At 66.4% G+C, this 56,505-nt stretch carries 54 protein-coding genes and 1 other RNA gene (2 of these 55 only partly in view); 35 read left to right on the top strand and 20 right to left on the bottom strand.

Features of this window, described 5'->3' with window-relative positions; all coding sequences use genetic code 11:
* The 4 genes from YWC_RS0107930 to YWC_RS0107915 all read left to right on the top strand — a co-directional run.
* Positions 1-260, top strand: the 3' portion of a protein-coding gene (locus YWC_RS0107930) for an electron transfer flavoprotein subunit alpha/FixB family protein (protein WP_027864886.1). The gene continues 670 nt to the left of window position 1, outside the view; 260 of the gene's 930 nt are visible here — the last part of the coding sequence; its start codon lies off the left edge, out of view; the stop codon is at positions 258-260.
* A 223-nt stretch (positions 261-483) separates the two neighbouring features.
* Complete coding sequence (locus YWC_RS0107925; RefSeq protein ID WP_027864885.1) at positions 484-2,274, top strand: acyl-CoA dehydrogenase; 1,791 nt, start codon at positions 484-486, stop codon at positions 2,272-2,274.
* 190 nt (positions 2,275-2,464) lie between these two features.
* Complete coding sequence (locus YWC_RS31515; protein ID WP_051306316.1) at positions 2,465-3,091, top strand: hypothetical protein; 627 nt, start codon at positions 2,465-2,467, stop codon at positions 3,089-3,091.
* Between the two features lie 279 nt (positions 3,092-3,370).
* Entirely contained in the window at positions 3,371-3,775 is a 405-nt protein-coding gene (locus YWC_RS0107915) for a hypothetical protein (RefSeq protein ID WP_027864884.1), read from the top strand.
* A gap of 98 nt (positions 3,776-3,873) precedes the next feature.
* Here the strand turns inward: YWC_RS0107915 and YWC_RS0107910 are convergent, their stop codons facing one another.
* Complete coding sequence (locus tag YWC_RS0107910) at positions 3,874-4,287, bottom strand: NINE protein (protein WP_027864883.1); 414 nt, start codon at positions 4,285-4,287, stop codon at positions 3,874-3,876.
* 89 nt (positions 4,288-4,376) lie between these two features.
* Between YWC_RS0107910 and YWC_RS0107905 the strand changes: the two genes are divergently transcribed.
* The 6 genes from YWC_RS0107905 (at position 4,377) to YWC_RS0107880 (ending at position 8,138) form a co-directional block, all read left to right on the top strand.
* On the top strand, positions 4,377-5,129 hold the full coding sequence (locus YWC_RS0107905; RefSeq protein ID WP_027864882.1) for an AAA family ATPase: 753 nt from the start codon (positions 4,377-4,379) through the stop codon (positions 5,127-5,129).
* Positions 5,130-5,296: 167 nt separating this feature from the next.
* Positions 5,297-5,545 carry a 30S ribosomal protein S16 gene (gene rpsP, locus YWC_RS31985; protein ID WP_036216003.1) on the top strand — a complete coding sequence of 83 codons (249 nt, stop codon included), beginning with the start codon at positions 5,297-5,299 and terminating at the stop codon, positions 5,543-5,545.
* A gap of 41 nt (positions 5,546-5,586) precedes the next feature.
* Positions 5,587-6,117 (top strand): ribosome maturation factor RimM, encoded by a 531-nt coding sequence (gene rimM / locus YWC_RS0107895; protein WP_027864880.1) that lies wholly within the window; start codon positions 5,587-5,589, stop codon positions 6,115-6,117.
* A 26-nt stretch (positions 6,118-6,143) separates the two neighbouring features.
* A complete protein-coding gene (gene trmD / locus YWC_RS0107890) occupies positions 6,144-6,905 on the top strand; it encodes a tRNA (guanosine(37)-N1)-methyltransferase TrmD (protein ID WP_027864879.1) in 762 nt (253 codons plus the stop codon).
* A gap of 109 nt (positions 6,906-7,014) precedes the next feature.
* Positions 7,015-7,401 carry a 50S ribosomal protein L19 gene (gene rplS, locus YWC_RS0107885; protein ID WP_027864878.1) on the top strand — a complete coding sequence of 129 codons (387 nt, stop codon included), beginning with the start codon at positions 7,015-7,017 and terminating at the stop codon, positions 7,399-7,401.
* 68 nt (positions 7,402-7,469) lie between these two features.
* Complete coding sequence (locus YWC_RS0107880) at positions 7,470-8,138, top strand: CoA pyrophosphatase (protein WP_027864877.1); 669 nt, start codon at positions 7,470-7,472, stop codon at positions 8,136-8,138.
* Here the strand turns inward: YWC_RS0107880 and YWC_RS34165 are convergent.
* Positions 8,080-8,577 carry a GNAT family N-acetyltransferase gene (locus YWC_RS34165; RefSeq protein WP_211238955.1) on the bottom strand — a complete coding sequence of 166 codons (498 nt, stop codon included), beginning with the start codon at positions 8,575-8,577 and terminating at the stop codon, positions 8,080-8,082. The genes YWC_RS0107880 and YWC_RS34165 overlap by 59 nt on opposite strands.
* A gap of 177 nt (positions 8,578-8,754) precedes the next feature.
* Between YWC_RS34165 and YWC_RS0107870 the strand changes: the two genes are divergently transcribed.
* The 5 genes from YWC_RS0107870 to YWC_RS0107850 all read left to right on the top strand — a co-directional run bounded on the left by YWC_RS0107870 (position 8,755) and on the right by YWC_RS0107850 (position 14,471).
* A complete protein-coding gene (locus YWC_RS0107870; protein WP_027864875.1) occupies positions 8,755-9,714 on the top strand; it encodes a CobD/CbiB family protein in 960 nt (319 codons plus the stop codon).
* Between the two features lie 114 nt (positions 9,715-9,828).
* Entirely contained in the window at positions 9,829-10,179 is a 351-nt protein-coding gene (locus tag YWC_RS0107865; RefSeq protein ID WP_027864874.1) for a DUF3579 domain-containing protein, read from the top strand.
* 82 nt (positions 10,180-10,261) lie between these two features.
* Positions 10,262-10,711, top strand: coding sequence for a CBS domain-containing protein (locus tag YWC_RS0107860; protein WP_027864873.1), 450 nt, complete (start codon positions 10,262-10,264; stop codon positions 10,709-10,711).
* Positions 10,712-10,787: 76 nt separating this feature from the next.
* Positions 10,788-13,583: a M16 family metallopeptidase gene (locus YWC_RS0107855; protein WP_036213585.1), complete on the top strand. Its 2,796-nt coding sequence runs from the start codon at positions 10,788-10,790 to the stop codon at positions 13,581-13,583.
* 96 nt (positions 13,584-13,679) lie between these two features.
* Complete coding sequence (locus tag YWC_RS0107850) at positions 13,680-14,471, top strand: SDR family oxidoreductase (RefSeq protein WP_051306315.1); 792 nt, start codon at positions 13,680-13,682, stop codon at positions 14,469-14,471.
* A 196-nt stretch (positions 14,472-14,667) separates the two neighbouring features.
* Here the strand turns inward: YWC_RS0107850 and YWC_RS0107845 are convergent, their stop codons facing one another.
* From YWC_RS0107845 to YWC_RS0107810, 8 genes are all read right to left on the bottom strand, one after another.
* Positions 14,668-15,408: a GntR family transcriptional regulator gene (locus YWC_RS0107845; protein ID WP_027864870.1), complete on the bottom strand. Its 741-nt coding sequence runs from the start codon at positions 15,406-15,408 to the stop codon at positions 14,668-14,670.
* 9 nt (positions 15,409-15,417) lie between these two features.
* Positions 15,418-16,488 carry a flavodoxin family protein gene (locus YWC_RS0107840; RefSeq protein WP_027864869.1) on the bottom strand — a complete coding sequence of 357 codons (1,071 nt, stop codon included), beginning with the start codon at positions 16,486-16,488 and terminating at the stop codon, positions 15,418-15,420.
* Between the two features lie 157 nt (positions 16,489-16,645).
* Positions 16,646-17,938, bottom strand: coding sequence for a tetratricopeptide repeat protein (locus YWC_RS0107835; protein ID WP_027864868.1), 1,293 nt, complete (start codon positions 17,936-17,938; stop codon positions 16,646-16,648).
* A 190-nt stretch (positions 17,939-18,128) separates the two neighbouring features.
* Positions 18,129-19,628 carry a beta-N-acetylhexosaminidase gene (nagZ, locus tag YWC_RS0107830; protein WP_036213580.1) on the bottom strand — a complete coding sequence of 500 codons (1,500 nt, stop codon included), beginning with the start codon at positions 19,626-19,628 and terminating at the stop codon, positions 18,129-18,131.
* Between the two features lie 10 nt (positions 19,629-19,638).
* A complete protein-coding gene (locus YWC_RS0107825) occupies positions 19,639-20,649 on the bottom strand; it encodes an SIS domain-containing protein (protein WP_027864866.1) in 1,011 nt (336 codons plus the stop codon).
* Between the two features lie 23 nt (positions 20,650-20,672).
* Positions 20,673-21,758, bottom strand: a complete 1,086-nt coding sequence (nagA, locus tag YWC_RS0107820) for an N-acetylglucosamine-6-phosphate deacetylase (protein WP_027864865.1) — start codon at positions 21,756-21,758, stop codon at positions 20,673-20,675.
* Positions 21,755-22,648, bottom strand: coding sequence for a glucosamine kinase nucleotide-binding domain-containing protein (locus YWC_RS0107815; RefSeq protein ID WP_027864864.1), 894 nt, complete (start codon positions 22,646-22,648; stop codon positions 21,755-21,757). The genes nagA and YWC_RS0107815 overlap by 4 nt, the downstream gene beginning before the upstream one ends.
* Before the next feature lie 261 nt (positions 22,649-22,909).
* Positions 22,910-24,265 (bottom strand): head GIN domain-containing protein, encoded by a 1,356-nt coding sequence (locus YWC_RS0107810; protein ID WP_027864863.1) that lies wholly within the window; start codon positions 24,263-24,265, stop codon positions 22,910-22,912.
* Positions 24,266-24,487: 222 nt separating this feature from the next.
* Between YWC_RS0107810 and YWC_RS31510 the strand changes: the two genes are divergently transcribed.
* From YWC_RS31510 to bufB, 9 genes are all read left to right on the top strand, one after another.
* Positions 24,488-27,343 carry a PAS domain-containing hybrid sensor histidine kinase/response regulator gene (locus YWC_RS31510; RefSeq protein ID WP_051306314.1) on the top strand — a complete coding sequence of 952 codons (2,856 nt, stop codon included), beginning with the start codon at positions 24,488-24,490 and terminating at the stop codon, positions 27,341-27,343.
* A gap of 149 nt (positions 27,344-27,492) precedes the next feature.
* Entirely contained in the window at positions 27,493-27,678 is a 186-nt protein-coding gene (locus YWC_RS0107800) for a hypothetical protein (RefSeq protein ID WP_027864862.1), read from the top strand.
* Between the two features lie 6 nt (positions 27,679-27,684).
* Positions 27,685-28,161, top strand: coding sequence for a hypothetical protein (locus tag YWC_RS0107795; protein ID WP_027864861.1), 477 nt, complete (start codon positions 27,685-27,687; stop codon positions 28,159-28,161).
* A 28-nt stretch (positions 28,162-28,189) separates the two neighbouring features.
* On the top strand, positions 28,190-29,794 hold the full coding sequence (locus tag YWC_RS0107790) for an ExeA family protein (protein ID WP_027864860.1): 1,605 nt from the start codon (positions 28,190-28,192) through the stop codon (positions 29,792-29,794).
* Positions 29,795-29,797: 3 nt separating this feature from the next.
* On the top strand, positions 29,798-30,517 hold the full coding sequence (locus YWC_RS0107785; protein WP_027864859.1) for a general secretion pathway protein GspB: 720 nt from the start codon (positions 29,798-29,800) through the stop codon (positions 30,515-30,517).
* Positions 30,504-31,019, top strand: coding sequence for a molybdopterin-guanine dinucleotide biosynthesis protein B (gene mobB / locus YWC_RS0107780; RefSeq protein ID WP_229413042.1), 516 nt, complete (start codon positions 30,504-30,506; stop codon positions 31,017-31,019). Before YWC_RS0107785 ends, mobB begins: the two co-directional genes overlap by 14 nt.
* A 61-nt stretch (positions 31,020-31,080) precedes the next feature.
* The gene (locus YWC_RS0107775) at positions 31,081-31,278 is read left to right on the top strand and encodes a YjfB family protein (RefSeq protein ID WP_027864857.1); all 198 of its coding nucleotides are present in this window, start codon (positions 31,081-31,083) and stop codon (positions 31,276-31,278) included.
* 231 nt (positions 31,279-31,509) lie between these two features.
* Positions 31,510-31,833 carry a BufA1 family periplasmic bufferin-type metallophore gene (locus YWC_RS28715; RefSeq protein WP_084416350.1) on the top strand — a complete coding sequence of 108 codons (324 nt, stop codon included), beginning with the start codon at positions 31,510-31,512 and terminating at the stop codon, positions 31,831-31,833.
* Positions 31,834-31,836: 3 nt separating this feature from the next.
* Positions 31,837-33,525, top strand: a complete 1,689-nt coding sequence (gene bufB / locus YWC_RS0107765; protein WP_051306312.1) for an MNIO family bufferin maturase — start codon at positions 31,837-31,839, stop codon at positions 33,523-33,525.
* A 1-nt stretch (position 33,526) separates the two neighbouring features.
* On the opposite strand, the gene YWC_RS0107760 is transcribed toward bufB, so the two are convergent.
* From YWC_RS0107760 to fumC, 3 genes are all read right to left on the bottom strand, one after another.
* A complete protein-coding gene (locus YWC_RS0107760; RefSeq protein ID WP_027864855.1) occupies positions 33,527-33,808 on the bottom strand; it encodes a DUF883 family protein in 282 nt (93 codons plus the stop codon).
* Between the two features lie 146 nt (positions 33,809-33,954).
* Positions 33,955-34,167, bottom strand: a complete 213-nt coding sequence (locus YWC_RS0107755; RefSeq protein WP_027864854.1) for an RNA-binding S4 domain-containing protein — start codon at positions 34,165-34,167, stop codon at positions 33,955-33,957.
* Between the two features lie 50 nt (positions 34,168-34,217).
* The gene (gene fumC, locus YWC_RS0107750) at positions 34,218-35,615 is read right to left on the bottom strand and encodes a class II fumarate hydratase (protein WP_027864853.1); all 1,398 of its coding nucleotides are present in this window, start codon (positions 35,613-35,615) and stop codon (positions 34,218-34,220) included.
* Between the two features lie 108 nt (positions 35,616-35,723).
* Here fumC and YWC_RS28705 point away from each other — a divergent pair, with 108 nt between their 5' ends.
* Both YWC_RS28705 and YWC_RS0107740 read left to right on the top strand, forming a co-directional pair.
* Positions 35,724-36,722, top strand: coding sequence for a FimV/HubP-related protein (locus YWC_RS28705; RefSeq protein ID WP_027864852.1), 999 nt, complete (start codon positions 35,724-35,726; stop codon positions 36,720-36,722).
* Between the two features lie 355 nt (positions 36,723-37,077).
* Positions 37,078-38,028 (top strand): HDOD domain-containing protein, encoded by a 951-nt coding sequence (locus tag YWC_RS0107740; protein ID WP_027864851.1) that lies wholly within the window; start codon positions 37,078-37,080, stop codon positions 38,026-38,028.
* A gap of 56 nt (positions 38,029-38,084) precedes the next feature.
* On the opposite strand, the gene YWC_RS0107735 is transcribed toward YWC_RS0107740, so the two are convergent.
* Positions 38,085-38,366: a flagellar protein FliT gene (locus YWC_RS0107735; protein WP_027864850.1), complete on the bottom strand. Its 282-nt coding sequence runs from the start codon at positions 38,364-38,366 to the stop codon at positions 38,085-38,087.
* A gap of 271 nt (positions 38,367-38,637) precedes the next feature.
* Between YWC_RS0107735 and YWC_RS28700 the strand changes: the two genes are divergently transcribed.
* The 4 genes from YWC_RS28700 to YWC_RS0107715 all read left to right on the top strand — a co-directional run bounded on the left by YWC_RS28700 (position 38,638) and on the right by YWC_RS0107715 (position 44,434).
* Positions 38,638-41,271 carry a M1 family metallopeptidase gene (locus tag YWC_RS28700; protein WP_084416349.1) on the top strand — a complete coding sequence of 878 codons (2,634 nt, stop codon included), beginning with the start codon at positions 38,638-38,640 and terminating at the stop codon, positions 41,269-41,271.
* A gap of 34 nt (positions 41,272-41,305) precedes the next feature.
* The gene (locus YWC_RS0107725) at positions 41,306-43,360 is read left to right on the top strand and encodes a M13 family metallopeptidase (RefSeq protein WP_027864849.1); all 2,055 of its coding nucleotides are present in this window, start codon (positions 41,306-41,308) and stop codon (positions 43,358-43,360) included.
* 207 nt (positions 43,361-43,567) lie between these two features.
* Positions 43,568-44,185 (top strand): class I SAM-dependent methyltransferase, encoded by a 618-nt coding sequence (locus YWC_RS0107720; protein ID WP_027864848.1) that lies wholly within the window; start codon positions 43,568-43,570, stop codon positions 44,183-44,185.
* A 72-nt stretch (positions 44,186-44,257) separates the two neighbouring features.
* The gene (locus YWC_RS0107715; RefSeq protein ID WP_027864847.1) at positions 44,258-44,434 is read left to right on the top strand and encodes a CsbD family protein; all 177 of its coding nucleotides are present in this window, start codon (positions 44,258-44,260) and stop codon (positions 44,432-44,434) included.
* A 55-nt stretch (positions 44,435-44,489) separates the two neighbouring features.
* Here the strand turns inward: YWC_RS0107715 and YWC_RS0107710 are convergent, their stop codons facing one another.
* Entirely contained in the window at positions 44,490-45,572 is a 1,083-nt protein-coding gene (locus YWC_RS0107710; protein ID WP_027864846.1) for an AI-2E family transporter, read from the bottom strand.
* Between the two features lie 178 nt (positions 45,573-45,750).
* Here YWC_RS0107710 and YWC_RS0107705 point away from each other — a divergent pair, with 178 nt between their 5' ends.
* Positions 45,751-45,954 carry a CsbD family protein gene (locus tag YWC_RS0107705; protein ID WP_307175653.1) on the top strand — a complete coding sequence of 68 codons (204 nt, stop codon included), beginning with the start codon at positions 45,751-45,753 and terminating at the stop codon, positions 45,952-45,954.
* A gap of 110 nt (positions 45,955-46,064) precedes the next feature.
* Here YWC_RS0107705 and YWC_RS0107700 read toward each other — a convergent pair whose 3' ends face one another.
* Together YWC_RS0107700 and YWC_RS28695 are read right to left on the bottom strand one after the other, a co-directional pair.
* Positions 46,065-48,284, bottom strand: a complete 2,220-nt coding sequence (locus YWC_RS0107700) for a S9 family peptidase (protein WP_027864844.1) — start codon at positions 48,282-48,284, stop codon at positions 46,065-46,067.
* 73 nt (positions 48,285-48,357) lie between these two features.
* Complete coding sequence (locus tag YWC_RS28695) at positions 48,358-49,779, bottom strand: MATE family efflux transporter (RefSeq protein WP_036213566.1); 1,422 nt, start codon at positions 49,777-49,779, stop codon at positions 48,358-48,360.
* 149 nt (positions 49,780-49,928) lie between these two features.
* Between YWC_RS28695 and tssF the strand changes: the two genes are divergently transcribed.
* The 3 genes from tssF to YWC_RS0107680 all read left to right on the top strand — a co-directional run bounded on the left by tssF (position 49,929) and on the right by YWC_RS0107680 (position 53,461).
* Positions 49,929-51,764 (top strand): type VI secretion system baseplate subunit TssF, encoded by a 1,836-nt coding sequence (gene tssF, locus YWC_RS0107690; RefSeq protein WP_027864843.1) that lies wholly within the window; start codon positions 49,929-49,931, stop codon positions 51,762-51,764.
* A gap of 7 nt (positions 51,765-51,771) precedes the next feature.
* Entirely contained in the window at positions 51,772-52,758 is a 987-nt protein-coding gene (tssG, locus tag YWC_RS0107685) for a type VI secretion system baseplate subunit TssG (RefSeq protein WP_027864842.1), read from the top strand.
* Between the two features lie 79 nt (positions 52,759-52,837).
* The gene (locus YWC_RS0107680) at positions 52,838-53,461 is read left to right on the top strand and encodes a type 1 glutamine amidotransferase domain-containing protein (RefSeq protein WP_211238954.1); all 624 of its coding nucleotides are present in this window, start codon (positions 52,838-52,840) and stop codon (positions 53,459-53,461) included.
* Between the two features lie 75 nt (positions 53,462-53,536).
* Here YWC_RS0107680 and YWC_RS31505 read toward each other — a convergent pair whose 3' ends face one another.
* Together YWC_RS31505 and ssrA are read right to left on the bottom strand one after the other, a co-directional pair.
* Positions 53,537-54,490 (bottom strand): 3'-5' exonuclease, encoded by a 954-nt coding sequence (locus YWC_RS31505; RefSeq protein WP_051306310.1) that lies wholly within the window; start codon positions 54,488-54,490, stop codon positions 53,537-53,539.
* Between the two features lie 249 nt (positions 54,491-54,739).
* Positions 54,740-55,098: a transfer-messenger RNA gene (ssrA, locus tag YWC_RS31975) on the bottom strand.
* A gap of 257 nt (positions 55,099-55,355) precedes the next feature.
* Here ssrA and YWC_RS0107670 point away from each other — a divergent pair.
* A complete protein-coding gene (locus tag YWC_RS0107670; protein ID WP_229413041.1) occupies positions 55,356-56,123 on the top strand; it encodes a class I SAM-dependent methyltransferase in 768 nt (255 codons plus the stop codon).
* Between the two features lie 30 nt (positions 56,124-56,153).
* Here the strand turns inward: YWC_RS0107670 and YWC_RS0107665 are convergent, their stop codons facing one another.
* Positions 56,154-56,505: the 3' portion of a hypothetical protein gene (locus YWC_RS0107665; RefSeq protein ID WP_027864839.1), read on the bottom strand. Its footprint extends 350 nt past the window's final position; the window shows 352 of its 702 coding nt (coding positions 351-702); its start codon lies off the right edge, out of view — the gene reads right to left on this strand; it ends in the stop codon at positions 56,154-56,156.

Raw genomic sequence — 56,505 nt, 5'->3', positions numbered from 1 at the left:
GCGCATCGCGCGCCGCGGTCGACGCCGGCTTCGTGCCGAACGACTGGCAGGTCGGCCAGACCGGCAAGATCGTCGCNCCGACCCTGTACATCGCGGTCGGCATCTCGGGCGCGATCCAGCACCTGGCCGGCATGAAGGACTCGAAGACCATCGTCGCCATCAACAAGGATCCGGAAGCGCCGATCTTCTCGGTGGCCGACTACGGCCTGGTGGGCGACCTGTTCGAGGTCGTGCCGCAGCTGGTCAAGGAACTGGGTTAATTTCCGACGGTGGGTGCGCGTCGATGCAGCCCCCACCTTCGATTACTCATCCACGTCGTTCCGGCGCAGGCCGGAACCCAATTTCAGATGCGTATCGCTAGCGTTCGACGTTAGAGGCAGCGCAGGCAAACTTGGGTTCCCGCCTTCGCGGGAACGACGTTGTAGTTTGTAGCGTACGTATCCTGTGGCGTTCGACGTCGCAGACCTATATCAGGAGACAAAGGTGAGCTATCAAGCCCCGCTGAAAGACATGCAGTTCGTGCTGAACGAACTGGCGAATCTGGCCGAGATCAACCAGCTGCCCGGCTGCGAGGACGCGACCCCGGACACCGTGGATGCCGTGCTCGAAGAAAGCGCGAAGTTCTGCGGCGAGGTCATCGCGCCGCTGAACCACGCCGGCGACAAGGAGCCGAGCTTCTGGAAGGATGGGTCGGTCACCACCTCGAAGGGCTTCCGCGACGCCTTCCGGGCGTTTGCCGACGGCGGCTGGCAAGGCATCCAGCATCCGAGCGAATTCGGCGGCCAGGGCCTGCCGAAGCTGGTCGCGACGCCGTGCATGGAGATGCTGCACGCAGCCAACCTGTCCTTCGCGCTGGCGCCGCTGCTGACCGACGGCGCCATCGAGGCGCTGCTCACCGCCGGGTCGGATGAACAGAAGAAGCTGTTCCTGGAGCCGCTCATCAGCGGCAAGTGGACCGGCACCATGAACCTGACCGAGCCGCAAGCCGGTTCCGACCTGGCCGCCGTGCGCACCCGCGCCGAGCCGCAGGGTGACGGCACCTACAAGATCTTCGGCACCAAGATCTTCATCACCTACGGCGAGCACGACATGGCGGAGAACATCATCCACCTCGTGCTGGCGCGCACGCCGGACGCGCCAAGCGGCGTGAAGGGCATCTCGCTGTTCATCGTGCCGAAGTTCCTGGTGAACCTTGATGGCTCGCTGGGCGAGCGCAACGATGCGCACTGCGTCTCGATCGAGCACAAGCTGGGCATCAAGGCCTCGCCGACCGCCGTGCTGCAGTTCGGCGACCACGGCGGCGCCATCGGCACCCTGGTGGGCGAAGAGAACCGCGGCCTCGAGTACATGTTCATCATGATGAACGCGGCGCGCTTCGGCGTCGGCATGCAGGGCGTCGGCCTGGCCGAACGCGCCTACCAGCAGGCCGTCGCTTTCGCCAAGGACCGCGTCCAGTCGCGCGAAGTGGCCGGTTCGCCGGGCCCGGTGGCCATCATCAACCACCCGGATGTGCGCCGCATGCTGATGTCGATGCGTTCCCAGACCGAGGCCGCGCGTGCGCTGGCCTACGTCGGCGCCGCCTTGTCCGACATCGCGCACAACCACCCTGACGAAGCGACCCGCAAGGCCAACCTGTCGGTCTACGAATACCTGGTCCCGATCATCAAGGGCTGGTCGACCGAGATGAGCGAGAACGTGGCGCGCGACGGTGTGCAGGTGCATGGCGGCATGGGCTTCATCGAAGAAACCGGCGCGGCCCAGCACTACCGCGACGCCAAGATCCTCACGATCTACGAAGGCACCACCGCGATCCAGGCCAACGACCTGGTGGGCCGCAAGACCGTGCGTGACGGCGGCGCCGTGGCGAAGTCGCTGATCGAACAGGTGCGCGCGGTCCAGGCGCAGCTGGACGAAGTCCAGGGCGAGGAATTCGCCGCGATCCGCCGCCAGCTGGCGCTCGGTTCGACGGCGCTGGAACAGGTGGTCGACTTCGTCGTGGCCAACGCCAAATCGGACGTGCGCGCCGTGTTCGCGGGCAGCGTGCCGTACCTGAAGCTGGCCGGCATCGTGCTGGGCGGCTGGCAGATGGCGCGCGCCGCACTGGTCGCCCAGAAGAAGCTGGCGGCAGGCGAGGGCGATGCGTCCTTCCTGCGCGCCAAGATCGCCACCGCGCGCTTCTTCGCCGACCACGTGCTCTCGAGCGCCCCTGGCCTGCGCACCGCCATCGTCGAAGGCGCGCCGGGCGTGCTGGCGCTGGAGGTCGATCAGTTCTGATCGTTCGGAGCATCGACACGGAGCGGCCTGCGGGCCGCTTTTTTATTGCCCGCCCGCTGAGTTTGATGTCGGACAAACGGGGCGTGACGGCCGCGTTCGTAAGCTGGCTCTACTTATCATCACTACGGGAGCCGATATGCTGTCAACGCGACGAAGCCGATACCCTTACACAGTCCTGGCGGTTTCATCAATGTTGCTGCTGGCCGCTTGTGGCGGCGGCAACGATTCCGACGGCGGCGCCACTGCGGCCGATCCGCCGCCGGTCGTGCCCAGCCCGCCGCCGCCACCGCAGCCGAACCCGCCGGCGCCCGAGGTCGTACTGGCCGACACCTATACCGAGCTCGTCGCCGGCACCATCAACAGCCCGCGCGGCTGGCCGGCCTGGACGGCGCCGCCCACGCGCGACCCGGTGGGCGGCGTCGGCTGCCTGGGCACGATCCGCTACCACGTGCATGCGCTGCTCTCGGTCTACAAGGATGGGGTGCGGGTCGGACTGCCCGACAATGTCGGCCGCAGCAATGGCTGTACCTACGAGCTGCACACCCACGACGTGACCGGCGTGCTGCACATCGAGACCGATGTCGCGAAACGCTTCACGCTGGGGCAGTTCTTCGCGCTGTGGCGCCAGCCCCTGGCGGCCGCGGGCACGGCCGGGCTGGCGGGGCCAATCCGCTTCTACCTGATCGAGAACGAAAGGCTCACGCCGTATACGGGCGATCCGGCCCAGATCGAGCTGGTGGGAGGCCGGGAGATCGTCGTCATCAGCGGTACCGCACCGCGTGTGCTGCCGAAGTATCGCTGGCCAGCAGGTTTGTGAGAGCAGTGGAAGTGCTGGCGGTGTGCCAACACCGTCTTTGAAGCGGCCTGTGGGCCGCTTTTTTTATTGCCCTGCTAACGCTTTCATCGTTTCAATTTATTTCGGCAAATAATATTTGCAATAAAGACATTATGTGCAAAGGAAATTTGCATAAAAACATGTACTTCGATATTTAGTTTGGCTCAAAGCGGGCTCATCCTTACGGAACTAACTTGTACCTAAGCCGCGCATGAGCCGCGCGGCCCATCCCACACTCAACGGCTCGACGAGGAAAACATCATGGGTATCGAGAACTACGGCGACAACCACGATCACGACCACGACAAGGATTGCGGCCACGACCGCGACCGGGACAGGGATGACGACAAGGACCGCGACTACTGCAAGTGCAAGAAGGAGCGGGCCGAGTACAAGAAGGAGCGCGACGAGTACCGCAAGGAGCGCGACGAGTACAAGAAGGAGCGCGAGGAGTGGAAGAAGAAGGCTTACAAGTACAAGAAGGAGCTCTACGAGTACAAGGCCTTCGTGAAGGACGCGCTGGAGCGCCTCGGCGTCTTCGCCCGCAAGCTCGACCACCTGCAGCACGACCTGGTCGACGAAGCAAAGAAGCTCGGCAAGCATCATGATCACGACAAGGATCATGACAAGGATGACGACAAGGACCACGACAAGGATCACGACTAGTCGGTCGCCGCCGGCCCGAGCGAGGGCCTCCAGTCCGCCTGTGAGCCCGGGGGAACGATGCTGCCGGCATTGTTCCCCCGGGTTCGAGCAAGCCGCGATCAGCCGTAGGAGCCGCCGGTGTACAGCAGGTCGAACACCCGCGCAATCGTCCCGATCAGCACGATCGCTCCCACTCCCAGGATCAGCACCAGCACCAGCGCCAGCACCCAGTTCGAGCGCGAACGCTTGCCGCTGTCCTTGTTGTGCTGCGCATCCCAGGCCTCGTCCGGCGTCAGCCCGATGACGAGCCCCTCGATGAAGCCCACGATGTACGACAGCAATAGCGGCAGCAGCACGTAGAATGGGTGCGGCTTCACCGCGCCCCACAGGATGCCGGTCAGCGGCAGGCTGCACAGGTGCAGCAGGCCGAGGCGGTCGGCGCCGCCTTTCAGGTAGAAGCGGTGCACGCCGAAGCCGCCCAGCAGCAGGGCGAGCAGAGTGGCGATGGTCTTGTTCTTGTGCTGGACAGCCATGAGCGTTGCCAAAAGTTCAGGAAAACCGAAGTATGGTGCAAAATGGCAAGGAAGGCACGCATTGCGTGCACCCAGCCCATCATCCGACCATGTTCAAGACGCGCTCCTACCTGGCAGAAATCCAGCTCAAGCCCACCGCGCCGCTTGAGCCCGCCGCGTTTCCCTTCACCCTGCCGGCGATCCGGTCCCTCGCGCGCCTGGTCCTGCACCCGAATGTCACCTTCCTGGTCGGGGAGAACGGCTCCGGCAAGTCGACCCTGCTGGAGGCGATCGCAGTGGGCATGGGCTTCAATGCCGAGGGCGGCAGCCGCAACTTCAGGTTTGCCACCTGGGAGTCGCATTCGAGCCTGCACGAACACCTGCGCTTCGTGCGCGGCTTCGAAAAACCGCGCGACGGCTTCTTCCTGCGCGCCGAGACCTTCTACAACGTCAGCAGCGAAATCGAACGCCTCGACGAAGGGCCTGGCGGCCCACCGATCATCAACTCGTTCGGCGGCAAATCGCTGCACAAGCAGTCGCATGGCGAGTCCTTCCTCACCCTGTTCATGGAACGCTTCGGCGGGCAGAGCTTCTACATGCTGGACGAACCCGAGGCCGCCCTGTCGCCGCAGCGCCAGCTCGCGCTGCTGAGCCGACTGCACGACCTGGTCGGCAAGCGCAGCCAGTTCGTCATCGCCACCCATTCGCCGATCCTGATGGCCTACCCGAACGCCACCATCTACGAATGCGGCGAGCACGGCATCCGCGAGATCGCCTACGAAGATACGGAACACTACCGCGTCACCCACGATTTCCTGGCCAATCCATCACGCATGCTACGTGTCCTGATGGGCGAGGAGTAGGGAAGGGCCGCCAACAGTGGCCTTGTCGCCAAAAATCGGCGATAATGCTCAATTCGCCGAACCTCACGCTGCGTGTCCGCCGTGTTGCTATAACCGCTTGCCCCTATCTAGGCTTACGCGCTATAATCGTCGGCTTTCTCCGTCCAATACAACTTTTTGGAAATATTATGGTCGTTATCCGTTTGGCTCGTGGCGGCGCAAAAAAGCGCCCGTTCTACAACATCGTTGCAACCGATTCGCGTAACCGTCGCGATGGCCGTTTCATCGAGCGCATCGGTTTCTACAACCCGATGGCTTCGGGCGCTGAAGTCGGCCTGCGTATCGCTGCTGACCGTCTGGCTCATTGGCAAGGCGTTGGCGCACAACTGTCGCCGACCGTTGCTCGCCTGGTTGCCAACCAGCAGCCTGCAGCTTAAGTAAGGCAGGTCAAGGCTTGACCGATTCGGCAGCATCCGGGGTGCAAGTCCCCGACGACCTGGTTCAGGTTGGATACGTATCCGGCGCATTCGGGATCGTGGGTGGACTTCGCGTCACTCCGTTCTCGACGGACGCCGATGCGCTGCTGAAGGTCAAGACCTGGTGGCTCGACAAGCCGGCCCAGCGCTCCGTCTCCGTGCGGACCGCGAAGATGCATGGCGGCGACGTGGTCGCCACCCTGGTCGGCATGCGTGACCGCAACGAAGCCGAAGCGCTGAAAGGTGCGGGCGTGTTCGTGGCGCGCAGCGAGTTCCCGAAGCTCGAGGAAGACGAATTCTACTGGTCCGACCTGATCGGACTGGACGCGGTCAACCTGGAGGGCGAAGCCCTCGGCAAGGTGACCGACATGATGCACAACGGCGCGCAGTCGATCCTCAGGATCACGCCCGTCGAGGCTGGCGCCCCCGATGCGAAAGTATCGGAGCGCCTCGTGCCGTTTGTGGACCAGTTCGTCCGGACCGTCGATCTCGAATCAAAGAAGATTACCCTTGACTGGGGTCTGGATTATTGACCCTAGGAACGTGAAGCGAGGTCCCGATGCAGTTTGATGTCGTGAGCTTGTTTCCGGAAATGTTTACCGCGTTGACGCAGTCGGGCGTGACCCGCCGCGCCTTCGAACAGGGACGCTGGAGCCTGCAGATCTGGAATCCGCGCGATTTCACGCAGGACCGCCACCGCACCGTGGATGACCGCCCTTACGGCGGCGGCCCCGGGATGGTGATGCTGGCCAAGCCCCTCGAAGCCGCGATCGGCGCCGCCAAACAGCGCCAGGTCGAGCTCGGCCTGCCCGCGCCGCGCGTGGTGTTCATGTCGCCGCAGGGCAAGCCGCTGACGCACGAACGTGCGATGGCCTTGAAGAACGAGCCGGGACTGGTGGTGCTGTGCGGCCGCTACGAAGCGGTGGACCAGCGCTTGCTGGACCGCTGCGTCGACGAGGAAATCTCGATCGGCGACTTCGTGCTGTCGGGCGGCGAGTTGCCGGCGATGGCGCTGATGGATGCGGTGGTGCGGCTGCTGCCCGGCGTGCTGGGCGACGAAGCCTCGGCGGTCGAAGACAGTTTCGTCAACGGCCTGCTCGATTCGCCGCACTACACGCGCCCGGAAGTCTACGAAGGCGAGCCGGTGCCGCCGGTCCTGATGGGCGGCAACCACGCCGAGATCATGAAGTGGCGCCGCCAGCGCATGCTGGAGGCGACCTTCAGGAAGCGGCCGGACCAGCTGGAGCGTGCGCGTGCTAGCGGCCAGCTGAGCAAGGCCGACGAAAAGTTTCTGGCGGAGCTGAACAAGCCTGCCGAGTAAGAATGTACCTTGTGTGCATGTAACGGCGGGCATGTTGCCCGCATGTTCAACCCCATCCTCTACTGGGCAATCGTACAGCGCCAGCAAGATGGTTTATGGAGTAATAAAAATGGATCTGATCCAACAACTCGAGCAAGAAGAAATTGCGCGCCTCGGCCGCAAGATCCCTGATTTCGCACCGGGCGACACCGTGGTCGTCAGCGTCAACGTCGTCGAAGGCAACCGCAAGCGCGCCCAGGCATACGAAGGCGTCGTCATCTCGCGTCGTAACCGCGGCCTGAACTCGAACTTCATCGTTCGCAAGATCTCGTCGGGCGAAGGCGTCGAGCGTACCTTCCAGCTGTACTCGCCGCTGATCGCTTCGATCGAAGTGAAGCGCCGCGGTGACGTCCGTCGCGCCAAGCTGTACTACCTGCGCGAGCGTTCGGGCAAATCGGCACGTATCAAGGAAAAGCTGCCGCAGCGCAAAGCAGCTACCGTTGCTGCTGCTGAGTAATAGCGTCTGTGCACTGAAAAAGGCATCCGCAAGGATGCCTTTTTCTTTTCCGCCGAAGGAAATGTGATTTGCATAAGCCCGTGTTCGATCCCACCCTGATGCCGGTCGAGGGCCTGGCCGGCGAAGCGCCGCTCGCCCGCGAGTTGCTGGATCCGGCGGCCGTGCGCGCGCGCTTCGCCCGCACCTTGCCCTGGGATCCCGAAACCTCCGACGAGTCGCTGGCCGCGCCCGCCCTGCGCCTGCGCCGCGCCGCCGTGCTGGTGCCGCTGGTGGAGCGGCCGGAAGGCCTCACGGTGCTCTTGACCCGCCGCACCGACCACCTGTCCAGCCACGCCGGGCAGATCAGCTTTCCGGGCGGCCGTGCCGAAGAGCTGGATTCCTCGCCGATCGAGACCGCCCTGCGCGAGGCGGAAGAAGAGATCGGCCTGCACCGCCGCCACGTCGAGATCATCGGCGTGCTGCCCGAGCACGTCACCATCAGCGCCTATCGCGTCACGCCCGTGGTCGCCCTGGTGCAGCCGCCGTTCGCACTGAGCGCCGACCCGGGCGAAGTGGCCGAGATCTTCGAGGTGCCACTTGCCTTCCTGATGTCCGGCGCCCACCATGAACGCCGTTCGGTGGCCTTGCCGGACGGGGCAGGGAAGCGGCGCTTCTATGCCATGCCCTACAAGGAGTACTTCATCTGGGGCGCGACAGCGGCCATGCTGCGCAACCTGTATCACTTCTTGCGCGCCTGAGCCGGTGCGCCCGTTCAGGCCAAGGTCTTGACGAAGCGCAGGCGCTTTTCCTGTAAGCGTTTCGCTCGTAAAATATGTGGGCCCGCGTGCGCCGGCTGCTGCTGGACAGTTCCAGTTGAGAACAGCCATGCGCCAAGGCGAATTCCTCGGCGGCGGCCAACAGCGCCTGTCCGATCCCGACACTCCTGCTCCGCTCATCGACCACCAGGGCCGACAGCAGCGCCCAGGGCGCCGGCACATGGATGGGCTTGATGAGGTGGACGACGGCGATGCCGGCGAGTGCGCCGGAAGCTTCCGCCACCAGGGCCCGGCCGCAACGCTCGTCTTCCAGGGTGCGCAATTGCTGCTCCACCTGCGCCGGGTCGCTCGCATATCCCAGCTGGGCAAACAGACGGACGATGTGTTCCAGGTCTTGCGCGGCGGCCTCGCGAATATGCATGGAATGATCCAGGTAGTTTCTTTAAAAATATGCATTTTTCCACGAATGCTTCAGGAGGGCAGCAGTGCCGCTGCAATTTTTCTGAACCCTTCCTCCATTCCCTGATTTGATTCCCGACGGCTTCTCCGCTATCGTAGCGGGCAGCATGGTATTGCCAGAACAAAAAAGGATTCCTGAATGACATTTTTCTCCATCCTCGTCGCGCTGATCATCGAACAGCTGAAGCCGCTGCGGGCCGATAACCAGGTCTACGGTGGCATCAAGTCGTTCGCGATGCGCATCGAGGGCTGGTTCAATGCGGGCGAGCAGAAGAATGGCCGCATGGGCTGGATCCTGATGATGCTGGCGCTGATGCTGCCCACCTGGCTCATCTACTGGGTCTTCATGCACTACAACCTGGTGCTGCTGGCCTTTGCCTGGAACGTCCTGATCGTCTACCTGACCCTGGGTTTCCGCCACTACAGCCATTATTTCACCTCGATCCAGCTGGCCCTGAACCAGGGCGACGAAGCAGGGGCGCGCCAGCTGCTGGCCGAGTGGACCCGCCTGGATACCGTCGGCATGGACGCTACCGAGATCGCCCGGGTCGCCGTCGAAAAATCCCTGATCACCACCCACCGCAACGTATTCGGCGTATTCTTCTGGTTCCTGATGCCGCTTGGACCGGCCGGGGCGGTGTTGTACCGCGTGTCCGAATACCTGGCGCGCGCCTGGAACGAGCCCGACCACATGCGCAACGAGGCCTTCGGCCTGTTCGCCGCCAAGGCCTTTTACTGGATCGACTGGATCCCGGTGCGCCTGACGGCGGTGGCCTTTGCTGTGGTCGGCAACTTCGAGGATGCGATCTATGCCTGGCGCAATTTCGCGCGCCGCTGGGCCGACGAATCGAAAGGCATCATCCTGGCCGCGGGCGGCGGCGCGATGGGCGTACGGCTGGGAACGCCGGCCGAGAATGCCCCGCAGCTGCTGCCGCTGGACGCGGCCACGGTCGACCTGAGCGACAGCGATACCGAGGTGCTGCCGGGCGAGGAACCGAACCTGCGCGCGCTGCAGAGCACGGTCGGGCTGGTGTGGCGGGCGCTGATCCTGTGGATGATCCTGCTGCTCCTGTTGTCGAGCGTGGTGTGGCTCGGCTGAGCCTTATCGTGTATCGGCGTGTATCGGGTCTCGTCCGTGAGTCTTCTATAAGATATAATACTGAGCTGAGGTTGTTCTCATCCACGCAGTATTCTTGTATCAGCAAGCAGCACTATGGCCGAGTTACCGCACACCACGGATAAAAAACTGAAGGACGAGTTTTTTATCCTGGGCATTACGAGCAAAGGCAGGCAGTTCCGCCCCAGCGACTGGGCCGAGCGCCTGTGCGGCGTCATGTCCTGCTTCGCTCCCGGCGCCGCCGGCCGCGATTCCCACCTCCAGTTCTCGCCCTGGGTCCACCCGACCAACGTCAACGGCGTGAAGGCCGTGGTGGTCAGCCGCGAACTGCAGAAGATCGAACCCCTGGCCTATCACTTCCTGCTGAACTTTGCCAAGGACAACGACCTGCAAGTGGCGGACGCATGTTTCGTGCCGGCCCCGGACGAGAAGAAACCGGCCGCCTGACACTTGCGGTTTCACCTTCCAGATTCGAGAACTGGCGCTATGATAAAAGTCATAGCGCCATTTTTCATTGGGGGACACCGCCATGCACATCCGCGACATCTGCACCAGCGAAGCCGCCCACTGCACCCGTGACGAAACCGTGCAGGGCGCGGCCATCACGATGCGCCGCCTGCACGTGGGCGACGTGATCGTCGTCGACCAGTTCGACGGCGCCCGCGTCCCGGTCGGGATCGTGACCGACCGCGACATCGTCATTTCCGTGATCGCCCCCGGCCTCGATCCGGCCAGCCTGCAGGTGGGCGACATCATGACCGAGGACCTGCTCACCGCGCGCGACACCGACGACGTTTACGAGACCATCGAACGCATGCGCCTGCGCGGCATCCGCCGCGTGCCCGTCATCGACGCCGGCGGCAGCCTGGCCGGCATCGTCAGCGCCGACGACCTGCTCGAATTCCTGGCCGAGGAGATGGGCGAATTGAGCCGTATTAGCCCATATCAACAAGCGCACGAGCGCAGGGCCCGCCAGTAGGGATTCCGTCTGTTACCATCCTGCATTGTTCAAGAACATGCAGGACGGCACTGTCCTGCCAACATGACAGGACACCATGGACGGATTGACTTGCAAGCGCGGCCTCGCCGCGCAGGTGCTCAGCGGAAGCCTGTGCTTTTTCATGGCCGGCGCCGCCTGGAGCGCGCCGGCGCAGGATACTGCGCAGCATCGAAAAGCGCCGCAGCAGAAAAGTGCGCCCCTGCCCAAGGGCGTCACCCTCGGCCCTTCCGCCGAGGGCATCACGGAATACCGCCTGGCCAACGGCCTGAAGGTGCTGCTGTTCCCCGACAATTCTCGCCCGACCGTGACCGTCAACGTCACCTACCTGGTCGGCTCGCGCCACGAGAATTACGGCGAGACCGGCATGGCCCACCTGCTCGAGCACCTGCTGTTCAAGGGCACCAGGAAGAACCCCGACATCACCGGCCAGTTCGCGCGGCGCGGCATGGACTTCAACGGCACCACTTCGCTCGACCGTACCAACTACTATGAAGTCTTCCAGGCCTCGCCCGACAACCTGAACTGGGCGCTGCAGATGGAGGCCGACCGCATGGTCAACTCGCCGGTGGCGCAGAAGGACCTGGCCTCCGAGATGACGGTGGTGCGCAACGAGTTCGAAAGCGGTGAGAATTCGCCGGCACAGGTGCTGTTCAAGCGCATGCAGAGCGTGGCCTACGACTGGCACAGCTACGGCCGCTCGACCATCGGCAACCGCAGCGACATCGAGAACGTCCGCATCGCCAACCTGCAGGCCTTCTACCGCACCTGGTACCAGCCCGACAATGCGGTGCTGCTGGTGGCCGGCAAGTTCGAGCCGAACGCGACCCTGGCCCAGATCAACCGCCTGTTCGGCGCGATCCCGAAGCCGAAGCGCGCGCTGCCGCAGTTCTGGACCGTCGAGCCGACCCAGGACGGCGAACGCAGCTTCGCCGTGCGGCGCCAGGGCGACATGCAGATCGTCGCGGTCGGCTACAAGATCCCGTCCGACCTGCAGCAGGAGTCGGAAGCCCTCGGCTTCACCTCCGAGATCCTGGGCGACGCGCCGAACGGCCGCCTGCACAAGCTCCTGGTGGAAACCGGCAAGGCCAGCCAGGTGTTCAGCTTCGGCCAGACCGGCTACGCCCCGGGCCTGCAGTTCTACGGCGCGGTGGTGAAGAAGGGCGAGCCGATCGAGCCGGTGCGCGAGGCGCTGACCGAAGCGGTGGAAGGCTTCGCCAAGCGTCCGCCCACCGAGGAAGAGATGGAGCGGGTACGACGCTCCTGGCTCAACACGATCGAACGCAGCGTCAACGATGCCCAGGCCTTCGGCGTGGCGCTGTCCGAGGCCATCGCGCTGGGCGACTGGCGCCTGTATTTCCTGGGACGCGAACGCATCAAGGAGGTCAAGGCGGAGCAGGTGGCGGCCAGCGCCGGCCGCTACTTCGTGCGCAGCAACCGCGTGACCGGCACCTTCATTCCCGAGGACGCGCCGGTGCGCGCGGTGATTCCCGCGGCGCCGAGCGTGGAGACGGTCATGAAGGACTACAAGCCGTCCGACTCCAGCCTGGTGTCGGAAGACTTCGACCCGAGCCAGGCCAACATCATGAAGCGCACCACGCTCACGACGCTGGGCGGCGTGAAGCTGGCGCTGCTGCCGAAGAAGAACCGCGGCGAGACCGTCACCGTGCACCTGTACCAGCACATGGGGGACGAGAAGAACCTGTTCGGCAAGGGCATGGTGTCGGCGCTGTCGTCCGCGATGCTGATGCGCGGCACCAGCCAGTACACCCGCGCCCAGCTGGCCGACGCCTTCGACAAGCTCAAGATGACCGGCGGCCCGACCAGCTTCCAGACCACCCGCGAACACTTGCCGGAGGCCTTGAAACTGGCGGCCCACGTGCTGCGCGAGCCGGCCTTCCCGGCCGCCGAATTCGAGCAGCTGCGCAAGCAGATCCTGGTCGGCCTGGAAGCCAGCCGCGCCGAACCGCAGAGCGTGGCCTCGCGCGCGCTGTCCACCCACTTCGACCAGTACCCGCGCGGCGACATCCGCCACGCCAACACGCTCGAGGAAGACCTGGAGGACGTCAAGGCCGCGCGCCTGGAGGACATCCAGGCTTTCCACCGCGACTACTACAACACCAATCCGGCCCAGATGGCGATCGTCGGCGACTTCGAGCAGAAGGAGATCGCGCCCCTGGTCGACAAGCTGTTCGGCAATTGGAAAGCGCCGGCCAACGTGGCGCCGGTGCTGCGCAAGCATGCCGAGGTCGCGCCCATCAGCCGTACCCTCGATACGCCGGACAAGGAAAACGGCTTCTACCTGGCGCGCATGAACCTCGACCTGAACCTCGAGGATGCGGACTACCCGGCCCTGATGCTGGCGAATTACGTGTTCGGAGAGGGCGGGCTGAAATCGCGCCTGATGGACCGCATCCGCCAGAAGGAAGGACTGTCCTACGGCGGCGGCTCGGACCTGTCGCCGGGAGACCTCGACCGTGCGGGCAGCTTCTCGATCAGCGCCATCGCCGCGCCGCAGAACCTGCGCAAGCTCGACCGCGCGGTGCGCGACGAACTGGCGCGTGCCGTAACAAGCGGCTTCACGGCCGAAGAACTGGCCGACGCCAAGTCGGGCCTGATGCAGCAGCGCATCCAGAACCGGACCAACGACGCTGCGCTGGCATCGGGCTGGACTTCCTACCTGTACCGCGGCCGCACCTACGACTGGTCGGCCCAGTTCGAGGCCAAGCTGATGGCGGTCACGCTGCCGCAGCTGAACGCGGCCTTCCGCAAGGCGATCGATCCTTCCAGGCTGTCGGTGGTGATGGCGGGCGACCAGAGCAAGGCGGGCGACAAGGGCAAGGATTCACCCTAGAAAGCAACAAGCGCACTCCCAATTATGACAAGGACCCTATTGCTGCGTTAAAATGTTGCCCTTGGGAAGCATTATTTGCACAGCATCAGGAGCATCATGAAAGGGATATCAAAAGCGCAAGTGCCGCCGGAACTGCCGTTCGCCGGCAAGGTGGCGCTGGTCACGGGCGCGGCCAGCGGCATCGGCCGCGCGATCGCGCTGGCCTTCGGCCGCGCCGGCGCGCAGGTCGTCGTCGCCGACACCGCCGTCGACGGCGGCCATGCGACCGCGGCGATGATCGTGGAAAACGGCGGCAAGGCGCTGTTCGTGCGCAGCGACGTCACCAGGGCGAGCGAGGTCGAGGCGCTGGTCGAGAAAGCCATCAACTACTACGGCCGCCTGGACATCGCCATCAACAACGCCGCCGTCGACGAAGAGTGCGCGACGCTGGCCGAGGGCAACGAGGAGCAGTTCGACCGCATCATGGGCGCCAACGTCAAGGGCGTGTGGCTGTGCATGAAGTACCAGCTGCGCCAGATGCTCAGCCAGGGCAGCGGGGCGATCGTCAACGTGTCCTGCGTGTCGGGCATGGTGGGCGCGCCGAACCGCGCGATCTACGCCGCCAGCAAGCACGCCGTGGTCGGCCTGACCAGGAGCGCGTCGGCTGAGTACGCACGCGAAGGCATCCGCATCAACGCGCTGTGCCCGGGCGCGGTCAGGACGCCGATGCTGGCGCGCGCGGTCGAACGCGATCCGTCCAGCGAGAAGAAGCTCAAGTCGGCGCATCCGATGAAGCGCTTCGCCGAGACCGTCGAGATCGCGAATGCGGCCATGTGGCTGGCCTCGGAGCAGGCGTCCTACGTCAACGGCCACGAGCTGGTGGTGGACGGCGGCTTCACCGCGATTTGATCGATAAAGGTGGCGCTGCGAGTTCGTGGGTACTGCAACGCCACCATTCACCTCCAGCACTAGCACGTCATTCCCGCAAAGGCGGGAATCCAAGTTGTCGCCCGAAGTCGGTACTCGTGGAATCACAAGCAAAATTGGGTTCCCGCCTGCGCGGGAACGACGGTTTTGGGGCTAACGGGCAAAACGGGAACCTGGCTTAGCTCGCGTTCAGCTCCGCCACGAAGTCGTACATGTCCCCCCTGAAGTAGGACCTGCAGAACTCCACCGCCCGCCCATCGCGGGCAAACCCCAGCCGCTCCACGCACAGCCCGGCGTCGCCTTCGCGCGTCCCGAGCTGGCGCGCCTGTTCGGCGTTCAGCAGCAGCGCCGACAGGCGCTGCAGGGCGCGCACCGGCCGGTGGCCGGCGGCCTGCAGGGCCTCGTACATCGAATCGCCCACCGCGTCGAGCGAGGGCAGGGCGAAGGCGGCGATGGTCGCGTACTCCAGGCACATCGGCAGCTCGTCGGCGTAGCGGATGCGGTGGAAGCGGTAGACCGGCGCGCCCGGCGAGAGCCGCAGGCGCAGCGCCTCCTTGGGCGTCACCAGGCCTTCCGAACGCTTGATCCACTCGTTGCGCGGCACCCGCCCGCGCGCCCGCATGTCTTCGGAAAAGGAACTGAGCTTGGCGAAGTTCTTCTCGATGCGGGTATTGATGAAGTTGCCCGCGCCGGCCCGGCGCACCAGCAGGCCTTCCTCGACCAGGGCGTCGATCGCCTTGCGCACCGTGATGCGCGAGATGCCGAGGGCCGAGGCCAGCTGGCGCTCCGCGGGAATGGCCGAGGNCGAGCCCCAGGCGCCTTCGTCGATGGCGCGGCGCAGCGCCTGCTGCAGCTGCTGGTACAGGGGAAGCTTGCCGCCCGCGGCGGCCGAATGCATGAATTCTGCGAGGTCGTTCATCCCCGCATTCTACTTGGGGCGCGGGTCCTTGAGACGATGTTGGGAAACGGCGACCCGGCCCGCGCGGATCTCGCGCACCGCCTCCATCACCGCACGCGCCACGTTGCGCACCTCTTCCTGCACCGCCCAATCGCGGTCGAGCGTCGCGTGGCTCTCGGCATAGGATTCGTAGTAGCCGATGTAGCGGTCGAGCTGGGCGAAGCTGCCGGCGTCGACGAAGTCCATCCAGGCGAACCAGTCGGCCAGCGAGCGGCGCGTGCCCTCGATGCCGGCGACGTCGCCATGCACCATCAGCCCGTAGGCGCGCCCGGCCAGGTGCTTGGGATAGTCCCAGCCCTTCAGCTCGAGTTCCTTGGCCTGCTCGGCCTTCTTGCCATGGGTGGAGGAGGGGTCGGGATTGCCGCCGTCGGCGCACACCAGGCGGTCGATCATCAGCTTGAGTACGGCGGGCGCCTGGTACCAGTAGACCGGGGTGACGATGATGACGCCGTGCGCCAGCACCCAGCGCTCGTAGATCTCGTTCATCCAGTCGTTGACCTGGCGCTCGGCGTGGTTCGGGTAGCAGCTGCAGGGCCAGTGGCACAGCGGCATGGCGGTCGAGACGCAGCCCTTGCAGGGATGGATGTGGCGGTCGTAGTCGGAATTGAGCAGGCTCAGGTCCAGCACGTCGGCCTCGAAACCCTCGGCCAGCAGGACTTCGCGCGCCAGCATGGTCAGGCGCCAGCTCTTGGACACCTCGCCGGGGCAGGTGCCGTCGTTGCGGGCCGAGCCGTTGATCAGGAGGATGCGGTTGCGCGAGGACGGGTCTTTCTGGTGCCGCTCGGCCGCCTGCAGGCGATCGCGGGCCTCTTTCCACTCCACCGAGAGATCATAGCCCGGGTCGGCAAAGCCGGGCCCGGCTTTCACGGTGCGCGGCGCCTTGCGGCCTTCGTCATAGGCTTCCCAGGCCACCTGCTCGATGGCGTCGAGCTCCCCCGCCAGCTTGTCGTAGGCGGGATCGAAGAAGGCCTGGCGGAAGCGCAGGTGGAATTCGTTGCGCCCCAGCTTGGCCGGTGCCTGCCCCTTGCGTACCTCTGTCATGCCGCCTCCGCCTGCGTTTGAATGGCAGAAATTATCGGCCGGGCGCAGCGGCGCTGATGTTCGCGCGCGCACATAGCATGGAGAAATCCCGGACAAAGCTGGGACGAAAAAAAACCGGGCAGAGCCCGGTTTCTCAGGTCGAGCGCTCGCTCGCGCTTCAAGCCTGCTGTTGCAGCAGGAGCACCCAGTACTTGGCCAGGTCGGCGGCGCCACCCTTGCCGGTGATGCTCTGGAAGGTCTGGATCGCTTCGGCTTTCTTGCCGGCGCGAACCTGTGCCATGCCCAGGCGCAGCTTGGCTTCGTCCGGGGATTTCAGGCCACCCTTGGCGATACCCTGCTGGATGAAGCCGATACCCTTGTCGGCCTGGTCCATCGTGGCGTAGGCCCAGCCCAGGTTGACGAGGCCGGCGCCGGTCTTGGCCTTGGCCGCGCTCGCTTCACCCGCGGCGATGGTCTTGGCGTCGTCGGCAGCCTGCTTGGTCGCCTTGGTGCGCATGGCGGTCTGGGCCTTGGCATCGCTGCCCTTGCCCAGCACGCCGGCGGCAAAGCCCGCATCCAGCACGCTCTTGGCTTCGGCCGGGAAGCCGTCGCGCAGGGCGACTTCAGCCAGGTACATGTAGTGCTCTGGCGGCATCTGCTTCACGGCGGCCATTTCCAGGCGCAGCATGGCAGGGCCGTAGGTGGGTTCGTCGAAACCGGCCTTGCGCGCCACGCCGCGGTTCAGCAGGTCGACCCAGAAGTCGTCGGTCGGGTAGTACTGGACCAGGTTCTCGAGGGCGAACATGTAGGCCTCGGTGTCCTTGGCCTTGTTGGCTTCCTGGCCCAGCAGGCGCAGGTCGTTCTCGGCCGGCTTCTGGCCCGCCTTCTTGGCTGCCTCGATGTTGGCCATCAGGGTGCCCTTGGCGCCGCCGAAGTTGCCGCTGTTGACCTGGGCCAGCGTCAGCGCGCGCTGCACCTTGGCCGGGTCGCCGCCTTCCTTGGTGTAGCGGTTGTACCACTCGATCGCCTTGGCGTAGTTCTTGGTGTTGAAGTTGGCGTCGCCCAGGGCCTGGTAGTAGGTCAGGGATTCAGCCGGGCTCAGGCGGCCCGAGGCCAGGATCGCTTCCATGACCGGCATGGCGGCGGCGTTGTCTTCCGAGCCCAGGGCCAGGGACAGCTTCATGCGGTTGATGACGTAGTCTTCGTACGGGGTACGGTTCGGCATGGCTTCCGCCTGGGCGATGCGGTTCTTCACTTCGCCAAAGTTCTTGGCGTCGATCAGCGGCTTGATGCCGGCCGGGTCGAGCAACTTGAACATGTCGGGACGGACGGTGTCCTTGGCCGCAGCCTGCGCGGCGGCAGCCGGCGCGTCGCTCTTCTGCTGCGCGTAGGCGCTGGATACCAGTGCCGGGGCGGAGACGCCGATCGCGGCGAGCATCAGGCAGAGGCGGGCAAGACGGAATTGGGCCATGAATAATCCTTCAATCAAGTCGATAATGGTGAGACATGCATACTCGGAAATGTAGCGAGAATGCTATCCCGGCAAAATGTGCATTGTCCCATAAAACTGCCATTTTCAGGCCCGGCAATTGTGCCCTAGCGTGCGCGAGCATGGGAGCGTCGTTACATCGCGTTACCTCATTCATTTGGGCAATTGCCACCTACGTAGCGACGGGCGCGCCGCCGAAACCCGGTACCGGACAGCGACCCTGCGCCTCGATCTCGCCGGCCAGCCAGTCGATGACGGCATCCAGGGCGGGCGCCGCGAAGCCATAGGTCATCAGGGCCGGGGCGTCGAAGTCGAGCGCCTGGTAGGGGTTCCACAGCGCCACGTGCAGGTCGGGCAGCCAGGTGGCGCGCGCATGCGGGCCGTAGCGGCGGCGCGAGGTCGAGGCCAGGATCGTGAAGCAGCCGTCCTGCGGCAGGGCGCTCCAGTCGAAGGTTTCGGCGTCAAGAAAGGTGACCAGATCGACCTCGTACAGGCGGCCGAGCGCGGCCGCAATGGCGGCGGCCGGCACACCGGATTCCGAGACGCCGTCGCTGACCACGTCGGCGCGCGCCACCAGGCGCACCCTGGCGCCGCGTTCCGGACGCCGGGGCTGGCCGAGGGTCGTCAAGCCGGCGCGCCAGGCGCGCGCCATCAGGCCGCGGTCATCCGTGTCGGTCATGTAATTCACCGGGCCGGCCGGATGCGCCGCGGCCAGCTTCGACAGGCGCGCCAGGCGTGCTTCGACGGCCGCCAGCGGCAGCACGCCGCTGCGGATCGCTTCCGCGATCGCATGCACGGTTTCCACTTGCGTCTCGCGCGAGCCGATCGCCATCACCATGTCGGCGCCGGCCACCAGCGCGTTCACGGCGGCCTCGCCCGCGCCGTAGCGGTGCGCGATCGCGTGCATGTCCATGCCGTCGGTGATGATCACGCCATCGAAGCCGAAGCGCTCGCGCAGGATGCCGGTGAGGATCGGGCGCGACATCGTGGCCGGGTTGTGCGGATCGAGCGCCGGATAGACGATGTGGGCGGTCATCACGGCGGACGCTTTTGGTGCGACGATGCGGAAGGGCGCGAACTCGAAGCGCTCCAGTTCGGCCAGCGGCTTGTCGACCGTCGGCAGGTCGCGGTGCGAATCGACGTGGGTGTCGCCGTGGCCGGGGAAGTGCTTGACGCAGCAGGCCACGCCTTCGCTTTCGCTGCCTTCCATCCAGGCCATCGCGATGCGGGTCGCGGTGGCGGGATCGGCGCCGAAGGAGCGCTCGGCGATCACCGGATTGTGCGGGTTGTTGTTGAGGTCCAGCACCGGCGCGAAGTTCCAGTTGAAGCCGAGTGCGCGCACCGCGCGCGCCACCGCGGCGCCGACCTCGCGCGCCAGCTGCGGGTCGTTCGCCGCGCCCAGCGCCATCGCGCTCGGCGGCGCCGGCACCCAGGTCGAACGCACCACGGCGCCGCCTTCCTGGTCGAGGGCGATCAAGGCGTCAAGACCCATGGCGTCGCGCAAGGCGCTGGTGAGGCGCGTCAGTTGCGACGCATCCACCATGTTCTGGCGGAACAGGCAGGCGCCGCGCACCTTGTACTGGCGCAGGAAGGCGTCGGTATCGGCATCGAGTTCGGTGCCGAACAGCCGCACCATGATCAGCTGGCCGGCGAGATCGAGGTAGTCGTTCATGGGCAGTCGCTTAGTTCGTTTTGGTGACCTTGCTCAGGTGGCGCGGCTTGTCCGGGTCGAGCCCACGCGCTTCCGACAAACGGGCCGCCATCATGTAGAAGGCCTGGATCGCCGCGATCGGGTCGAGGTCGGGCGTCGCGGCGGTCGGCAGCAGCAGGTCGCGGCTGGCGACGTCCTCGGGGGCGGCGAGCAGCACGCGCGCGCCGCGGCCGCGCATCTCCTCGGCCAGGGCCACCAGGCCGGCCTGGGTCGGGCCGCGGGTGGCGAAGATCAGGAGCGGGTAGCCTTCCTCGATCAGCGCCATCGGGCCGTGCTTGATCTCGGCGCCGCTGAAGGCTTCGGCCTGCAGGGCCGAGGTTTCCTTGAATTTCAGGCTGGATTCCAGCGCCACCGGGAAGCTGATGCCGCGGCCGACCACCATGATGTTGCGGGCCGGGGCCAGCACCTCGATCGCGGGCGACCAGTCGGCCTGGGAGGCAAGCCGCAGGGCGTCGGGCAGGGCGGCAATGCCGTCCTTCAGTTCGGGGTCGTCCTGCCATTCGGCCACCAGGCGCGCGCCGGCCACCATGCTGGCGATGAAGCTCTTGGTGGCGGCCACGCTCTGTTCCTTGCCCGCGTGCAGGGGCATGGTCCATTCGGCGGCTTGCGCCAGGGGAGAGCTCGCGTCGTTCACCAGCGCCACGGTGGTGGCGCCGCCGTCGCGGAAGTACTGGATGGGCTCGACCACGTCCGGGCTCTGGCCCGACTGCGAGATCGACACCGCCAGGGTGTCGCGCGTGACCAGGGGCGATTTATACAGCGTGATCAGGGACATCGGCAGCGAGGTCACCAGGCGGCCCATGCGCGCCATGATCAGGTAGGCCAGGTAGTTCGAGGCATGGTCGGAGCTGCCGCGTGCGACCGTCACCGCGCTGTGGAAGTTGGTCGAGCGCAGCGCGCGGCCCAGGTCCGCATAGCGGTCGGCGTCCTGCGCCAGCTGCCGGGCCACGCAGTCCCCTGCGGACAAGGCTTCCTGGTACATCAGCGAGGTGGGAACTGGGACGGTCACTGGGCTTCTCCTTCGATATAAACGGCTTTGATGTTGAGGTCGCGGTCGAGCACCACGAAGTCGGCATGGCAACCCGGCGCCAGGCGGCCGCGCTGGGTTTCGCCGAGGTAGTCGGCGGCATTGGTCGAGACGCGGCGGCTGGCTTCGGCGAGCGGCAGGCCGATGCTCACCAGGTTGCGCAGCGCCTGGTCCATGGTGAGCGTGCTACCGGCCAGGGTGCCGTCGGCCAGGCGCACCCCGCCCATGCACTTGTGGACCACCTGGCGGCCCAGCATGTATTCGCCGTCCGGCATGCCGGCGGCGGCGGTCGAATCGGTCACGCAGAACAGCTTGGGGATGCAGCGCAGCGCGGTCTTGATCGCGCCCGGGTGCACGTGCAGCAGGTCGGGGATGATCTCGGCGTATTCGGCGTGCGCCAGCGCGGCGCCGACCATGCCGGGATCGCGGTGGTGCAGGCCGGGCATGGCGTTGAACAGGTGGGTGAAGCCGGCCGCGCCGTGCTCGAGGGCCTGCACGCCCACTTCATACGAACCGCTGGTGTGGCCGACCTGGACCCGGATGCCGGCGTCGGCGATCGCGCGCACCAGTTCCATGTGGCCGTCGATCTCGGGCGCCACCGTGATCAGGCGCATCGGGGCCATGGCGTGGAAGCGCATCACTTCGTCGAGGGTGGCTTCGCGCGCATACGGCGGCTGGGCGCCCAGCTTGCCGGAGTTGATGTAGGGGCCTTCCAGGTGCACGCCGAGGATGCGCGCCTCGCCCTTGCCGCGTGCGCGGCAGGCCGCGCCGATGGCCGACAGGGCGCGGTCGATGTCCTCGACCGGCGCGGTCATGGTGGTGGCCAGCAGGGCGGTGGTGCCGTGCTTGGCGTGCAGGGCGGCGATCAGGTGCGGGGCGTCGCCGCCTTCCATCATGTCGCGGCCGGCGCCGCCGTGCACATGCACGTCGATGAAGCCGGGGAGGATGTAGTCGTCGCCGTTCGCGGACGGGTCGACTTCATGGCCGTCGATGGTGTCGATGCGGGCGCCGTGGCGCAGTTCGCCATGGATCCAGCCGCTCGGTGTGAGGATGTTGCCTCTCATTGTGCTGCTCCTTGTTGTTCCAGGTGGCGTTCGATCATGCGCAGCGCGCCGGCGGCCGAGTCGCCTTGCGCCGGCACGCAGCGCGCCAGGGTATCAGGCGGCAGCCAGGGGCGCAGGGCTTCGCCCAGGCCGCCGCACAGGGCCAGCGGCAGGGTGTGCGAACGGTCGAGCGCATCGGCGATGCTGGCCACTTCACGGCCCGCGTGTTCCAGGATGGCGCGCGCCACCGGGTCAAGCTCGCCGTGCGCGACCACGAAGCGCGCCAGGCCGGCATAGGCGGTCTGGTTGGCGCGCCCCAGCCAGACCTGCACCGCGTCGCGCGAGCCGCCGCAGAAGTCGATGAGCTCGCGCGCAAAGGCGCGGCCTTCGACGCGGCCGTCCAGCACCTGTTCGATGTGGTTCAGTGCGCGCAGGCCCATCCAGGCGCCGCTTGCTTCGTCCCCGGCCGGGAAGCCCCAGCCGCCGACTTCGACCTTGCTGCCGTCGGCCAGCATGGCTTCGCCGACGCTGCCGGTGCCGATCGCGACGATCGCGCCGGGGCGGCCAGCGTGGGCGCCCATCAGGGTGGTGAAGCCGTCGGTGTCGAGGGCCAGCAGGGCGTAGCCGGGATTGGCGGCGATGAACTGGGCCGCCCATTCCTTGTTGTGCACCCCGGCCAGGCCGAGGCCGATGGCGCAGGAGGGCAGGGGGATGTGCTGGACGTCGATGGCGGCGAAGGCCTGGGCGACGACGCCCTGGATGGTGGTCCAGGCATTGTCGATGCCGCGCGACAGGGCCGAGGGGCCGCCGGTCGCCTGCGCGATTTCCGTGAGGCCGGCGCTGGTGCGACGGGCCAGGCGCACGCGGGTGCCGGTGCCGCCGCCGTCGACGCCGATGAGATAGTCGATCATGGTATGGAAGGTTCTGCCGGAGAGTCAGCGCACTATAGGCAGGCGCTACAGCGATGTCAACAGGTATTTAACTGGTATGCAAATTTGCTCTGCAGATATGGCTCCATCACCGTAGGTTATTTGCATAAGTCATTGATTTTGCGAATATTTTTATTGGTACGGGAACTGGTATTGTCGAGCGCGGGAAAATGGCTGGTATGCTTGGCGGAAGAGGAGCTGGCGCCGCCAGGGCGGCGGCGCCGGAAGGAACTGCTTAGAACCTTATTCGGTGCGGCGGCTGCCGCTGCGGTCCACCAGCAGCAATTGGCCGCGGCCTGCATTCCCGCGTTCGGCGCGGCGCCCGTCCTGGCCCGTGAGGTTCACCCTCGCATGGGCAGGGCCGGTGACGGCGATGTCGGCGCGCGCCGCGCTCAGCTCGCGGCCGTCGAGGCTGCCCGAACCGCTGAGCCGGGCCTTGACCAGCTCGACCTTGCCCTTGAGGTGGGCGGCGCCCGGGCCGGTCATCTTGAGCAGCAGGCGCTTGCCGTCCAGGTCCGCGTCCAGGCCGCCCGAACCGTGCAGCTCGGCGTCCAGGGTATCGGACACACGGGCCAGTTCGATGCCGCCGGGACCGCGCGCCTTCACGGTCGCGCGTTTCACATCGAGTTCGCCGGCTTCCAGGTCGCCCGAGCCGCTCACTTCGGCGCTGAGTTCGCCGATGCTGCCGCTCAGCGTGGCGCTGCCGGGCCCGCCGAGGCGGATGACCGCGCTGGCCGCCTGCAGGCCGCTGGCCTGCAGGTCGCCCGAGCCGCTCACTTCGGCGTCGAAGCGGCGGATGTCGCCGGCCACGCAGGCGCTGCCCGGGCCGCGCTGGACGGTGGAGGCCGCGCCGGCCGCCAGCGAGCAGGCCTCGAAGTCGCCCGAGCCGCTGATCTCCGCGCGCAGCTCGCGCGCGCTGCCCGACAGTTTCATGCCGCCCGGGCCGCGCATGCGCGCGTCCAGGCGCGCCAGGCGCAGCTCGTCTGCCTCCAGGTCGCCCGACCCGCTCACGCTTGCCGTCAGCAGGTTGCCGACGCCGGACAGGCGCACGTCGCCCGGCCCCGACATGTCGAGGTCGACGTTGGCCGCCTTGAGCCGGTGCAGGTCGAGGTCGCCGCTGCCGCTGGCGCGCACCGTCAGCTCGCGCACCGCGCCCGCCGCCTGCAGGTCGCCGGGACCGTCTACCTTGAGGCTGAAGCGCTCGCCCGCCAGCTGGGCCAGCTCGACGTCGCCGCTGCCGGACATCGCCAGGCTCTTGAGCTGGCTGGCCGTGATGTGGATGACGACCGGCGCGCGCCGCTTGCCCCAGCTGAAGTGGAAACCGTTGCGCTCGACCGGCCGCACCACCAGGGTGTCGCCGCGCACGAAGGTCTCGATCCCCTCGAGCTGCTTGGGCTCGCCCGACAGCGTGAGCGCCTGGCGGCCCTGGGCGCGCACCACGACTTCGTAGGGTCCCGCGAGTTCGATCGCGCTGAAGGGCGCCACGGTGCGCTGCAGCGTCACCGGCGCCGCCGGCGCTTCGGCGTGGCTGGCCTGGGTGGCGAGGAAGCCGGCGGCGATGGCGGCGGTGAGGAGGGCGGGCTTGAGGACGGTGGTCATGTTCTTGTCGTCGGTGGCGGTATTCGGGAGCCTGAACGATAAGGTAAGGCGTCCCGGCTTGCCCCGGCAAAACGACGAAGCTGCGAAAACGGGGAACAGAGTGCAATTCCTGCGGATGAGCGGCATGGCGGCCTCTGGATTCCGAGCGGAACCCTGTTGGCATGGGGCGGGTTTTTGGCATAGCCTGTCCGTCCCGCTTTTGACACGTAGTGACGTTAGCTGATGAGTTACCTCGCGCATGCGCAGGCAATGGCCGATCTCGACGAGCTGGTGATGACCCACGAGCTGGCCTCGCGGCCCGCCCGCGCGCCGGACCATGCCGCCGAGAACCGGGCCCTCGCTGAGCTCGCGCAGGAACTGGCGCGCCATCCGGAAGCGGTGCCGGGCAGGGTGGAAGACCTGCTGCGCGCGCTGTGCCGCTGCGACGCCGCCGGCACCGGCCTCCCGGACCAGCACCACGGCGGCGTCGACTGGCGCACGGCGGGCAGCGAGCCGGTGCTGCTGCGCGATCCGGCGCGCCTGTTCCCTTCGCTGCGCACGGCCGGACCGGCGCCGGCCGAGATGCTGCTGCTGCCATGGGCCGTCGACGGCGGACCGTCCGGCATGCTCTGGGTGGCCGATCCGGAACGCCGTTTCGACCTGGAGGACGCACGCCTGTTGCGCAGCCTGTCCGGCTTCGCCGCGGCGGCCCTGCGCCTTGCCGGGGACGAGCGCAGCGACATGGAGCGCGACTTCGCCCTGCGTACCGAGGAACTGCACGACGCGCATCTGCGCCTGGCCAGCGAGACGGCGCAGCGCACCGCCGCCGAGCGCGAGCTGCGTGCAAGCCATGCGATCCTGGACGCGGCCATGCACACCGAAGCGGTGGGCCTGGCTTTCTACCTGCTCGACGGCAGCATCATCGACTGCAACGAGGCGCTCGAACGGATGAGCGGCTACAGCCGCGACGAGCTGCGCAGCACGGTCCGCTGGACCGAGCTGGGCACGCCCGAGTTCGCCGAGGCGACGCAGCGCGCGCTGGCCGAGCTGCGCGAGGGCGGACGCACCGCGCCCTACATGAAACAGCTGGTGCGCAAGGACGGCAGCCGCTGGTGGGCCATGGTGGCGCCGAGCTGCCTGCCCGGCGAAGGCGAGGCGCGCAAGTGCATCGCCTTCATCATCGACGTCACCGGGTCGCGCGAGGCCGAGATGGCGCTGCAGGCCAGCGAGGCGCGTTTCGAGACCCTGGTGACGGGCTTCGCGCAGGCGGTCTGGGAGGCCGATGCCGACGGGGTCATCCGGTCGGATTCGCCGAGCTGGCGCAGGTATACCGGCCAGGGCGTGGGCGAATGCCTGGGCTACGGCTGGCTCAATGCGGTGCACCCGGACGACCGCCACTTCATCCTGCATCACTGGAACGAGGCGCTGGCCCAAGGCTCGCTGGTGAACGCCGAGTACCGGCTGCGCCAGGCCGGGGGCGGCTGGCGCTGGACCAACGTGCGCGCGGCGCCGCTGCGCAATCCCGACGGCAGCGTGGCGCGCTGGATCGGCATGAACATCGACGTCGACGCGCGCCGCCAGGCCGAGGCGGCGCTGCGCGAGAGCGACGGCCGCTTCCGGGTGCTGGCCGAAGCCTCGCCCGCGCTCATCTTCCAGCTCGACGAAGCGGGGCAGGTGAGCTATGCCAACCGGCGCAGCATCGAGATGGTCGGCATCCAGGCCGGGACCACGCCGGAAAACAGCTGGGGCACGCGGCTGCATCCGGACGACCAGGCCCGCTTTGTCGGCGCGGTGCGCGCGGCGATCGGGCAGCGCACGCCCTTCCAGCAGCGCGTGCGGGCACGCGCCGCCGACGGGCGCTGGCACTGGTTCGAGAGCCACGGTGCGCCGCTGTTCGGGGCGGACGGCGCCTACCGCGGCCACGTCGGCATCTCGATCGACGTCACCGAGGCGGTGCAGGCCGAGGAGGCGCTGCGCTTCGCCGACCGCCGCAAGGACGAGTTCCTGGCCACCCTCGCGCACGAGCTGCGCAACCCGCTGGCGCCGATCAGCAACGCGGTGCACCTGCTGCGCCGGCCGGACGGGCGGCGCACGGCCGACCGCATGGTCGAGATGGTGGGGCGCCAGGTGCGCCAGATGGTGCGCCTGGTGGACGACCTGATGGACGTCTCGCGCATCACCCAGGGCAAGCTGGAACTGCGCCGCGAGCAGCTGTCGCTGGCCGAGGTGCTGGCGATGGCGGTCGAGACCAGCATGCCGGCGATCGAAGCCGGGCGCCACGACCTGACCGTGTCGCTGCCGGAAGAAACCCTGATGCTGGAGGCCGACAAGGTCAGGCTGACCCAGGTGTTCGGCAACCTGCTCAACAACGCGGCCAAGTACACCGACCGCGGCGGGCGCATCTGGCTCGGCGCGCGGCGCGAGGACGACTCGGTACTGGTGTCGATACGCGATACCGGCATCGGCATCCCGGCGGCCAAGCTGCCCCATGTGTTCGAGATGTTCTCCCAGGCCCACCGCGACAGTGCGCGCGGCCAGGCCGGGCTGGGTATCGGGCTGACGATGGTGCGCAGCCTGGTCGAGCTGCATGGCGGCAGTGTCGAGGCGCGCAGCGAGGGGCCGGGGCGCGGCAGCGAGTTCATCGTCCGGTTGCCGCTGGCACGGGTAGCCGAGGCCGCGCCGCACCAGGACGACGCCGGTGGCGAAGCGCCGCTCGAGGGCCGGCGGGTGCTGGTGGTGGACGACAACGGCGACGCCGCCGAGTCGCTTGCCCTGCTGCTGCAGTCGGCCGGCGCCGAGGTGCACACCGCGAACGATGGCCCTGCCGGGCTGGCGGCGGTCCGGCGCTTCGTGCCGCACGTGGTCCTGCTGGACCTGGGCATGCCGGGCATGGACGGCTTCGAGGTGGCGCGGCGCCTGCGGGCCGAGCCGGGACTGGCCGGGCTGGTCCTGGTGGCGCTGACCGGCTGGGGGCAGGAAGAGGACCGCAAACGGACCCGCAGCAGCGGCTTCGATCATCACCTGACCAAGCCGGTGGACGTGGACCGGCTAATGGACATCCTCGGAAAAATCCGCCCGGGCGCGGTCAAGGTGGCCTGAGCCAGCCGGTCTGGTCCAGCTGTGGCTCGACCGCAACAGCGTGGCTGGGTGCGCGGGCGCAAGAGCGCGCCTTGACGCCTGTCGTGCCTGCCGCGTGGCCGGGCAGGGGCCTGCGGTGTCATAATGCAGGCCATGGAAGGAGAACTCCCGTGATTCGCTATATGGGCACCCGCAAGAACGCCGAAGGGGCCGCCGTGTATGTGTTCCTCGTCAACGGCATGCAGAAGGAAGTGCGCGAGCACGCCCTCAAGCAGCATCCCGGCTGCTATGACGCCTTGCCGGCTGCGGTCAAGGCCCAGATCGCGGCCAACCGCGCCTGGCTGTCCAAGCTCTGAGTGGCCGTGCGACCTTTCCCATCGGCATCCGCTGCCGCGCTGCTGGGCGCGCTGCTGGCCGGTCCCGTGGCCGCGCAAGCCATGCCCTCGACCTTCAGCCAGGTCGTCGGCAATGCGCTGCTGTGCCGCAGCCACCTCGACAACCGTTATTTTTACGACTACCTGAGCACGTCCTTCGGCCCGGCCTACAAGCGCGAGGGCGGGGCGTACTGGTTCAGGGTCGAGGCCACGCTGTGGGGCGCCGAAGTCAAGGAAGTCATGGTCAGCGACGACAGTAGCGACCTGGTCTTCATCGCCGCCCTGACCGAGAGCACGCCGGAGGAGCTGGAAGGGGCGATCCGCGCCGGCGCCGGCATCGCCTACCGGCCGCTCGACGCCTCGCCCTATCCTTTGCGCGTGTCCAAGCCGGGCAGCACGATCGCTTACATGAATGACAAAAGCAAGATATATTGCAAGAAGTTCAAATCGCTGCCGGTCCGCTAGGACATCCACCGGACCCGCATGATCGCAGATGTATAACCACTACTTCCACCTGAAGGGCGCGCCGTTCTCGATCGCCCCCGATCCGCGCTACCTGTTCATGAGCGAGCGCCACCGCGAAGCGCTCGCACACCTGCTGTATGGCATCGGCAGCGGCGGCGGCTTCGTCCTGCTGACCGGCGAGATCGGGGCCGGCAAGACCACGGTGTGCCGCTGCTTCATCGAGCAGATTCCCGAGAACTGCCGGCTGGCCTACATCTTCAATCCGCGCCTGAGCGTCGAGGAATTGCTGCTGAGCGTATGCGACGAATTCCGCATCGAACTGCCGCCGGCCGGCACGCCGATCGGCCTGAAAGGCTATGTCGATGCGATCAACCGCTACCTGCTGGAATCCCATGCCCGGGGGCTCAACAATGTGCTCGTCATCGACGAAGCCCAGAACCTGTCGGCCGAGGTGCTGGAGCAGCTGCGCCTGCTGACCAACCTCGAGACCAGCGAACGCAAGCTGCTGCAGATCATCCTGATCGGCCAGCCCGAGCTGCGCAGCATGCTGGCCCGTCCCGAGCTGGAGCAGCTGGCGCAGCGCGTGATCGCGCGCTACCACCTGGGGCCCCTGTCCGAGGCCGAGACCGGCGCTTATGTGGCGCACCGGCTGGCGGTGGCCGGCGCCGGCGGATCGCCGTTCCCGCCCGCGCTCACGCCCCAGATCCACGCGCTGACGCATGGGGTGCCGCGCCGCATCAACCTGCTGTGCGACCGCGCGCTGCTCGGCGCCTACGTCGAGAACAGTCCGCAGGTCACGCGCCAGATCCTGAAAAAAGCGGCCGCCGAAGTCTTCGCCGGCGAGCCGGCCGCAGCGCGCCGCCTGCGCATGCCCGTGATCGCCGGCGGCGTCCTGGCAGCGGCCGCGGTCAGTGCAGCGGCCTGGCAAGTCATGCCCGCGCGCAATGCCGCCTCCGCGCCGCCTGCGCAGGCCGCGGCGCCCGCCAGGGCGGTGCCGGTGGCGGCAGGCGCGGTGGCGCCGTCGAGCGTGCCGCCGGTGCAGGCAGATGAACATAACGCGCTGCGCGAGCTGGCGGCGCTGTGGGGGCAGCCGCTGGCGGGCGACAAGCCCTGCGAGGCGGCGCTCAAGGCCGACCTGCGCTGCCACCAGGGCCGCGGCGGCCTGTACGAACTGCGCATGCTCGACCGCCCGGCCGTCGTCACCCTGCATGACGGCCCGCGCACCGGCTACGCCGTGCTGTCCGCGCTGGACGGCAACAGCGTGACCCTGAGCGCCGGCGCGCGCCGCGAGAAGATCGACCTGGCCACCTTCGTGGCCCGTTTCGGCGGCGAGTTCACGACCTTCTGGCGCATGCCGCGCGCCTTCCGCGAGGAACTGGCCGAGGGCGCGCGCGGGCCGGACGTCGACTGGCTGGCCGGGCGCCTGGCAGGGCTGAACGGCGCGCAGGCGCCGCAGCCGGGCAGTGTGCTGGACGCCGGCATGCGCAAGCGGCTGCAGCATTTCCAGGCCGCGCAGCACCTGAAGGCGGACGGCCTGGCCGGTCCGCGCACCTACATGCGCCTGAACCAGCTCTCCGGCGTGCCCGAGCCGCGCCTGCTGGCTCGGGTGGCGACGGACAAGACCGGAAAATAAGCCATGTCCTACATCCTCGAAGCCCTCAAGAAGGCACAGGCGGAGCGCCAGCTCGGCAACGCGCCGACCATCCACGCGCCGCCGCCCAGCTACGCGAGCGCGGACACGCGCGGCAGCCGCAAGCCCGTCATCATCGGCATCGCCGCCGGCGCCCTCGTCGTGGCGCTCGGCGCGCTGTTCCTGCTGCGCCAGCCGGCGCCCGCGCCGGCGGTGCAGGTGGCGAGCGCTCCGGTCCCGGCGCCGGCGCCGGTTTCCGCTCCGGCTTCCGCCCCCGCGGCGCCGGTAGTCGCCACATTGCCGGCGGCGCCCGAGCCGGTGGTCCCGGCCAAGCCGGAAGCGCCCGTCAAGCCGAAGGCGCCGCCGGTGTCGGCGAAGCCCCCGGCGCCCGCCCCGAAGCCGCAGCCGGCGCCGCGCGCCGAACCGGTCGAGGCCCTGCCGGAGCCGGCGCGTCCGGTCCTGGTGGCCGCCGCGCCGGCCGCGCCGTCCGCCGAGGACCATATCGGCCCGCTGCAGTCGCTGCCGGAATCGGTGCAGCGCGAAATCCCGAAGCTCAGCTTCGGCGGCTATATCTATTCGCCGAATCCGGCCGAGCGCCTGCTGCTGGTCGACAAGATGCTGCGCCGCGAGGGCGAGGAAGTCGCGCCCGGACTGGTGCTGGAGCGCCTGCTGCCCAAGGCGGCGATCATGAATTACCGGGGCTCCCGCTATCGTGTCGCCTATTGAAGTGGGACCGGTGCTGGGCGTGGTCGGCTGGTCCGGCAGCGGCAAGACTTCGCTGCTGGAGGCGCTGATCGGCCGCCTGGCGGGGCGGGGATTGCGGGTCAACGTCGTCAAGCACAGCCACCACGACGTCGAGCTGGAGCCGCCACGCAAGGACAGCGCGCGCCTGCGCATGGCGGGAGCGGCCGAGGTGATGCTGGCGTCTCCCTTCCGCGTCGCCATCCTGCGCGAACTGCGCGGGGCCGAGGAGCCGCGGCTGATGGAACACCTGGCGCGGCTGGCGCCGGCCGACCTGACCCTGGTGGAAGGCTACAAGTGGGAGCGCATGCCCAAGCTGGAAGTGTTCCGCCCGAGCCTGGGTCGGCCGGCCCTGTACCCGGAGGATCCCGACATCCTGGCCGTGGCCTCGGACGCGCCGCCGCCGGGCGGAGAGGGCGGGCCGGCCTGGCTGGACCTGAATGATCCGGATGGAGTGCTGGCCTGGCTGCAGAAATGGATGCGCTGAAGGCCTAAAGTTCTTCCGTCGGCTGCCGTAAATGGTGGATACGCCTTAATGGGAGAATGACATGGATGTGTCCAGCATCGCCAAGCTGTCCACCAGCATCGCCGAAACCGGCCAGCGCCAGGAAGTGAGCCTTGCCGTCTTCAAGAAGGCCCAGCAGATCCAGGAAGCCACCGCCACCCAGCTGCTCGCAGCGCTGCCGGCGGTGCAGTCGGCGAACCTGCCGCCGCATCTGGGAAACAAGATCAATACGACTGCTTAAGCTGGCGGTATTGCAGTTCTTGCAGAAATTGGGTTCCCGCCTTCGCGGGAACGACGTGCACATGGTGCGTGTCGCAGCTGTTTATCGCAAGCGCTAACCTATAGTCCGTCATCCCCCGCGCAGGCGGGAATCCAAGTTCGTTGCGCATTCGCTAACGCAACAATCAACCCGCCTTGCATCTTTGCCCCGCCTGATAAATACTGGCGCCTTCGTCCAGCCAGGAGTTCCCGCATGACCCACCGCCACGCCCTGATCGCCGCCGCCCTTGCCGGCGTCTGCGCCCACGCCGCCGCCCAGGACCAGATGGGGGTGCCGAAGGGCGACCAGGAAGTCTGCTACGGCGTCGCCAAGGCCGGCCAGAACGACTGCGGCACCGCCACCCACGGCTGCGCCGGTGTCGCCAAGGTCGACAAGGACCCGAACGAGTGGAAATTCGTGGCCAAGGGCACCTGCACGCAGCTCGGCGGCTCGCTCGAAGCCGGCCGGGTCGCGCAAGACAAGGCCCCGCAAGGCAAGGCCGCCGCTGACCCGGCCAAGGCCGAAGCCCAGAAGTAATCCATGTCCGCCTCCGCTGCGGCCCCGGGGGGAAGCACTGCGGCCGGCGTGGGCCTGCGCACGCCGCACTACCGCGCCTTCCTCGAAGGGCGTCCGCCGGTCGGCTTTCTCGAAGTCCACAGCGAGAACTACCTCGCCCGTGCCGGTTGGGACTGGCACGTGCTGAGCGAACTGCGGCGCGACTATCCGGTCAGCCTGCATGGCGTCGGGCTCGGCCTGGGCTCGGCGCACGGATTTTCCGATGCCCACCTGGAGCGCCTGCGCGCCCTGGTCGACGCGGTCGATCCCTTCCTCGTCTCCGAACACCTGAGCTGGGGCGCGCTGGCCGACCGCCAGCTCAACGACCTGCTGCCGCTGGCCCTCGACGAAGCCGCCCTGGCGCTGCTGTGCGAGCGGGTGGCGCGGGTGCAGGAAGGGCTGGGCCGCCGCCTGCTGGTCGAGAACGTCTCGACCTATGTGCGCTTTCGCGCCGACACCATGAGCGAAGCCGAATTCCTGGCCGCACTGGCGCGCCGCACCGGCTGCGGCATCCTGCTCGACGTGAACAACCTGTATGTCAACCAGCGCAACCACGGCGAAGACGCGCGCGCCGCCATCGCCGCGCTCCCCGTGGGCAGCGTCGGCGAAATCCACCTGGCCGGCCACCTGGAGACGCCGCTGGCGCTGGTCGATCACCATGGCGCCGCCGTGGCCGAACCGGTCTGGGACCTGTACCGCGCCGCGCTGGCGCGTTTCGGTCGGGTGCCGACCCTGGTGGAATGGGATGCCGAGCTGCCGCCGATCGACAGCCTGCTGGCGGAGGCAGCCAGCGCCGATGCGATTGCCCGGGACTACCCGGTGCCGGCTGCCCTTACGCCGGTGCTCCGTCCACCGGCGCCGCCGGCGCCAAGGGACGAGGCGCTCGCCGCGCTCCAGCAGCGCTTTGGGGCGGCACTAATCGACCGCAGCCACGAAGCCGCCTTGCGGCCCTTCCTCAGCGAGGGCGGGGTGGAGCGGCTGGCGCTGTACCGCGGCAACCTGAGCGCCGCCTGGGAGCGCGCCCTGGGCGAGGCCTATCCCGTCCTGCGCCGGCTGGTGGGCGAGGAATTCTTCGCCGGCCTGGTGCGTGCCTATGGCAAGGCCGCGCCGTCGCAAGACCCGGACCTGGCCGGTTTCGGCGCGCGTTTCGCGGACTTTCTCGCCGGATTCGCGCCGGCCGCCCCCTATCCCTACCTGCCCGACGTGGCGCGGCTCGAGTGGGCCGTCCACCGCGCTTACCTGGCGCCGGACGTGGCACCGCTCGGCCTGGCCGCCCTGGCGGCGATGTCGCCGGAGACCCTGGACGGCGCCCGTTTCACCCTGCATCCTTCGCTGAGCCTGCTGCGCAGCCGCTGGGCCATCGGCGCGCTCTGGCAGGCGCACCAGCCGGGCGGTCCGGCATTGCCGGCGCACGCCGACGCGCCTTGCACGGTATTGGTGGTGCGGCGCGGCTGGCGGGTGGAGGTGGTGGAGGAGAGCGCAGCGGGAGCTGCGGCCCTGGATCGGCTGGCGGCGGGCGCCAGCTTCGGCACGGCGCTCGACGCCGCGCTGGCCGCCGCAGCGGCCGGTGAGGAAGCGCCGGACATCGGCGCCATGCTGCAGGGCTGGTTCAGGCTTGGCGTCGTGACCGCGATTGCGGCAGACAACGCCAATAGGGACAGCCCCGGCTGGTAGACTAGTGAAAGGCGCGCAGGATGCGCTGCTCGCCGGTACGGTCGCAGTAACGCTCGTTGGCGGCGCGGGTGGCCGCCATCATGCGCTCGAGCTGGGCGTCTTCGAAACGCGCCAGTTCTTCGTTGGCCGCTTCCAGCGCCAGCGCCAGCTTGGCGCGCGCGTTCTGGTACAGCGCACTGGTGTAGTGGTCGGTATTTTTCAGCAGCTCTTCCGCATTCTCGATGACGAGACGCAGGTCTCCGATGAGCTGCTCCTGGGACTGGGCGCGGTTCGGGGTTTCCATGGCTTCACCTGTGGCCGGTTATATAAGTCGATCCTGATGACTTGAAATATAAACAAGGAAGCCCCGTTCTGTTTGTTAGGGCGCAAACATAAGCCCGCTGTTTTGCGCCACTTTTCGTGCCCGTTTCCCAGCCGTTCTGGTTGGGTTTATTGCACCCGGATCTGCACGTCGCCCACGGTCACGGTCTGGCCGCTGCGGATCTTCGCGGTCTTGCGCAGCTCCTGCTTGCCGTCGACCGACACCGCGCCGCTGGCGACCATGTTCTTGCCGGCGCCGCCGCTGTCGACCAGGCCGACCAGTTTCATCAACTGGTTGAGCTCGACGAACTCGGCGGTCAAATCGAAATCTATTTTTTGCATGCTGTCCTCGGGGAATTGAAAAGGGCACCTCCAGGTGCCCCGAAAAAGTTTTACTCGACCGTATCAGGCCGGGTCATGTCGATCGGCACGATCCACTCGTCGAACTGCTGCTCGGTGACGAAGCCGGATTGCAGGGCGGCCTGGCGCAGGGTCAGGCCGTCGTGCGACGCGGTCTTGGCGATCTGCGCGGCGCGATCATACCCGATGTGCGGGGCCAGTGCGGTCACCAGCATCAGCGATTTTTCCATCAGCTCGGCGATGCGGGCGTGGTTCGGCTCGATGCCCTGGGCGCAGTGCTCGTCGAAGGAGCGCATGCCGTCGGCCAGCAGGCGGGCACTCTGCAGGAAGTTATGGGCGATCATGGGCTTGAACACGTTCAGCTCGAAGTTGCCCTGCGAGCCGCCGACCGTGATCGCGACGTCGTTGCCGAAGACCTGGCAGCACAGCATGGTGAGCGCCTCGCACTGGGTCGGATTCACCTTGCCCGGCATGATCGAGCTGCCCGGCTCGTTCTCGGGAATCGTGATCTCGCCCAGGCCTGAGCGCGGGCCCGAGGCCATCCAGCGCACGTCGTTGGCGATCTTCATCAGGGCCGCGGCCAGGGTCTTGAAGGCGCCGTGGCTCGAAACCATGGCCTCGTGGCCGGCCAGCGCCATGAACTTGTTGGGCGCGCTCTTGAAGGACAGGCCCGTGCGCGAGCTGAGCTCGGCCGCGATGCGCGGCGCGAAGTCCGGGTGCGCGTTCAGGCCGGTGCCGACCGCCGTGCCGCCCGCCGCCAGGGCCAGCAGGCCGGGCAGGGTGGCGCGGATCGCGCTTTCCGCGAATTCCAGCTGGGCGACGTAGCCCGAGAATTCCTGGCCGAGGGTGAGCGGGGTGGCGTCCTGCAGGTGGGTGCGGCCGATCTTGACGATGCTCTCGAAGTCGCGCGACTTGCGCAGCAGCGTGGCGCGCAGCTGGCCGAGTGCCGGCAGCAGATTCTGGGCAACGGCAAGCGCCGCCGCCACGTGCATGGCGGTGGGGAAGATGTCGTTCGAGGACTGGCCCATGTTGACGTGGTCGTTCGGGTGCAACAGGCGCTTCTCGCCGCGCTCGCCTTTCAAGAGCTCGGAGCCACGGTTGGCCAGCACCTCGTTCATGTTCATGTTGCTCTGGGTGCCGGAGCCGGTCTGCCAGACCGCCAGCGGGAATTCCTGCGGATGACGGCCTTCCAGCACCTCGTCGGCGGCGCGGATGATGGCCTCGGCCTTGTCGCCCGGGAGCTTGCCGAGCGAGCGGTTCACCGCCGCGGCGGCGCGCTTGACCTGGGCCAGGGCAGCGACCAGTTCCGGCGCCAATCTCTCGGTCGAGATGTGGAAATGGTGGAGCGAACGCTGGGTCTGGGCGCCCCAGAGGCGGTCCGCGGGGACCTCGATCGGGCCGAAACTGTCCTTCTCAATCCTGTTTTCCATGGCTGTCCTGTGGGTGAAGGGTTGTAATTAAAGAGTTTAGCCGATTGTCCGTTAACTACGCTCAGGCTCTTCTACTTCCATCCTATGGCTTGCCGCCTTCCACTGATATTGACTTGCGCGCTGCTGGCCGGCGCTGCCCAGGCGGCCGAGCTCGGCGAACCGCGGGTGAGCTCCTTCCTCGGCCAGCCGCTGGTGGCCGACATCGAGCTCACCATGCTGGAAGACGCCGCCAACCCGGTCCAGGTGCGCCTGGCGCATCCGGACGTCTACCGCGGCGCCAATATCGGCATGCCGGCGGTGCTGTCCACGCTCCGGATGTCGGTGATGCGGCGCGACGGGCGCCAGTTCCTGCACCTCACCTCGCTCGGCAAGGTGGAGTCGGAGCACCTGCACCTGTACCTGGAGCTGGCCGACGGCGCGCAGCGCAGCGTGCGGCTGGCAACCCTGTGGCTGTCGCCGGATCCGAATCCGGCGCCGCCTCCGGTTCGGGTGGTGGCGCCTCCCGTCCCGGCCAAGGCGGCGCAGCCCGCGCCGCCGGTGGAGGCGGCGCCGAAGCCCGCCCCGGCCAGGCCGAAGCCCGCGCCCATCAAGCCGAAGCCGGCCCTCGTGCCGCCGGAGCCGGCCAGGCCGGCGCGCTTGACGCCTGAACCGGCCCCGGCCGGCGGCGCCTGCGCCCCGCAGCCCAGGGTGCAGGTGGATGCCTGCGTCGTGCTGGGGGCGAAGAATGCGATGCTGCGCGATCAGCTGGGCCAGCTCGAAGACAAGGTGAAGCTGCTGCAGGTGGCGGCGGGCGCCGCGCCGGCTTCAAGCCTGCAAACGCCGGTGGCGCCGCAGCAGCAGGTGCACCCGCTGAAGAAGAAAAAGCCGGAACCGCCGCCGGAAGAGGGCTCGCCCTGGCTGCTGGCGGCGCTTGGCGCCGGCGTGCTGGCGCTGCTCGCGGGGCTGGTGTTCGCGCTGCGCGCCAGGCGGGCGGCAGGGCGCGCAGAAGGGCCCCGCGTCGGCTTGGGCGCACGCATCAAGGCGCGCCTGGGACGCAAGCCGCTGCCTGTCTCGACGCGCGAACCGACCCTGGACGAGCCCGCACACAACTCGTCTACACAAGCTTAAAATTTTTGCTATACTCATTCCGTGGTCGCGAGATCACAAACGGCACAGAGGCCTGGCGCAGCCACCACCGATAGCGTGGCGCGGAAAGCAGGCAGACGTTGAAGAAACGCCTGTGTCCGGAAGCGGTTCGCGTGTCGACTGAGACAGCGAACGCCGGATGCAACCGGCAAGAGGCGACGCCAGGAGATACCTGGTGATCGCTCTCCCCGATTCCGTGGCCGAGCCTTCTGCTCGGGCACATGCCAAAGCGCCTGCGGGCGCTTTTGTCTTTTCAGGACTTCCATTCGCAGTCCATGCGTTTTGCATGGTGGGCCTTGGGCTACAATCGCACCTGCAGCACAGACCCTGGCGGACTATGAAGAACTGGATCAATCGTTTACTGAGCGGCGCGGAACCCCAGGTGGCCACGCCCGAGGAGCCGGGCGGCGGCACCGACCATGCCGCGACCGACGCCCTGTATTACCTCTGGCTGGCTGGCCCGGCAAGGTTCGACGCGCCGCTGGAGACCGAGCGCCTGATCCTCGAGCAGGTGCGCACGCTGGCGCAGAACCCGGCCATCGCGGCCGAGCTGGTGCCGCGGGTCCCGGAACTGATCCCCAGGCTGCTGCGCAGCATGCGCGACGAGAGCATCAGCACGGGCGAGCTGGCCGGCCAGGTGGCCGAAGACGTGGTGCTGGTGGCCGAAGTGCTGCGCGAGGCCAACAGCGCCTATTACCGTCCCGTCACCCCGATCAAGACCCTGGACGCCGCCATCATGCTGCTCGGGCAGAACGGCTTGCGCATGCTGCTGGCGCGGGTTGCCTTCCGGCCCATCATCAGGCTGCACGAGGCGGGCTTTGCCCGCCGTGCGGCGCCGCTGGTATGGAACCATTCCGAAAAATGCGCGGTGGCGGCCAGCCTGATGGCTTCGGCGGTGGCGGCCGACATCTTCGAATCCTGCCTGGCGGGGCTGATGCAGGATGTCGGGCTGATCGTCGCCTTCCGCCTTAGCGACCGCATCTGCCAGAACGGCAAGGTGCCGGCCTCTGAAGCCTTCGGGGTGGAACTGCTGGCGCGCAGCCGGCAGCTGTCGGCGGTCATCGCCAGGCATTGGGATTTCCCGGACAAGGTGGCCGAGGCGATCGCCGGGGCCGGCGAACCGGATGGCCCGAACCTGGCGCAGGCGCTGGCGCAGGGGGATCATATCGCCAAGCTGCGGCTCTTGATCGATGCCGGGAAGCTGGCCGAGGACGACGCGCTCGTCACGGAAGGGCTCAACAGTTACCAGCGCCGCTGCCTGGGCAAGCTGAGCAACCTGGAATCGTAGCCAGGCCACCAAAGAAAAAGGCACCCGCAGGTGCCTTCTCTTGGGAATTCTATTAATCAGTGCGCGCACATCGCGCGGTCCAGCTGCCCCATCCAGGGTTCGGTCACGTCGCGAATCGCGCGGTCATTGGCCATCAGCTGCTTGAGCAGGTCGATCTTGCGCTGGCGCTTGGCGCCTTCCAGTGCCGGCACGCCGCCGATCGCGGCCCCTGCGGCCACCGCCGCCTGCACGTTCAGCTTGTCGAAACCGGTCCAGTCGCCAGCCTCGGCGGCGCCCTTCATCTGGCTGCTGAGGCCAGTGAGGTTTTCGTACATCGAGAGGACGTCGTTCGAGGTCATGTTGGCACCAAGGCAATGAACGCCGGCCGGATTGCCGGGTATCTAAGGCATTTACGGATGGGCTTTCAGGAACTTTAGGGTAATTTGAAAAAAATTTCGGATTTTTTCGAATGCCTCCGCCATTCCCCGGTTTCCGCAGTCTGGCTCCGTTTTTTGCAGTCTGTCGCAATCCGGGCGCAGGCGGCGCCCGGCTTTCTTACAGTGCGTGCTGGGTTCTTGCGCCGTCGCGCGCAGGAACCACTCAATAAAAACAGATTCGAGAGAGAGACTTATGAGAGACATGCCAGTCGCCCGGGCTCGCAAAGCCACGGCCGCGCTTGCGTTGGCCCTGGGCGCCGCGACGGCGCAGGCCGAGGCGCCGTTTTCTTTCGCGGCAACGCCGGGCAAGCTGCCGAAGGACGTGGTGCCGCTGCAGTACGACGCCCACATCGTGCCGGACGTCGCCGCCAACAGCTTCCGCGGCACCCAGACGGTCGAGATCGAGGTCCTGAAGCCGACCTCGACCATCATGCTGAACGCCGACAACATGCAGATCGATTCGGCCAGCTTGACGGGCAAGAATATCGGCAAGCTGAAGCTCGACCCCATCCTCGACAAGAAGCAGCAGACCCTGCGCTTCGAGCTGTCCCAGCCGCTGGCGCCGGGCAAGTACGCGCTGGCGCTGGCCTTTCGCGGCCAGATCAACCGCGAAGGGCGCGGCCTGTTCTACGTGAACTACAAGGCGGGCGGCCAGGACAGGAAGCTGATCGCCACCACCATGGCGCCGACCGACGCCCGCCGCATGCTCCCGACCTGGGACGAACCCGCCTTCCGCGCCCGCTTCAGGCTCACCGTCGACGTGCCGGGCAACTTCAAGGCCTACTCCACCACCCCGATCGACAAGCGCGAAGACCTCGCCGGCGGCATGCAGCGCATCAGCTTCGGCAACACCCCGAAGATGCCGAGCTACCTGGTGGTGCTGGTGGCCGGTGAGCTCGAGCGTCTGTCCGCCAAGGAGGATGGCGTCGACATCGGCATCGTGACGACCGAAGGCAAGCTCGGCTCGGCCACCTTCGCGCTGGGGGCTACGCGCGACCTGCTGCGCTACTTCAACAACTACTTCGGTATCCCGTACCCGCTGCCCAAGCTGGACCAGATCGCGATCCCGGGCGGTTTCAACGGCGCCATGGAAAACTGGGGCGCGGTCGTCTACAACGAGCCGACCCTGCTGTACGACCCGAAGAAGAGCCCGGAGAAGGTCAAGAAATTCACCTTCAACATCAACGCCCACGAGCTGGCGCACCAGTGGTTCGGCAATCTGGTGACGATGGCCTGGTGGGATAATCTGTGGCTCAACGAAGGCTTCGCTTCGTGGATGGCGACCAAAGCCACCCATCACTTCCACCCCGAATGGCGCCCCTACCTGGAGGGCATGGCCGAGCGCGAATACGTGATGAACCTGGACGCGCGCAAGACCACCCACCCGATCCAGACCCCGATCGAGACCGAGGAGCAGGCCGCCGCGGCCTTCGACGCCATCACCTACCTGAAGGGCGAGGCTTTCCTGCGCATGCTGGAAGCCTACCTGGGCGAATCGGCCTTCCGCAAGGGCATGCGCGCCTACATGGCGAAGCACCAGTATTCGAATACGACGTCCGCCGACCTGTGGGCCGCGCTGGAAAAGGCCTCCGGCAAGCCGGTCGGGAAGCTGGCCTCGGACTGGACCCTGCAGCCGGGCTTTCCCTTGATCCGCGTCGAGCAGGCCTGCGAGGAGGGCAGGCGCAAGGTGACGCTGTCGCAGGAGCAGTACCGCCTCGACGAGCCGCCCCGTGAAAAGCGCCTGTGGAACGTGCCTTTGCAGGTCGGCACCGTCAACGGCAAGGCCTGGACCACGCTGCTGTCGGGCCCGAGCACGACCATCAACCAGGGCGGCTGCGACGGCACCCTGGTGGTCGATCCGCACAGCGTCGGCTACTTCCGCGTGCAGTACGACCCGGCCAGCTTCCGCGCCCTGGCCGAGCAGGCGCCGCGCCTGCCGGACAGCACGCGCCTGAAGCTGCTGTCGGACACCTGGAGCTTCGCCTCGAACGGGCGCATGGGCCTGGAGGCCTACCTGGACCTGGTGCGCACGTACGGCGAGGAGCCGCGCGTGGCGGTCTGGGATGCGATCCTGTCCAACCTGCGCACGCTCGACTCGCTGGCGCGCGGCGAGCCGGAACAGGCCCTGATCCGCCGCTTCCTGATCGACTTCGCGCGCCCGAAGTTCGACAAGCTGGGCTGGGAAGAAAAGCCGGGGGAGACCGCCGAGGACGCCCAGCTGCGCGGCATGCTGGCGACGGCGCTGGCGCGGGCCGGCGACCGGCAGGCCATCGACGAGGGCAAGGCCAGGTTCGCGCGCTATGTGCAGGACCCTTCCTCGGTGCCGCCCTCGATGATCGACTTCGTCACCGGCACCGCCGGCCGCCATGCGGACAAGGCCACCTACGAGCTTCTTGCCGCGCGCGCCGCGAATGCCCCCACCAGCGAAGTACGCAACCGTCTTAATCGTGCCCTCGCCAGCGCCCAGGACCCGCAGCTGGCCGCGCGCACCCTGCAGTCGCTCCTGTCGCCGCATACCCCGCCGGACCTGGTGCCCTATATTATCGGTGGCGTCGCCGGCGAGCACCTCGACCAGACCTGGCAGTTCGCCATCGCCAACCGCGACGCGCTGCTGGCCAATATGGAAGCGCTGGGCCGCAACAGCCTGTTCGCCAGCATCGTCGCTTCCTCCAGCAATTCGGCGCATGCGGAGATGATGGAAGCGTACATGCGCAAGAACTTCGGTCCGGATGGCGTTGTCGAAGCCGAACGCGTCGGCAACGGCGTGCGCATCCGCGCCGACCAGAAAGCGCGCCTGTTACCGCAGGTCCGCGCCGCCCTGCAATAAAGAGCAAACACCACTTTCACAAGAAGGGAAGCGAATGAAAACCAGCTGGACTCCGATCAAGACTGCCGTCACCCTGGCGCTGTGCGGCGCATTTGCCATGGCTCCATCCTATGCCGCAGAGCAAAGCGCCGCCGCCGTGGCGCCCGCCAAGCCGGCCGGCGCCGTCATGCTGCCGGGCGACGATTTCTATGCCTACGCCAACGGCGAGTGGATGGCCAGGACCGAGATCCCGGCCGACCGCGGTTCCTGGGGCTCGATGGCCGTGCTGGCCGAAGACACCAATGCCCGCATCGTCAAGCTGATCGAAGACGCGGCGGCCAGCAAGTCCGCCAGTCCCGAGGCGCGCAAGGTGGCCGACTTCTACACGGCCTGGATGAACGAGGCGGCGATCGAATCGGCCGGCCTGGCCGCGCTCAAGCCGCGCCTGGATAGAATCGAGGCGATGGAGGACCGCGCCGCGCTCTCGCGCGTGCTGGGCGAATTCCTGCGTGCCGACGTCGACCCGCTGAACGCGACCAACTTCAACACCCCGAACCTGTTCGGCGTGTGGTTCAACCAGGGTCTGACCGACCCGTCGCGCAACCTGCCCTACCTGCTGCAGGGCGGCATCGGCCTGCCGGACCGCGCCTACTACCTCGACAACAGCCCGAAGATGGCCGAGCTGCGCACCAAGTACCAGCAGTACATCGCGGCCATGCTGAAACTGGCCGGCTACGACAGGGCCGATGAGCGTGCGGCGAAGATCTTCGCGCTGGAGTCAAGACTGGCCGAAAGCCACGCTTCGCGCGAAGAGTCGGCCGACATCCAGAAAGCCAACAATACCTGGACCATGAAAGACTTCGCCGCAAAAGCGCCGGGCATGGACTGGAACGCCTTCATGAAGGGCGCGCGCCTGGCTGGCCAGGACCGCTTCATCGCCTACCACCCGGGCGCACTCAAGGGCGCCGCCGAGCAGGTGGCCGCCACCGACCTGGGCACCTGGAAGGACTACCTGGCCTTCCACAGCCTGAACCAGTTCGCCAGCACGCTGCCGAAAGCCTATTCCGACCTGCGCTTCGAGTTCTACGGCAAGGGCCTGACCGGCTCGCCGCAGCAGTCGCCGCGCTGGAAGCGCGCGCTGGCCGCCACCAATGGCGCGATGGACGAAGCCGTCGGCAAGATGTACGTCGCCAAGTACTTCCCGGCCGAGGACAAGGCGCGCATCCTGAAGATGGTCGCCGACATCAAGACCGCCTTCGAGCGCCGCATCGACAAGCTCGACTGGATGGCGCCGTCGACCCGCACCCAGGCCAAGGAAAAGGTGCGCACCATGTACGTGGGCGTGGGCTATCCGGATGCGTGGAAGTCCTACGACGGCCTGAAGGTCTCGCCGAACGATGCGCTGGGCAACGTGATGCGCGCGCAGGAATTCCACTACACCCAGCAGCTCGCCAAGCTCAAGCAGAAGCCGAAGAAAACCGAATGGGCCATGCCGCCGCAGCTGGTCAATGCCGTGAACCTGCCGCTGCAGAACGCGCTGAACTTCCCGGCCGCGATCCTGCAGCCGCCGTTCTATGATTCAAAAGCATCGGACGCGCACAACTACGGCGCGATCGGCTCGGTGATCGGCCACGAGATCAGCCACAGCTTCGACGACATGGGCGCCCAGTTCGACGCCCGGGGCCGCTTGCGCGACTGGTGGACCAAGGAGGACCTGGCCCACTTCAAGAAGGCCTCGCAGAAGCTGGTGGAGCAGTACAACGCCTATAAACCCTTCGACGACCTGGCCATCAACGGCCAGCTGACGCTGAGCGAGAACCTGTCCGACCTGGCCGGCCTGGCCGCAGCCTACGACGCGTTCAAGGTCTCGCCGAGCGGCAAAGGTACGGGTGCGGAAGCGGACCGTGAGTTCTTCACTGGTTTCGCCCAGAGCTGGCGCACCAAGATGCGCGAAGCCTCGCTGCGCCGCAACGTGCTGACCGACGGCCACTCGCCGGGCCAGTACCGCACCTATACCGTGCGCAATCTGGATGCCTGGTACAAGGCCTTCGACGTGCAGCCGGGACAGAAGCTGTACCTGGCGCCGGAGCAGCGCGTGCGGGTCTGGTGATAGGAGAGGGCAGGACCGTAGTAACGCTGACCTCGCCACAAGCCTATGAGCCGTCGTTCCGGCGAAGGCCGGAACCCAATTTTCGACGAGTCGTCGAAAAGCATGCGTTAGCTGTAACGCACGCAAACTTGGGTCCTGGCCTTCGCCGGGACGACGTGCAAACGGTGCTGACTCGCGGTGAAGTACGATTAGGCCGATAATGCCGTCATGAACTCCGACGACATCTCCCGCCGTACCCTTGCTCACTACGAGCACAACGCCGACGCCTTCTTCGCCGGCACCATCGACCACGACGTCAGCCAGAACATCGATGCCTTGCTGGGCGCGATCGAGACCCCGGCGCCCTGGACGATCCTCGACCTCGGCTGCGGCCCGGGCCGTGACCTCAAGACCTTCACCAGCCTGGGCCACAAGGCCATCGGCCTGGACGGCAGCGCCCGTTTCGCCGAGATGGCCCGCAGCTACAGCGGCTGCGAAGTCTGGCACCAGGATTTCCTGCACCTCGACCTGCCGCCGGCCATGTTCGACGGCATCTTTGCCAATGCCTCGCTGTTCCACGTCCCCAGCGCCGAACTGGCCGGCGTGCTGGCGCAGCTCTACGGCGCCCTGAAACCGGGCGGCGTCCTGTTCAGCTCCAACCCGCGCGGCGACAACCGTGAAGGCTGGAACGGCCCGCGCTACAGCAGCTACCACGACTACGACACCTGGGAGCGCTTCCTGACTGCAGCGGGTTTTACGCCACTGCATCATTACTACCGCCCGGCCGGCTTGCCGCGCGAGCAGCAGCCCTGGCTGGCCAGCGTCTGGCGCAAGCCAGTGTGTTAACTGGCGAACAGAACGCCCCGCTCATCGCGCCTATGGTGGGACCTCGCTTCACAACCGAAGAGGGTGACTGACATGAACGACGATCAAATCAAAGGCAAGGCCAAGGACATCGGCGGCAAGATCCAGGAGAAGGTCGGCGAAGCCGTCGGCAATCGCCAGGCCCAGCGCGAAGGCGTGTCCAACCAGGCCGAAGGCAAGGTGCAGGAAAAGGTTGGCGATGTAAAAGACATCGTCAAGGGCAACCGCTAAACCTTGCCGCCACCATGAAAAAGCCGCGCACCGCGCGGCTTTTTCTTTTGAGCATTTAACTTCGCTTCTGGGCCGGGCGGTCGCCCAGCACGTCTTCGATATAGAGCATCTTGACCAGCACCGCCAGCCCGGCCGCCAGCGGCGTCGCCAGCGCCACCCCGGCAAAGCCGAACAGGGTGCCGAAGACCAATTGCATGACCACGACCAGGGCCGGCGGCAGGTCCACCGCCCGGGCTTCGATGAGCGGCTGCAGCACATAGCCTTCGACCAGCTGGATGCCGGTGAACAGCAGCACCGTGTACAGCGCCAGCTCCGGGCTGATCGACAGCGCCAGCAGCACCGCTGGTATGCCGGCCATGATCGGGCCCAGGTAGGGGATGAAGTCGAGCAGGCCGGCAATAATGCCGAGGATCAGCGCCAGCGGCACGCCCAGCATGGACAGGCCGATCGAGGTGGCGATGCCGACGATCAGCATCGAGGCTGCCTTGCCCAGCAGCCAGCTCGCCAGCGTCTGCCCGAGTTCCTGCTGCACTTCCCGGGCGCGGGGGCGTTTGCTTTGCGGCACGAGCCGGATGGCGCCATTGGTGTACAGCTGCGGCGATGCGGCGAAATAGATGCCGACGAAAATGATGATGATCACGTTGCCGATGGCGCCGAGCACGCCGCCGAAGAACAGCCCCGCATTCGGCACCATGTTGCCCATCTGCTTGACGATCTGTTCCGGCGGCGGCAGTTCGCTGGCGACACGCTTGAGCAGCGGATGCTGCTGCACCGCGGTTTGCAGCCGCTCGACAGCGGCCGGGATTTCCTTGGCCAGCTTGCTCGACTGCTCGGAAATCTGAGGCGCCATGGCCCAGCTGCCGAGGCCGATGATGGCCGCCAGCGCCAGCACCACGATGCTCAGCGCCCACTTGCGCTTCATGTGCAAGCGGCGCGCCATGATCTCGCTTAGCTTGTAGAGCAGGATGGCGCACAGGATGCAGGCGAAGACCAGTAGCAGGGCATCGGCGGCCAGCACGATGGCGGCGGCAAGCGCGATGAACAGGATGGCCAGGCCATTGATGATCGTCACCCGCTTGGCAAGGCGGCGCTGAGTTTGCGGCGGGTCGGAAGCATGTTCCTGGTGTTGTTCGGTCATGGCATCAGCCTTTCAGCGGGAAGGTCGTGTTGACAAAAGATTAGCATTGCCAGTGTCTTGACGTCGCGCAAATGCTGACATTTGTGCAATGTGCGGACGCGAACAGAAGCGGTGCTCACGCTGCCGTATTCTGTACCCATGCATGGCCATCCGGACATGTCAACTCAAGGAGAAGACCATGATCAACAAGAACCAAGTTGAAGGCAAACTGAAAGAAATCGGTGGCAAGATCCAAGAAGAATTCGGTGATGCGATCGACAGCCCAACGCAGGAAGCCAAGGGCAAGGCGACCAAGGTCGAAGGCAAGGTCCAGAAGGCCGCCGGCGATACCCAGGAGCACGTGGAAGAGAAACTGGACGACGTCGCACGCCGCCCGCACTAATCCGCTTTTACGCTTCGTGAACGGCCGCCCGAGGGCGGCTGTTGTCGTTCACGTCGCAAAAAAAGCAGCCGCCCAGAAGGCGGCTGCTTTCACTTGGCAGAACGAGCAGCTTACTTCGCCGCCGTCCCACCCAGGTTCTTCTTGAAGAAGGCTTCGATCATCCCATACACGTGACGCTGGTTGACCTTGCCCGAAATGCCGTGCTTGGCGCCCGGATAGGTCATCAGGTCGAACTGCACGTTACGCTTCACCAGCTCGTCGATCAGGCGCGTGGTGTTGGTGAACAGCACGTTATCGTCGGCCATGCCGTGGATCAGGAGCAGGGGCGACTTCATGCCGTCCAGGTGGGCGAACACACCGCTGCGCTCGTAGGCCTTCGGATCCGATTTCGGGGTGCCGCCCACATAACGCTCGGTGTAGTGGGTGTCGTACAGCGCCCAGTCGGTCACCGGGGCCACCGACACGCCCATTGCGATCTTGTCCGATGCCGCCGACAGCAGGCGCAGGGTCATGAAGCCGCCGTAGCTCCAGCCGAACACGCCGATGCGCTTCGGATCGACGAAGCTTTGCTGGGCCAGCCAGTCGATGCCGGTCACCTGGTCTTCCACTTCGACCGAGCCGAGATTGCCGTAGAGGGCGTCGGTGAAGACGCGCTCGCGGCGGCCCGAGCCGCGGTTATCCAGGCGGAACACCACGAAGCCCTGCTGCGCCATGTACTGGTCAAAATAATTGCCCCAGGCGCGGGTCACGCGCTGCGAGTGCGGGCCGCCGTAGGTGAACAGGAACACCGGGTAGCGCTTGGCTGGGTCGAAGCCGGCCGGCTTGATGATCGAGTAGTGCAGGGTCTGGCCGTCCTTGGCCTTCATCGTGCCGTACTCGGTCGGCAGGTGGTCCGGCATGTACTTGGCGTACGGGTGGTTCGCGTTCAGCTCGTTCTTTTCCAGCCATTCCACCATGGTGCCGTCGGCGCGGCGGATCGACACCTGCGGCGGCGTGGTCGGGTTCGAGTAGGTATCGACGAAGATCTTGCCGTTGCCTGCGAACGCAGCCTCATGCCAGCCGTCGCCGGCTGTGATGCGCACCGGGTTGGCGGCATTGCTGCCGTCCAGCTTGAGCGCGTAGGTCTGCTTGTCGATCATCGCGTCCTTGCTCGACGAGATGTAGACGCGGCCGCCGGCCTCGTCGACCGCCAGGACGCTGTCCACGCCCCATTCGCCTTTCGACAGCGGGACCTGCAGCTTGCCGTCCAGGCCGTACAGGTAGAGGTGCTTGCGGCCGCTGCGTTCCGACGCCCAGATGAAGGCCTTCTTGTTCTTCAGGAAGCGCAGGTCGTTGTGGATTTCGACCCAGGTCTTCGAGGTCTCGGTGAGCAGCGGGCGCTGGGCCAGGGTGTCGACGTCGACGGCGATCAGGTCGAGGCGCTTCTGGTCGCGCGTCTGGCGCTGGTAGACCAGGGTCTTGGCGTCGGCGCTGAAGTCGGCGCGCACCAGGTAGATGTCCTTCTCGGCACCCAGGTCCACCTTGCGCTGCTGGCCGGTGGCCGGGTTCACGATCATCAGCTCGATCAGCACGTTCGGGTCGCCCGCAGCCGGGTAGTGCTGGTCGATCACTTCGGTGCGGTCGGCGAAGATCTCGAAGCGGCGCGCCACCGGCACCGGCGCTTCGTCGTAGCGGCGGTAGGCGATCGCGGAATCGTCCGGCGCCCAGTAGTAGCCGGTATGCTGGTCCATCTCTTCCTGCGCGACGAATTCGGCTTCGCCGTTATGGATGCTGCCCTTGCCGTCGGTGGTCAGCTGGCGCTCGGCGCCGGTCTGCAGGTCGATCACGACCAGGTTCTGGTCGCGCACGAAGGAGACGTAGCGGCCCTTCGGCGAGATCTTCGGATCGGTGACGTTGCCCGATGCGACCTTGCGCGGCGCGTCAGGCTTGGCGGCGTCGATCAGGAACAGGTCGCCACCGATCGGCACCAGCAACTGCTTGCCGTCCGGCGACCAGTAATAATTGATGATGCCCGACAGGCCCGCGGTACGGGCGCGTTCGCGGCGTGCCTTCTCCTCGAGCGAGAGCTCCTCGTTCGGCACCAGGCGCTTGGAATCGACCAGGCGCTGGGTGCTCTTGGTCTTCATGTTGTATTCCCAGAGGTCCTGCTGGTACTGGTTGTCGGCACGGCCGCGCAGGAAGGTCACGCGTTCGCCGTCCGGCGAGACACGCAGGGTCTTCACGCTGGCGCCGGCCAGGGCCGGATCGCCGTAGATGCGGTCCAGCGTCAGGCGTTCAGCCGAAGCGGGAGCGGCCGCGAGAGCGGCCATAAGGAGCAGGAGAGGGCGCATGTAAATGTCTCTGGTATAAGTTAATTTGCGACAACTGCGGAACGATACCAGAGTCAGCCCCCAAAAGCTGTAATTACATAGCGGCCAAAGGCTGTTTTGCACCATCGCGGATGCGCTGGCGCGCCAGCTTCTCGAACGACCACGTGAGCAGCACGGCAGCCACCGTCAGCGCGACCACCAAGCCGATCCAGAAACCGGTGGTCGACATCGGCGCGGCCGGCGTCCACGGGAACCAGCTTGGGGCCAGTCCCAGGATGCAGCCGAGCGGCAGCGACACGCCCCAGAAGGCCAGCAGCTGGATGATCATCGGCGGGCGCGTGACCTGGTAGCCGCGGATTGCCGAGGCGGTGGCGACCTGGGTCGCATCGGACAGCTGGAACAGGGCCGCGAACAGCAGCAGGTGGGCGCAGGCGGCCTGCACCGCCGGATCGGAGGTATACGCGGCCGCGATCTCCCAGCGAAAGATGGCGATGCCCAGCGCCGACAGGGCGCCGAAGCTCACCGACATGCCGACACCGACCCAGCCGACGAAGCGGGCGCGCTCCGGATTGCCTTCGCCCATGGCCTGGCCGACGCGGGTCATCATGCCGATCGCGAAGCTCAGCGGCACCATGAACACCAGCGAGGAGAAATTCAGCGCGACCTGGTGCGCGGACACCGCCACCACGCCGAAGCGCGCCACGAGCAGGCTGATCAGGCCGAAAGCGCTGACCTCGGCGAAATAGGTGATGCCGATCGGCAGGCCGAGGCGCAGCATGGAACCGATGGCTTTCCAGTCCGGGCCTTCCCAGCCGGTGAACGGATACGTCATGCGATACGCGGGGGCATGCTTGATCCAGAGGATCATGGCGCCCAGCATCAACCAGATGCCTGCGGCGGTCGCAACCGCGCAGCCGACTGCTCCAAGCTGAGGGAAGCCCAGCTTGCCATACACCAGTACCCAGTTACCGAAGACGTTGAAGGTGAAACCAACGATGGCGATCCACATGATCGGCTTGGTCTGGTTGATGCTGGTGCTGTAGCCGTACAGGGCACGGAAACAGGCGAAGGCGGGCATGCCGATACTGACGACGTGCAAGTACATGGCAGCGCGGTCTGCAACGTGCTGTTCGAGCCCGACATGATCGAACAGCAAGGTACACAGGTTGGCAAACAGCATGGCGACCAGGCCGACCAATAAGCCCTTCCATAGCGCCTGGCGCACCGAATGCGGCACCTGGTCATAGCGCGCTGCGCCGATCTCGTGGGCGACCACCGTGTTGATCGCCATCATGGTCCCCATCACGGTGACCAGCACGATCGACCACACCGAGGTGCCGAGCGACACGGCAGCCAGTTCCTCGGCGCTGACGTGGCCGGTCATCGCCACGTCGGCCACGCCCATGCCCACGGTGGCCAGCTGGCCGACCAGCATCGGCCAGGACAGGCGCCACAGGGTGGAAATCTCGGTGCGTACCGGCGACGCGGCGGTGGATGGAGAAGCGGTGCTGGTCATGATGGATCTGGCGATGCTGGGAAACCCGCCATTCTACTGTCGAAAGGATAAGGCCGCCTCTTTGCGTTGTGTTGCTTATCCGTTCTTGAGCCGTCGCAAGGTCTCGCGCGCAAAACTGCACGACCTTTAACGCTTGAGAGGAGAGGGCCATGGAAGAACTGTTGCCATACTACGAGCGTGAACTGGTCTACCTGAACACGGTCGGGCGCGAGCTGGCGCACCAGTATCCGCGGCTGGCGAGCGAACTGGGCCTTGGCGCCGAAGGCCTCGAAGACCCGCACATCCGCCGCCTGATCCAGGCCTGCGCCCTGCTCAATGCGCGCACCGCCCGCAAGCTCGACGACGACTATCCGGAGTTTACCGAAGCCCTGCTGGGCAGCCTTTATCCCTATTTCCTGCAGGGTATTCCCTCCTGCTCGATCGCGCGCATCGGCAGCGGCGCCGGGCCGCAGGTTCCAGGCAAGGTCGAGCAGGTGCAGGCGGTGCCGCGCGGGACCGAGATGAGTGCGCTGCACGCCAAGGGCACGGTCTGCCGCTTCCGCACCGCCAGTTCCCTGATGCTGGCGCCGGTCGGCGTGGCGCAGGCGCGCTACGAGCCCGTGGTGCATGCGCCGGCCCATGTGCGGCTGCCGGCGCGCGCCACCGGGCAGGTGGCGGTCACGATCGAGAGCGCCGCGCCGGCGCGCCTGCTGCGCCAGCTCGGCCTGCCGCGCCTGCGTCTCTACGTCGATGCCGACCCGCTGCTGGCGGCAAGCCTGATCGACACCCTGTTCATGCACGTCGGCGCCAGCTACCTGGAGATCGGCGACGGCGGACCATGGCGCCCGCTCGAGCGCATGCCGCTGGCGCTGGGCGGCTTCGGCGACGACGATGCGCTGGTGCCGCTGCGTCCCAGCGAGCACGCCGCCTACCGGCTGCTGAGCGAATACTTCGCCTTCGCCGACAAATTCCATTTCATCGACATCGACCTGGGCAAGCTGGCGCCGATGCTACCGGCGGCCGCGCACCGTTTCACCCTGCACCTGATCGTCAATGGCCTGCACGGCGACAGCGGCGCCGCGCGCCTGCTCGGGACGCTGGAGGCGGCCCACCTGGTGCCCGGCTGCGTGCCGGTGGTGAACCTGTTCCACCAGGCCGCCATGCCGGTACGGATCACGCACCGCACGGCCATGTACGACGTGGTGCCGGGACGCCATGAAGAAGACGTGGAGGTCTACAGCATCGACACCGTCAACGTGCTGCGCACGGCGGAGGGCCGGGTGCAGTCGATCGCCTACCGCCCCTACTACGGGCTGCGCCATGGCGAAGGCGGCGAGCTGCGCGAGCGCTACTGGTTCGCCCGCCGCGACGACCGCGGTACGCACCGGCAGCGCATGAAGATCGGCTTCACCGATGCCGGCTTCACCCTGGCGGCCGACGAGCAGTGCGTGGCCTCGATCGACCTGACCTGCACCAACGGCGCGCACGCCGCCGGCACTGGCTTTGGGGCCCCGGACGGCGACCTGACCAGCGAAACCGCCACAAACGGCCTGCCGATCCACCTGCTGCGCCGCCCGACGCTGCCGCACCGCTTTCCCTCCTCGGGCGGCGCGCACTGGCGCCTGGTGGCCCAGCTCGCGCTCAACCACCGCTCGCTCGGCGACCTCGACGCCTTCCGCGAGGTGCTGACCCTGTACGACGTGTCACGCTCGGCGGCGACCCAGCGCCAGATCGCCGGCATCACGGCCATGGAGACCTTGCCGTCCGCGGCCTGGATGCGCAACAAGAGTGGCGCCACCCTGGTCCACGGGCTGGAAGTGCGCATGACGGTGGACGAAGAGGCCTTCGCCGGCAGCAGCCTGTATGTGTTCGCGGAAGTGGTGAACCGGTTCTTCGGCCTGTACGTGCACATCAACAGTTTCACGCGGCTGGTGCTGCGCTCGGCGCAGACCGACAGAGAGCTCCTGCGATGCGAACCACGCAACGGCAACCTGACGCTGGTGTGATCGCGCTGTGATCACTGAGCTGCTGGCCGAACCCTGGCGCTACGAATTCTTCCAGGCCATCCGCCTGCTGTCGCGCTGGCTGCGCCGCTACGGCGTCGCACCGGAGACCGCGATCCGCTTCGAGAACAGCCTGTCGCTGGCCTTCCCGGCGAGCGACATCGATGCGCTGCAGCTCGAGCAGGGACAGGGCCCGGGCGGCGCGAACGCGATGCGCCTGCGGGTGCGCACGGCGGTGATCGGCCTGCTCGGCCTGAACGGCGCGCTGCCGCTGCACTACACCGAGCGCATCGCCGCCTGGGAGCACGCCACGCGCGACGAAGGGCCGCGCGCCTTCTACGATGCATTCTCCAGCCGCCAGGTGGCGCTGTTCTACCGCGCATGGCGCAAGTACCGGGTGCGCGGCGGCGCGGACGAACACAACCGCGATCGCTTCCTGGCCCAGCTCGTGGCGCTGGCCGGCGCCGGCTGGCAGGCACCGGGGCAGGACCAGCCCGGGGGCGGCCTGGCTTTTGAGAACCTGGCCTGCTTCGCCGCCCAGCTGCGCAGCCGGGCGGTGCCGGCGCAGCTGATCGCGGGCGTGCTGTCCGAATACCTGCAGGTGCCGGTCACGGTCGAGCAGTTCGCGGGCAAGTGGGATCCGCTCGGCACGGGCGACCGCAGCCGGCTGGGCGAAAACAACTGCGACGTCGGCCTCGGTGCGACCCTCGGCGAGCGCCTGCTGCGCCCGGAACTCGGCATCCGCATCAAGGTGGGGCCGGTGTCGTCCCGGATGTTCGAACGTTTCCTGCCGGGCGCGAGCGGGGCACGGGCGCTGGCCGCACTGCTCGACCGTTTCGCGATCGAGGTGCCCTACCGCGAGCTGCAGGTCATCCTGCGCGGCGAAGAGGTCGACGGCGCCGGCCTGGACGGCACGGTCCGGCTCGGGCTGGACGGTTTCCTGTGCACGCGGCCGGATCGGCGCGACCGCGACGACGTCTGTTATCTGCTGCCTTAGGTCCATCATTCGCGCGACGCCTGCGATGTCGGCGTCCTACAATCGACCCGACTAGCGAACCAACCAGACAGGAGGGCATATGGAAAATATTGTGAATGCGGGCGATCACCTGGACCTGGTGAGCGAGAAGGACCTGGTCGGCCGGCGCGTGGCGGTCCTGATGACCGATGGCGTCGAACAGGTCGAATACACGGGGCCGCGTACGTACCTGGAGGGGAAGGGCGTACGCGTGACCCTCGTTTCGCCCAAGGGCGCGGGCGAGGAAGTGCAGGGCATGAACCACGACCAGCCGGGCGACAAGTTCAAGGTGGAACTGAGCCTGGCGCAGGCCAAGGAAGCGGACTTCGATGCGCTGCTGCTGCCGGGCGGGGAAGAAAATCCGAAGAAGCTGCGCCAGATCCCGGAGGCGATTGCCTTCATCAAGGCTTTCGACGACGCGGACAAGCCGATCGCGGCGATCTGCCATGGACCGTGGCCGCTGATCGACGCCGGCATTGCGGAGTCGAAGCACCTGACCAGTTATCCGGCGATCCAGGATGACCTGAAGGCCGCCGGGGCGGAGTGGACGGATGACGAGGTGGTGGTGGACGGCAAGCTGATCACCAGCCGCAAGCCGGATGATATTCCGGCGTTCAATGAGGCGCTGATGAAGGAGTTGATGGTGATTCAGCAGGCGGGGATGGATCCGGGGCCGACGTCATAACGAAGACAAGCTACCGACTGACAAAAGGGGGCAGGCATGTCCTCTTTTGCATTCTCTTTACCGGTATTGCGGTGCTCAATCATCATCTTGAGGTATATCCAGCCACATCACATAGTTACCCTCTGCCGTATCATTCGTGATCCTGCCGCCTCGAATCTTGGCCGAGCACTCGAAGTGCGTGAACTCAGCCAAGTCGCCTGCAACCAAAGCGCGTCGGAAATCAATCGCAAGCCGAGGCGCCAAATTGCCGATCACTTCTTCCTGCAACAGTACGCGCACGGCATTCGAACCCTTCTCGACACGTAGTTGCACCTGAATGTCGAGGACTGCGCCTTTCACAGTCCGCGGCCCACACACGGACTCGAACACTTCCTGGTAACGCCTTGTCCCTAGAACCTCAATCCTGAACTGGCGAGGACCCGTGATAGTCGGGATGATCGTGGGTGCGCCTGCTTCAATGGTCCTGGCTGCGCGCTTGGGTGCTTCAGGTCTGCTATCGGTTTGGAAAGAGCGGAAGTAGACTTCCAGAGCCAATAGCGTATCGTCTAATGCCCGGTGCGCGGTGCCGACCTTGAGGTCTAGATGTTTGGCCATGTGCGCAAGTTTATGGGTTGGAAGCTCTGGCCACCCGATTCGTGCTCGCTCGAGTGCGCAATGAGCCGGATTCCGAACCGGCTTCCGTCCATGACGCTCTACCGCAGCGTGTAGGAAGCGCGCGTCAAAATTGATGTTGAACGAAACAACAGGGTGGTCGCCAATAAAGTCGATAAATTCATCCAGCACCTCGCCCATGGGCCGGCCATGGGTCTGCAGCATATCGTCGCTGATCCCGGTTAGCTTCGTGATGAATTTTGGCAGGGGACGGTCAAGGGCGACGAGATGCTGGATGTGCGGATGCGACTCCGCGCCCGGCACGTACTTGATCGCGGCAACTTCGATGATGGAGTCCTTCTTTGGGCAAAGGCCTGTGGTTTCGAAATCGAAGAAGACGAGCGGGTTACCGGACGTCGGATAGTGTAGGTCGCGCATCTGGGCTCTCAGCGGTGATTCGGCATCTCATGCGAGTCGTTTTACTTACGAATAATACGCGGCTGTTGGCACAGAATTCTCTCTAACGATCACAGTGGTCTAAGAACCGATCCTGAGAAGCTTTCTAGTTCGCTAACTGGTGAAATAGAGGGAAGTAGTAGCAGCCATAAAAAAGTATGGGTGTTCGACGCACAATGGATGTAGAAATAAAAAAAGCCGCTGACGAATCAGCGGCTTTTTGGAAGAGGTTGGTGGAGGCGGCGGGAATCGAACCCGCGTCCGCAAGCACTCTACAGACAGTTCTACATACTTAGCACTATCAATTAATTTAACCTGGACAACGGGGATGTGCACCCTTTGGACAAGCGAGTCACCTATTATTTAACAGTCGACCAAGTGACCCGGCCTACTGCGAGCCCCTGTAAATGAGTCCACGAACCTTGCGGCACACCCCAGGGGCGAGGTGTTGTGGACCTAGCAGCAATTAAGCTGCGAGTGCGTACGAGTTATCGTTTGCAGTTATTGATTTCTGGATGTATTTACGAGGTAGCCAGTCCTCGGTATGCCCTGCGCTGCTTTGCAACCCACGTCGAAACCAGGTCGCCCCCAACGAAAGAACCTTCATTGTACTCCAATTCGTCACTACGTGCAGTTTGATAGCTTAGACCTCGCTTAACGTCAAGCAGGGCAAAAAATATCTGCATACCATAACGAAAGTGCAATAACATCGCCTGTTATGCCGTCTGCTGCTTCACGTTTCGACAAGGAAATGGAAATGGTCTGTATCGTCTGTGGCAACACCCAAGCGGCTGGCCTCGCGCCGTGGCATGCCACCTGCCCGGTATGCCTCTATGAGAGCGCGGCCTTGTCCGTCGCCATCAACAAGCCTACCGACGTCCAGATCAACGAAGCCGAGCGTGAAGCGGCGCTCAAGGCCATCCGGGTCGAGAACTTCCGTGCGATTGTCCAGTACGCCAAGCGGCATGTCCGGCAGGGCAGATGCAGCCTGCTCGATGTGGGCAGTGCCCACGGCTGGTTCCTGGAGGCGGCGCGCGAGCATTTCGAGGTGCTCGGCGTCGAGCCCGATGCGGCGGTCGGTGCGCGCGCCGCCGCCCGCGGCCTGCCGGTGCGTGCCGGTTTCTTTCCGGACGTGTTGAAGGATACCGAGCGCTTCGACGCCATTGTGTTCAACGACGTCATCGAACATATCCCGGACATCCGCAGCGCGCTCGGCGCCTGCGGGCGACACCTGAACGATGAAGGCATCCTGATCCTCAACCTGCCCAGCAGCCGCGGCTTCTTCTACCGCTTCTCGAAACTGGTTGCCCGCCTGGGATGGCGCATGCCCTTCGAGCGGCTATGGCAGAAGGACATGCCGTCGCCGCACGTGCACTACTTTAGCGCAGGCAATCTGGAGAAACTGGTGGCGGGCCAGGGCTTCGAGCTGGTCGACTGCGCCGAGCTGCCGGCGCTACGCGCCAAGGGCCTGCGCGAGCGCCTGAGCTATGCCGGCAAGGTGCACCCCCTATCGCTCTGGCTGCAGTACATCGCCGTCATGGGCGCGATTCCCGTGCTGCGCGCCTTCCCGAGCGACATCATCGTCTGCATCTTCCGAAAAAAAGCCGCAGGCTGAATGCCTGCGGCTTTTCAAGAGGAAGACTGCTTAGCGGTTGCGGTTGGCGACTTCGTTACCGATCATACCGCCGCCGATGATACCGGCCACGGTGGCCAGCTTCTTGCCGTTGCCGCCGCCGATCTGGTTGCCGATCAGGCCGCCGATCACGGCGCCGGTGCCGATGCCGACGTAGTTCGGCTGGGCCGGGGCAGGGGCGGGCGCCTGCTGCGGGTAGTAGCGCGGCTCGCTCGGCTTGGCGTGGACCACACGGGTTTTCTCGACCACCTTTACCACCGGCTTTTCACGAATCACTTCCTTGACGATCACGCGTTCTGGTGCCGGGGCCGGCTGGGCGACCGGCTGTGCGTAAGCGATCGGCTGGGCCGCGACTGGCATCGCC

It is taken from the genome of Massilia alkalitolerans DSM 17462 (assembly GCF_000427785.1).
Lineage (GTDB): Bacteria > Pseudomonadota > Gammaproteobacteria > Burkholderiales > Burkholderiaceae_D > Telluria > Telluria alkalitolerans.
The sequence above is the reverse complement of the archived record's forward strand: the minus strand, read 5'-3'. Positions and strand labels throughout refer to the sequence as shown.

Bases quoted from the DNA above. Each gene is read 5' to 3' on its own strand.
- YWC_RS0107755 (WP_027864854.1), bottom strand. From the start codon at position 34,167: ATGCAAAAAATAGATTTCGATTTGACCGCCGAGTTCGTCGAGCTCAAC.
- YWC_RS0107850 (WP_051306315.1), top strand. From the start codon at position 13,680: ATGAAAGGGATATCAAAAGCGCAAGTGCCGCCGGAACTGCCGTTCGCC.
- YWC_RS28700 (WP_084416349.1), top strand. From the start codon at position 38,638: ATGAGAGACATGCCAGTCGCCCGGGCTCGCAAAGCCACGGCCGCGCTT.
- YWC_RS0107860 (WP_027864873.1), top strand. From the start codon at position 10,262: ATGCACATCCGCGACATCTGCACCAGCGAAGCCGCCCACTGCACCCGT.
- YWC_RS31510 (WP_051306314.1), top strand. From the start codon at position 24,488: ATGAGTTACCTCGCGCATGCGCAGGCAATGGCCGATCTCGACGAGCTG.
- YWC_RS0107915 (WP_027864884.1), top strand. From the start codon at position 3,371: ATGGGTATCGAGAACTACGGCGACAACCACGATCACGACCACGACAAG.
- YWC_RS28695 (WP_036213566.1), bottom strand. From the start codon at position 49,779: ATGACCAGCACCGCTTCTCCATCCACCGCCGCGTCGCCGGTACGCACC.
- YWC_RS0107825 (WP_027864866.1), bottom strand. From the start codon at position 20,649: ATGTACCAGGAAGCCTTGTCCGCAGGGGACTGCGTGGCCCGGCAGCTG.
- YWC_RS0107835 (WP_027864868.1), bottom strand. From the start codon at position 17,938: ATGGCCCAATTCCGTCTTGCCCGCCTCTGCCTGATGCTCGCCGCGATC.
- bufB (WP_051306312.1), top strand. From the start codon at position 31,837: ATGTCCGCCTCCGCTGCGGCCCCGGGGGGAAGCACTGCGGCCGGCGTG.
- YWC_RS0107790 (WP_027864860.1), top strand. From the start codon at position 28,190: ATGTATAACCACTACTTCCACCTGAAGGGCGCGCCGTTCTCGATCGCC.
- YWC_RS0107840 (WP_027864869.1), bottom strand. From the start codon at position 16,488: ATGACAGAGGTACGCAAGGGGCAGGCACCGGCCAAGCTGGGGCGCAAC.
- rpsP (WP_036216003.1), top strand. From the start codon at position 5,297: ATGGTCGTTATCCGTTTGGCTCGTGGCGGCGCAAAAAAGCGCCCGTTC.
- YWC_RS0107775 (WP_027864857.1), top strand. From the start codon at position 31,081: ATGGATGTGTCCAGCATCGCCAAGCTGTCCACCAGCATCGCCGAAACC.
- YWC_RS0107700 (WP_027864844.1), bottom strand. From the start codon at position 48,284: ATGCGCCCTCTCCTGCTCCTTATGGCCGCTCTCGCGGCCGCTCCCGCT.
- tssF (WP_027864843.1), top strand. From the start codon at position 49,929: ATGGAAGAACTGTTGCCATACTACGAGCGTGAACTGGTCTACCTGAAC.
- rplS (WP_027864878.1), top strand. From the start codon at position 7,015: ATGGATCTGATCCAACAACTCGAGCAAGAAGAAATTGCGCGCCTCGGC.
- YWC_RS0107865 (WP_027864874.1), top strand. From the start codon at position 9,829: ATGGCCGAGTTACCGCACACCACGGATAAAAAACTGAAGGACGAGTTT.
- nagA (WP_027864865.1), bottom strand. From the start codon at position 21,758: ATGAGAGGCAACATCCTCACACCGAGCGGCTGGATCCATGGCGAACTG.
- YWC_RS0107905 (WP_027864882.1), top strand. From the start codon at position 4,377: ATGTTCAAGACGCGCTCCTACCTGGCAGAAATCCAGCTCAAGCCCACC.
- YWC_RS0107720 (WP_027864848.1), top strand. From the start codon at position 43,568: ATGAACTCCGACGACATCTCCCGCCGTACCCTTGCTCACTACGAGCAC.
- YWC_RS0107740 (WP_027864851.1), top strand. From the start codon at position 37,078: ATGAAGAACTGGATCAATCGTTTACTGAGCGGCGCGGAACCCCAGGTG.
- fumC (WP_027864853.1), bottom strand. From the start codon at position 35,615: ATGGAAAACAGGATTGAGAAGGACAGTTTCGGCCCGATCGAGGTCCCC.
- YWC_RS31505 (WP_051306310.1), bottom strand. From the start codon at position 54,490: ATGCGCGACCTACACTATCCGACGTCCGGTAACCCGCTCGTCTTCTTC.
- YWC_RS28715 (WP_084416350.1), top strand. From the start codon at position 31,510: ATGACCCACCGCCACGCCCTGATCGCCGCCGCCCTTGCCGGCGTCTGC.
- YWC_RS0107810 (WP_027864863.1), bottom strand. From the start codon at position 24,265: ATGACCACCGTCCTCAAGCCCGCCCTCCTCACCGCCGCCATCGCCGCC.
- trmD (WP_027864879.1), top strand. From the start codon at position 6,144: ATGCAGTTTGATGTCGTGAGCTTGTTTCCGGAAATGTTTACCGCGTTG.
- YWC_RS0107735 (WP_027864850.1), bottom strand. From the start codon at position 38,366: ATGACCTCGAACGACGTCCTCTCGATGTACGAAAACCTCACTGGCCTC.
- YWC_RS0107705 (WP_307175653.1), top strand. From the start codon at position 45,751: ATGATCAACAAGAACCAAGTTGAAGGCAAACTGAAAGAAATCGGTGGC.
- YWC_RS0107785 (WP_027864859.1), top strand. From the start codon at position 29,798: ATGTCCTACATCCTCGAAGCCCTCAAGAAGGCACAGGCGGAGCGCCAG.
- YWC_RS0107815 (WP_027864864.1), bottom strand. From the start codon at position 22,648: ATGATCGACTATCTCATCGGCGTCGACGGCGGCGGCACCGGCACCCGC.
- YWC_RS0107715 (WP_027864847.1), top strand. From the start codon at position 44,258: ATGAACGACGATCAAATCAAAGGCAAGGCCAAGGACATCGGCGGCAAG.
- YWC_RS0107910 (WP_027864883.1), bottom strand. From the start codon at position 4,287: ATGGCTGTCCAGCACAAGAACAAGACCATCGCCACTCTGCTCGCCCTG.
- YWC_RS0107760 (WP_027864855.1), bottom strand. From the start codon at position 33,808: ATGGAAACCCCGAACCGCGCCCAGTCCCAGGAGCAGCTCATCGGAGAC.
- YWC_RS0107870 (WP_027864875.1), top strand. From the start codon at position 8,755: ATGACATTTTTCTCCATCCTCGTCGCGCTGATCATCGAACAGCTGAAG.
- YWC_RS0107725 (WP_027864849.1), top strand. From the start codon at position 41,306: ATGAAAACCAGCTGGACTCCGATCAAGACTGCCGTCACCCTGGCGCTG.
- YWC_RS31515 (WP_051306316.1), top strand. From the start codon at position 2,465: ATGTTGCTGCTGGCCGCTTGTGGCGGCGGCAACGATTCCGACGGCGGC.
- YWC_RS0107710 (WP_027864846.1), bottom strand. From the start codon at position 45,572: ATGACCGAACAACACCAGGAACATGCTTCCGACCCGCCGCAAACTCAG.
- nagZ (WP_036213580.1), bottom strand. From the start codon at position 19,628: ATGAACGACTACCTCGATCTCGCCGGCCAGCTGATCATGGTGCGGCTG.
- YWC_RS0107680 (WP_211238954.1), top strand. From the start codon at position 52,838: ATGGAAAATATTGTGAATGCGGGCGATCACCTGGACCTGGTGAGCGAG.
- YWC_RS34165 (WP_211238955.1), bottom strand. From the start codon at position 8,577: ATGCATATTCGCGAGGCCGCCGCGCAAGACCTGGAACACATCGTCCGT.
- YWC_RS0107855 (WP_036213585.1), top strand. From the start codon at position 10,788: ATGGACGGATTGACTTGCAAGCGCGGCCTCGCCGCGCAGGTGCTCAGC.